This is a genomic window from Tenacibaculum sp. TC6 (assembly GCF_050606265.1).
In the GTDB taxonomy this organism is placed as follows: Bacteria; Bacteroidota; Bacteroidia; order Flavobacteriales; family Flavobacteriaceae; genus Polaribacter.
Map to the genome: position 1 here is coordinate 1 of NZ_JBOCUK010000023.1, position 55,832 is coordinate 55,832.

Annotated in this window: 51 protein-coding genes; 26 read left to right on the forward strand and 25 right to left on the reverse strand. The window is 32.4% G+C overall.

What is annotated here, in order from left to right:
* Positions 1-89: 89 nt before the first annotated feature.
* On the reverse strand, positions 90-2,936 hold the full coding sequence (gene gcvP, locus ACQY1Q_RS12245; protein ID WP_431005608.1) for an aminomethyl-transferring glycine dehydrogenase: 2,847 nt from the start codon (positions 2,934-2,936) through the stop codon (positions 90-92).
* Positions 2,937-3,064: 128 nt separating this feature from the next.
* Between gcvP and ACQY1Q_RS12250 the strand changes: the two genes are divergently transcribed.
* The 3 genes from ACQY1Q_RS12250 (at position 3,065) to ACQY1Q_RS12260 (ending at position 8,446) form a co-directional block, all read left to right on the forward strand.
* Entirely contained in the window at positions 3,065-3,883 is an 819-nt protein-coding gene (locus ACQY1Q_RS12250) for a hypothetical protein (RefSeq protein ID WP_431005609.1), read from the forward strand.
* A 125-nt stretch (positions 3,884-4,008) separates the two neighbouring features.
* Positions 4,009-5,910, forward strand: coding sequence for a phosphoglycerate dehydrogenase (gene serA, locus ACQY1Q_RS12255; protein WP_431005610.1), 1,902 nt, complete (start codon positions 4,009-4,011; stop codon positions 5,908-5,910).
* Positions 5,911-5,929: 19 nt separating this feature from the next.
* The gene (locus ACQY1Q_RS12260) at positions 5,930-8,446 is read left to right on the forward strand and encodes a T9SS type B sorting domain-containing protein (RefSeq protein ID WP_431005611.1); all 2,517 of its coding nucleotides are present in this window, start codon (positions 5,930-5,932) and stop codon (positions 8,444-8,446) included.
* Positions 8,447-8,467: 21 nt separating this feature from the next.
* Here ACQY1Q_RS12260 and ACQY1Q_RS12265 read toward each other — a convergent pair whose 3' ends face one another.
* Genes ACQY1Q_RS12265 through ACQY1Q_RS12275 form a run of 3 tightly spaced genes read right to left on the reverse strand, consistent with a single transcriptional unit; the run spans position 8,468 to position 10,341 of the window.
* The gene (locus ACQY1Q_RS12265; protein ID WP_431005612.1) at positions 8,468-8,923 is read right to left on the reverse strand and encodes a DoxX family protein; all 456 of its coding nucleotides are present in this window, start codon (positions 8,921-8,923) and stop codon (positions 8,468-8,470) included.
* A 56-nt stretch (positions 8,924-8,979) separates the two neighbouring features.
* Positions 8,980-9,546 carry a Crp/Fnr family transcriptional regulator gene (locus tag ACQY1Q_RS12270; protein WP_431005613.1) on the reverse strand — a complete coding sequence of 189 codons (567 nt, stop codon included), beginning with the start codon at positions 9,544-9,546 and terminating at the stop codon, positions 8,980-8,982.
* A 12-nt stretch (positions 9,547-9,558) separates the two neighbouring features.
* Positions 9,559-10,341 carry an IclR family transcriptional regulator gene (locus tag ACQY1Q_RS12275; protein WP_431005614.1) on the reverse strand — a complete coding sequence of 261 codons (783 nt, stop codon included), beginning with the start codon at positions 10,339-10,341 and terminating at the stop codon, positions 9,559-9,561.
* 148 nt (positions 10,342-10,489) lie between these two features.
* Here ACQY1Q_RS12275 and kynU point away from each other — a divergent pair, with 148 nt between their 5' ends.
* The 14 genes from kynU to ACQY1Q_RS12345 all read left to right on the forward strand — a co-directional run bounded on the left by kynU (position 10,490) and on the right by ACQY1Q_RS12345 (position 23,616).
* Complete coding sequence (gene kynU, locus ACQY1Q_RS12280) at positions 10,490-11,749, forward strand: kynureninase (RefSeq protein WP_431005615.1); 1,260 nt, start codon at positions 10,490-10,492, stop codon at positions 11,747-11,749.
* Complete coding sequence (locus tag ACQY1Q_RS12285; protein ID WP_431005616.1) at positions 11,750-12,949, forward strand: S41 family peptidase; 1,200 nt, start codon at positions 11,750-11,752, stop codon at positions 12,947-12,949.
* Positions 12,942-14,336, forward strand: a complete 1,395-nt coding sequence (locus ACQY1Q_RS12290; RefSeq protein WP_431005617.1) for an FAD-dependent oxidoreductase — start codon at positions 12,942-12,944, stop codon at positions 14,334-14,336. Before ACQY1Q_RS12285 ends, ACQY1Q_RS12290 begins: the two co-directional genes overlap by 8 nt.
* Positions 14,337-14,861: a DUF1697 domain-containing protein gene (locus ACQY1Q_RS12295; protein ID WP_431005618.1), complete on the forward strand. Its 525-nt coding sequence runs from the start codon at positions 14,337-14,339 to the stop codon at positions 14,859-14,861.
* Between the two features lie 99 nt (positions 14,862-14,960).
* A complete protein-coding gene (locus ACQY1Q_RS12300; protein ID WP_431005619.1) occupies positions 14,961-15,374 on the forward strand; it encodes a RidA family protein in 414 nt (137 codons plus the stop codon).
* Between the two features lie 66 nt (positions 15,375-15,440).
* Entirely contained in the window at positions 15,441-16,883 is a 1,443-nt protein-coding gene (locus ACQY1Q_RS12305) for an aldehyde dehydrogenase (RefSeq protein ID WP_431005620.1), read from the forward strand.
* On the forward strand, positions 16,876-17,094 hold the full coding sequence (locus ACQY1Q_RS12310; RefSeq protein WP_120187375.1) for a DUF6500 family protein: 219 nt from the start codon (positions 16,876-16,878) through the stop codon (positions 17,092-17,094). The genes ACQY1Q_RS12305 and ACQY1Q_RS12310 overlap by 8 nt, the downstream gene beginning before the upstream one ends.
* Before the next feature lies 1 nt (position 17,095).
* Positions 17,096-17,872 carry an SDR family oxidoreductase gene (locus ACQY1Q_RS12315; protein WP_431005621.1) on the forward strand — a complete coding sequence of 259 codons (777 nt, stop codon included), beginning with the start codon at positions 17,096-17,098 and terminating at the stop codon, positions 17,870-17,872.
* Positions 17,873-17,946: 74 nt separating this feature from the next.
* Positions 17,947-18,522 (forward strand): hypothetical protein, encoded by a 576-nt coding sequence (locus ACQY1Q_RS12320; RefSeq protein ID WP_431005622.1) that lies wholly within the window; start codon positions 17,947-17,949, stop codon positions 18,520-18,522.
* A 63-nt stretch (positions 18,523-18,585) separates the two neighbouring features.
* Complete coding sequence (locus ACQY1Q_RS12325; RefSeq protein ID WP_431005623.1) at positions 18,586-19,116, forward strand: 3-hydroxyanthranilate 3,4-dioxygenase; 531 nt, start codon at positions 18,586-18,588, stop codon at positions 19,114-19,116.
* A 125-nt stretch (positions 19,117-19,241) separates the two neighbouring features.
* Positions 19,242-20,327, forward strand: coding sequence for an amidohydrolase family protein (locus tag ACQY1Q_RS12330; protein WP_431005657.1), 1,086 nt, complete (start codon positions 19,242-19,244; stop codon positions 20,325-20,327).
* Between the two features lie 173 nt (positions 20,328-20,500).
* Entirely contained in the window at positions 20,501-21,610 is a 1,110-nt protein-coding gene (locus ACQY1Q_RS12335) for a hypothetical protein (protein ID WP_431005624.1), read from the forward strand.
* Positions 21,603-21,938 (forward strand): hypothetical protein, encoded by a 336-nt coding sequence (locus ACQY1Q_RS12340; protein ID WP_431005625.1) that lies wholly within the window; start codon positions 21,603-21,605, stop codon positions 21,936-21,938. Before ACQY1Q_RS12335 ends, ACQY1Q_RS12340 begins: the two co-directional genes overlap by 8 nt.
* A 130-nt stretch (positions 21,939-22,068) precedes the next feature.
* Positions 22,069-23,616: a peptide MFS transporter gene (locus ACQY1Q_RS12345; protein ID WP_431005626.1), complete on the forward strand. Its 1,548-nt coding sequence runs from the start codon at positions 22,069-22,071 to the stop codon at positions 23,614-23,616.
* A 128-nt stretch (positions 23,617-23,744) separates the two neighbouring features.
* On the opposite strand, the gene ACQY1Q_RS12350 is transcribed toward ACQY1Q_RS12345, so the two are convergent.
* From ACQY1Q_RS12350 to rsfS, 6 genes are all read right to left on the reverse strand, one after another.
* Entirely contained in the window at positions 23,745-24,374 is a 630-nt protein-coding gene (locus ACQY1Q_RS12350; protein ID WP_431005627.1) for a YceI family protein, read from the reverse strand.
* Positions 24,375-24,490: 116 nt separating this feature from the next.
* On the reverse strand, positions 24,491-24,757 hold the full coding sequence (locus ACQY1Q_RS12355; RefSeq protein WP_431005628.1) for an acyl-CoA-binding protein: 267 nt from the start codon (positions 24,755-24,757) through the stop codon (positions 24,491-24,493).
* A gap of 22 nt (positions 24,758-24,779) precedes the next feature.
* A complete protein-coding gene (locus ACQY1Q_RS12360) occupies positions 24,780-25,574 on the reverse strand; it encodes a phosphatidate cytidylyltransferase (RefSeq protein WP_431005629.1) in 795 nt (264 codons plus the stop codon).
* 3 nt (positions 25,575-25,577) lie between these two features.
* The gene (locus ACQY1Q_RS12365; protein ID WP_431005630.1) at positions 25,578-26,165 is read right to left on the reverse strand and encodes a hypothetical protein; all 588 of its coding nucleotides are present in this window, start codon (positions 26,163-26,165) and stop codon (positions 25,578-25,580) included.
* A gap of 13 nt (positions 26,166-26,178) precedes the next feature.
* Entirely contained in the window at positions 26,179-28,113 is a 1,935-nt protein-coding gene (gene ftsH, locus ACQY1Q_RS12370; RefSeq protein WP_431005631.1) for an ATP-dependent zinc metalloprotease FtsH, read from the reverse strand.
* A 23-nt stretch (positions 28,114-28,136) separates the two neighbouring features.
* On the reverse strand, positions 28,137-28,505 hold the full coding sequence (gene rsfS, locus ACQY1Q_RS12375; RefSeq protein WP_431005632.1) for a ribosome silencing factor: 369 nt from the start codon (positions 28,503-28,505) through the stop codon (positions 28,137-28,139).
* A gap of 86 nt (positions 28,506-28,591) precedes the next feature.
* On the opposite strand from rsfS, the gene ACQY1Q_RS12380 reads away from it, so the two are divergent.
* Entirely contained in the window at positions 28,592-29,323 is a 732-nt protein-coding gene (locus ACQY1Q_RS12380; RefSeq protein WP_431005633.1) for a biotin--[acetyl-CoA-carboxylase] ligase, read from the forward strand.
* Positions 29,324-29,325: 2 nt separating this feature from the next.
* Here the strand turns inward: ACQY1Q_RS12380 and ACQY1Q_RS12385 are convergent, their stop codons facing one another.
* Both ACQY1Q_RS12385 and pyrE read right to left on the reverse strand, forming a co-directional pair.
* Complete coding sequence (locus tag ACQY1Q_RS12385; RefSeq protein ID WP_431005634.1) at positions 29,326-29,715, reverse strand: SRPBCC family protein; 390 nt, start codon at positions 29,713-29,715, stop codon at positions 29,326-29,328.
* 4 nt (positions 29,716-29,719) lie between these two features.
* Positions 29,720-30,382: an orotate phosphoribosyltransferase gene (pyrE, locus tag ACQY1Q_RS12390; protein ID WP_431005635.1), complete on the reverse strand. Its 663-nt coding sequence runs from the start codon at positions 30,380-30,382 to the stop codon at positions 29,720-29,722.
* A 7-nt stretch (positions 30,383-30,389) separates the two neighbouring features.
* On the opposite strand from pyrE, the gene ACQY1Q_RS12395 reads away from it, so the two are divergent.
* Positions 30,390-30,995: an NUDIX hydrolase gene (locus ACQY1Q_RS12395; RefSeq protein ID WP_431005636.1), complete on the forward strand. Its 606-nt coding sequence runs from the start codon at positions 30,390-30,392 to the stop codon at positions 30,993-30,995.
* A 132-nt stretch (positions 30,996-31,127) separates the two neighbouring features.
* Positions 31,128-33,029, forward strand: coding sequence for a molecular chaperone DnaK (gene dnaK / locus ACQY1Q_RS12400; protein ID WP_431005637.1), 1,902 nt, complete (start codon positions 31,128-31,130; stop codon positions 33,027-33,029).
* Positions 33,030-33,290: 261 nt separating this feature from the next.
* On the opposite strand, the gene ACQY1Q_RS12405 is transcribed toward dnaK, so the two are convergent.
* The 4 genes from ACQY1Q_RS12405 to ACQY1Q_RS12420 form a co-directional block, all read right to left on the reverse strand.
* Positions 33,291-33,830 carry a DUF4252 domain-containing protein gene (locus tag ACQY1Q_RS12405; RefSeq protein ID WP_431005638.1) on the reverse strand — a complete coding sequence of 180 codons (540 nt, stop codon included), beginning with the start codon at positions 33,828-33,830 and terminating at the stop codon, positions 33,291-33,293.
* Positions 33,831-33,899: 69 nt separating this feature from the next.
* Positions 33,900-34,403, reverse strand: a complete 504-nt coding sequence (locus tag ACQY1Q_RS12410; RefSeq protein ID WP_431005639.1) for a DUF4252 domain-containing protein — start codon at positions 34,401-34,403, stop codon at positions 33,900-33,902.
* Between the two features lie 31 nt (positions 34,404-34,434).
* Positions 34,435-34,923: a hypothetical protein gene (locus tag ACQY1Q_RS12415; protein ID WP_431005640.1), complete on the reverse strand. Its 489-nt coding sequence runs from the start codon at positions 34,921-34,923 to the stop codon at positions 34,435-34,437.
* Positions 34,910-35,419, reverse strand: a complete 510-nt coding sequence (locus tag ACQY1Q_RS12420; RefSeq protein WP_431005641.1) for an RNA polymerase sigma factor — start codon at positions 35,417-35,419, stop codon at positions 34,910-34,912. Before ACQY1Q_RS12420 ends, ACQY1Q_RS12415 begins: the two co-directional genes overlap by 14 nt.
* 152 nt (positions 35,420-35,571) lie before the next feature.
* On the opposite strand from ACQY1Q_RS12420, the gene ACQY1Q_RS12425 reads away from it, so the two are divergent.
* The gene (locus ACQY1Q_RS12425; RefSeq protein ID WP_431005642.1) at positions 35,572-36,987 is read left to right on the forward strand and encodes a S41 family peptidase; all 1,416 of its coding nucleotides are present in this window, start codon (positions 35,572-35,574) and stop codon (positions 36,985-36,987) included.
* Positions 36,988-37,034: 47 nt separating this feature from the next.
* Here ACQY1Q_RS12425 and ACQY1Q_RS12430 read toward each other — a convergent pair whose 3' ends face one another.
* Positions 37,035-37,931, reverse strand: coding sequence for a DUF72 domain-containing protein (locus ACQY1Q_RS12430; RefSeq protein ID WP_431005643.1), 897 nt, complete (start codon positions 37,929-37,931; stop codon positions 37,035-37,037).
* Positions 37,932-38,855, reverse strand: a complete 924-nt coding sequence (locus ACQY1Q_RS12435; RefSeq protein WP_431005644.1) for a patatin-like phospholipase family protein — start codon at positions 38,853-38,855, stop codon at positions 37,932-37,934. It abuts the gene before it with no gap.
* 38 nt (positions 38,856-38,893) lie between these two features.
* On the opposite strand from ACQY1Q_RS12435, the gene ACQY1Q_RS12440 reads away from it, so the two are divergent.
* From ACQY1Q_RS12440 to ACQY1Q_RS12460, 5 genes are all read left to right on the forward strand, one after another.
* The gene (locus tag ACQY1Q_RS12440) at positions 38,894-39,937 is read left to right on the forward strand and encodes a WD40/YVTN/BNR-like repeat-containing protein (RefSeq protein ID WP_431005645.1); all 1,044 of its coding nucleotides are present in this window, start codon (positions 38,894-38,896) and stop codon (positions 39,935-39,937) included.
* A gap of 75 nt (positions 39,938-40,012) precedes the next feature.
* Positions 40,013-42,964 carry an amidohydrolase family protein gene (locus ACQY1Q_RS12445; protein ID WP_431005646.1) on the forward strand — a complete coding sequence of 984 codons (2,952 nt, stop codon included), beginning with the start codon at positions 40,013-40,015 and terminating at the stop codon, positions 42,962-42,964.
* Between the two features lie 19 nt (positions 42,965-42,983).
* Positions 42,984-44,279: an amidohydrolase family protein gene (locus tag ACQY1Q_RS12450; protein WP_431005647.1), complete on the forward strand. Its 1,296-nt coding sequence runs from the start codon at positions 42,984-42,986 to the stop codon at positions 44,277-44,279.
* Positions 44,280-44,389: 110 nt separating this feature from the next.
* The gene (locus ACQY1Q_RS12455) at positions 44,390-44,815 is read left to right on the forward strand and encodes a secondary thiamine-phosphate synthase enzyme YjbQ (protein WP_431005648.1); all 426 of its coding nucleotides are present in this window, start codon (positions 44,390-44,392) and stop codon (positions 44,813-44,815) included.
* 156 nt (positions 44,816-44,971) lie between these two features.
* Positions 44,972-48,208, forward strand: coding sequence for a M36 family metallopeptidase (locus ACQY1Q_RS12460; protein WP_431005649.1), 3,237 nt, complete (start codon positions 44,972-44,974; stop codon positions 48,206-48,208).
* Between the two features lie 384 nt (positions 48,209-48,592).
* On the opposite strand, the gene ACQY1Q_RS12465 is transcribed toward ACQY1Q_RS12460, so the two are convergent.
* The 7 genes from ACQY1Q_RS12465 to ACQY1Q_RS12495 all read right to left on the reverse strand — a co-directional run.
* Entirely contained in the window at positions 48,593-49,540 is a 948-nt protein-coding gene (locus ACQY1Q_RS12465) for a peptidase (RefSeq protein ID WP_431005650.1), read from the reverse strand.
* A gap of 14 nt (positions 49,541-49,554) precedes the next feature.
* Positions 49,555-50,064, reverse strand: coding sequence for an endonuclease V (locus ACQY1Q_RS12470; protein WP_431005651.1), 510 nt, complete (start codon positions 50,062-50,064; stop codon positions 49,555-49,557).
* Complete coding sequence (locus tag ACQY1Q_RS12475) at positions 50,061-50,648, reverse strand: alpha-ketoglutarate-dependent dioxygenase AlkB (RefSeq protein WP_431005652.1); 588 nt, start codon at positions 50,646-50,648, stop codon at positions 50,061-50,063. The genes ACQY1Q_RS12470 and ACQY1Q_RS12475 overlap by 4 nt, the downstream gene beginning before the upstream one ends.
* A 283-nt stretch (positions 50,649-50,931) precedes the next feature.
* Complete coding sequence (locus tag ACQY1Q_RS12480) at positions 50,932-54,051, reverse strand: esterase/lipase family protein (protein WP_431005653.1); 3,120 nt, start codon at positions 54,049-54,051, stop codon at positions 50,932-50,934.
* 112 nt (positions 54,052-54,163) lie between these two features.
* Positions 54,164-54,724 (reverse strand): DUF6252 family protein, encoded by a 561-nt coding sequence (locus ACQY1Q_RS12485; protein ID WP_431005654.1) that lies wholly within the window; start codon positions 54,722-54,724, stop codon positions 54,164-54,166.
* A gap of 20 nt (positions 54,725-54,744) precedes the next feature.
* Entirely contained in the window at positions 54,745-55,311 is a 567-nt protein-coding gene (locus ACQY1Q_RS12490) for a DUF6252 family protein (protein WP_431005655.1), read from the reverse strand.
* A gap of 20 nt (positions 55,312-55,331) precedes the next feature.
* Positions 55,332-55,832, reverse strand: a 501-nt coding sequence (locus ACQY1Q_RS12495; RefSeq protein ID WP_431005656.1) for a DUF6252 family protein, incomplete at its 5' end; no start/stop codon positions are given.

Sequence of the window (55,832 nt, forward strand, 5' to 3'; positions counted from 1 at the left end):
CAAAAAACCAGAGAAGCTAGCCTCTCTGGTTTAAATAATATTTTTTAAATCTGTCAACCTATTTTAGGACGACTCATGAACTTAAAAAATTAAGCTTCCATATAATCTTCAATAGGATTGCATGAACAAATTAAGTTACGATCTCCATACGCATCATCTACTCTACGTACAGAAGGCCAGAATTTATTTTCAGCAATGTAGTCTAAAGGAAAAGCAGCTTGCTTGCGAGAATAAGGTAAATCCCACTCGTCAGCAGTTAACATTTCTTGTGTATGAGGTGCATTCTTTAAAACGTTATTAGTGTCTTCTTGAGAAGCGGCTTCAATTTCTTTACGGATAGAGATTAAAGCATCACAAAAACGGTCTAATTCTGTAAGACCTTCACTTTCTGTTGGTTCAACCATAATAGTTCCGGCTACAGGGAAAGATACTGTAGGAGCGTGGAATCCATAATCCATTAAACGTTTAGCAATATCAACAACCTCAATACCATTTTGTTTAAATGATCTACAATCTAAAATCATTTCATGAGCAGCACGTCCCATTTCACCTGTATATAAAGTGGTAAAATGACCTTGTAAGCGCTCTTTCATGTAATTCGCATTTAAAATGGCATTTTTAGTAGCATTAGTTAATCCGTCAGCACCAAGCATAGTTATGTAACCGTAAGAAATTAAACAAGCTAAAGCAGATCCCCAAGGAGCCGCAGAAATAGCTGTAATTGCTTTATTTCCGCCAGTACTTACCACAGGGTTACTAGGTAAGAAAGGAACTAATTGCGGAGCAACACAAATAGGACCTACACCAGGACCACCTCCACCATGCGGAATGGCAAAGGTTTTGTGTAAGTTTAAGTGACAAACATCAGCACCAATAGTTGCAGGGTTAGTCAATCCAACCTGGGCATTCATATTTGCACCATCCATATACACTTGTCCTCCGTTACTATGGATTATTTGAGTAATCTCTTTAATAGCTTTTTCATATACTCCGTGAGTTGAAGGATAAGTTACCATTAAAGCAGATAAATTGTCTTTATGTAATTCAGCTTTAGCTCTTAAATCTTCTACATCAATATTTCCTTTTTCATCAGTTTTAGTTACAACAACCTTCATTCCTGCCATTACTGCAGAAGCCGGGTTAGTACCATGAGCAGAAGCCGGAATTAAACAGATGTTTCTGTGAGAATCACCATTAGCTTCATGAAAAGCTCTAATAACCATTAAGCCAGCAAATTCACCTTGAGCTCCTGAGTTTGGTTGTAAAGAGGTACCGGCAAAACCTGTAACAACATTTAACTGATGTTCTAAGTTTTTAAGTACTTCTTGGTAACCTTGTGCTTGTTCTAACGGAACAAAAGGATGGATGTTACCCCATTGCGGATTACTTAAAGGTAACATTTCTGAAGCAGCATTTAACTTCATAGTACATGAACCTAAAGAAATCATTGAGTGATTTAAAGCTAAATCTTTACGCTCTAATTTTTTTATGTAACGCATCATATCTGTTTCTGAATGATACGTGTTAAATACTTCATTTTCTAAAAATGTAGTATTTCTAATAAGATTTTCCGGAACAATTCCTGAAGCCAATTCAGTTATTGTAATATCTTGAATGTTGAATGCTTGTTCAAAACAATCAATAATGGTATTGATTTCTTTTAAACCAACAGTTTCATTTAATGAAATAGAAACGTGATTTTCATCAATATAATTAAAGTTTATTTTGTTTGCTTCTGCAACAGGCTTTAGTTTTTCAGTTTCTACCTCAACTAAAAGCGTATCAAAATAAACGGCATTTTTTTGTTTAAATCCTAATTTTTCAAGAGCATTGGCTACAGTTACAGCAGCATTATGTACTTGGTTAGCGATGAATGATAAACCATCTTTACCGTGATATACGGCATACATACCTGCCATAACAGCTAGTAAAACCTGAGCTGTACAAATATTTGAAGTTGCTTTTTCACGTTTAATATGTTGCTCACGAGTTTGAAGCGCCATACGTAATGCACGTCCTCCGTTTTTATCTTTAGTAACTCCGATAATACGTCCCGGAATACTACGTTTGTACTCTTCTTTAGTAGCAAAGTAACCAGCGTGAGGTCCGCCATAGCCTAAAGGAATACCAAAACGTTGAGTAGTACCTACCACTACATCTGCACCAAACTCAGCCGGAGCTTTTAATTTTACTAACGATAAAATATCAGCAGCAACAGCTACTTTAATTTCTTTTGCATTAGCGGTAGCTATAAAATCGGTATAATCATAAACCTGCCCGTGTTTTCCAGGGTATTGCACAATAGCACCAAAGAAATCATCAGCAAAATCAAATTCTTCATGATTACCAACTACTAATTCAATGCCAATAGGAATAGCACGAGTTTCAAGAACAGATAATGTTTGTGGTAAAATTTCATTAGAAACAAAAAACTTATTGGCTCCGTTTTTCTTCTTATTTCTTTCACGAACATCAAATAATAAAGCCATTGCCTCAGCTGCTGCCGTACCTTCATCTAATAATGAAGCGTTAGCTAATTCCATTCCTGTTAAATCGCAAACTAAAGTTTGGTAATTTAATAAAGCTTCTAATCTACCTTGAGCAATTTCAGCTTGATAAGGTGTGTAAGCAGTATACCATCCCGGATTTTCTAAAATATTACGTTGTATAACGCTAGGTATAATAGCTTCGTGGTATCCTAAACCAATATAACTTTTAAAAACTTTATTTTTAGCAGCCAAGTCATTAATATGATTTAAGTATTCATATTCACTCATGGCGGGAGCTAAATCTAATTCATTTTGCAAACGAATATCATCCGGAATCGTTTCATATATTAATTGATCTAAAGAGTCAACCCCAATAGATTTCAACATTTTTTCCTGATCCTTAGCGCGTGGACCAATATGTCTTAATTGAAATGAATTTGTGTTCATTTGTGCTGTTTGTTTTAAGTGGCTCAAAAATAATTAAAATAGATCATTTGATATGTATGTTTTTTAACGGAAACTGTTAATTTATTAACTGAATATTAAATTATGAACAGATATGTTATTTTTGTTTAATGAATTATTTAAAAACAGCGCTTAATTTTTATATAAACTCAAGTATTCATGTGGCTTTATCGGTATATGCTTTTATGAGAATAACTGAGTTATCTTTTGGACTTCCGTATAATGAACCGCTAGATTATTTTGCTTTTTATGGAACTATTACCGGGTATAATTTTGTTAAATATGCGGGAGTAGCAAAATTACACCATCGAAGTTTGACTAAAAATTTAAAATTGATTCAAATTTTTTCATTTGTCAGTTTTGTTTTATTCTGCTTTTATACATTCCAATTACCTGTAAAAACAATACTCGTTATGCTGCCTTTTGGAGTGCTAACATTACTTTATGCAATTCCTTTTTTAAGTGGTTTTCAAAAAAATTTACGAAGCGTTAGCTATTTAAAAATTATAGTTGTGGCCTTGGTTTGGAGTGGAGTTACAGTAGTATTGCCTGTTTATGATGTAGGTTTTGAAAATGTATCTGTTACAAAAGTAGTTTTGATGATGCTTCAGCGCTTTTTATTTGTTGTTGCTTTAATATTGCCTTTTGATATACGTGACATGAAATACGATGCAATATCATTACAAACAATACCTAAAAGAATAGGAATAGAAAATACCAAAAAAGTAGGATTTGTTATACTGGCTCTTTGTTTGTTTTTAGAGTTCTTATTAGCAAGTAATTCTAACTTCAGAACCGCATTTTTTTTAATCTTTGTATTGTTTTCTATCACTCTTATGAGAGCCTCCAAAGAGCAATCACCTTACTATAGTTCTTTTTGGGTGGAGTCAATCCCTATAATTTGGTGGTTTTTACTAATGATTTTATAGTTTAAAAGACTGAAATCATACTTTTTAAAAGTAAAATTAAGCAAAAATGAAAATGTTATCATTTTGTGATACTTTTTTAGCAGAACCTTTGTAATTTGCGCTCATACAACACAATAAACAAAACAATGAATACAGTAAGTACTATAAAAAGGAATTTTATATTTGACTTTGACAGTACGTTGACACGAGTTGAAGCTCTGGATGTTTTAGCAGAAATAACTTTGGCTAATAATCCGCAAAAAGAAGAGATCATTGAAGGGATTGTTACAATAACAAATCTTGGAATTGACGGAGAAATCTCTTTCACAGAATCTTTAGAAAGGCGAATAAAATTATTAAATGCTACAAAAGCAGATTTAGAAGTTTTAATACGGGAGCTAAAGCAAAAGGTGTCCAGGTCCATTGAGAGAAATAAAGAGTTTTTTGAAAACTTTTCAGATGATATTTACGTGATTTCTGCAGGATTTAAAGAATTTATAGTTCCTATTGTAGCAGCCTATAACATACCGGAAGAAAGGGTGTATGCAAATACCTTTGAATTTGATGATAATGGAGTTATAGTAGGATTTGACAGAACTAATGTGTTATCTACTCATAATGGAAAAATACAATGCCTGAAAGATTTAAACCTTCAAGGAGAGATTCAGGTTATTGGTGATGGTTATAGTGATTATGTAACAAAAGAAGCAGGTGTAGCTGATAAATTTTTTGCATACACAGAAAATGTTTTAAGAGACAAAACCATTGCCAATGCAGATTATATTACCCCTAACTTAGATGAATTTTTATACGTGAACGATTTGCCAAGAAATATATCATACCCAAAGAACAGAATTAAAATATTATTATTAGAAAATGTGCATCCTGATGCTGAAAAAAAACTTACAGAAGATGGTTTTTCAGTAGAAACAGTATCAAGAAGTTTGTCGGAAGACGAATTGGTTGAAAAATTAAAAGATGTACATGTTTTAGGAATTCGATCTAAAACACAAGTAACTAAAAGAGTCATAGAAGCTGCTGAAAAGCTAATGGTGGTTTCAGCTTTCTGTATAGGAACTAAACAAATAGATTTAGAAGCTTGTAAAGAACATGGAATTGCCGTTTTTAATGCCCCTTACAGCAATACACGCTCTGTGGTTGAGTTAGCTATTGGTGAAATTATCATGCTAATGAGAAGTGTATTTCAAAGAAGTACAGAATTGCATAATGGACACTGGAATAAGACGGCACAAGGTTCAAGAGAAGTTAGAGGAAAGAAGCTTGGAATTGTAGGATACGGTAATATTGGAAAACAATTATCGGTATTAGCAGAAGCATTAGGAATGGACGTTTGTTATTACGATGTTGAAGACAAACTAGCTTTAGGTAATGCAACAAAAATGAATACCTTAAAAGAATTATTAACCATTTCTGATGTTGTAACGCTTCATATAGATGACAATTCAGCTAATAAAAACTTCATAGGAAAAGAAGAAATAAACTTAATGAAAGATGGAGCGCTTTTAGTAAATCTTTCAAGAGGTTTTGTGGTAGATATAGAAGCATTGGTTGAAGCGTTAAAATCAGGAAAATTAGCAGGTGCAGCTGTAGATGTATATCCGGAAGAACCAAGTAAAAACGGAGATTTTTATACAGAACTAAAAGGATTGGATAATGTTATTTTAACGCCTCATGTAGGAGGTAGTACAGAAGAAGCTCAAAGAGATATTGCAGATTTTGTTCCGAATAAAATAATGGCGTATATCAATTCAGGAAACACGGTAGATGCTGTTAACTTCCCTAACATTCGATTACCTAAACATAAAAATGCACATAGATTTTTACATATTCACCAAAATGTACCTGGTGTAATGGCAAAAATCAATAAAGTATTAGCTAAATATGAGTTAAATATTACAGGTCAGTATTTATCAACAGATGAAAAAGTTGGGTATGTAATTACTGATGTTGATAAAGAATATAACCAAGAAGTGATAGCTAATCTTAAAAAAGTAGATGGAACGATTAAATTTAGAGTGCTATATTAATTTGGGATAAAAAAATAATATGAAAAAAATCTTAGGACTTCTCGTTTTTGTATTTACGAGTGTATCTCTTTATGCACAAAACGATTGTACCAGTCCTCTTGTAGTATGCGGGAATGAAGGTTTTGATAATATTGAAGTTTCAGGACCGGGGGTACAAGAGTTGAATAATTCCAACTCTTGTTCCAGTCAAGAACATAATAGCTTATGGTTTGATGTAACCATAAAAAAGAGCGGAACATTAGCATTTAGGTTAAAACCTGAATCTAGCGATATTAAAGAAGATTTTGACTTTTTTGTTTTCGGACCTAATGCCAGTTGTGGAAATTTAGGGCAATCAATTCGTTGTTCTACCACAAATCCGGTGGCAGCTGGTTTATCACATAACCATACCGGAATGGCTACTTCAGAAGCAGATACTTCAGAAGGCCCCGGAGCAAATGGTAATAGTTTTGTGAGTGCTATAGATGCCAAGGCGGGTGAACGATATTTTATTGTTATTGATAGGCCTATAGGAAGTAGTAATTTTACAATTGATTGGACAGGAACGGCCGAGTTTAATGATGCGCCCTCAGTTGAAATACCAACAGGAACATCAATTAATTTGGAAGAATGTGATAGCGTTTCGCCTTATGATGATCATACGACAGAATTTGATTTAACCCAAAATAATTTTATTATAGGAAGTCAGCCTAACGTTGCTATAAGTTATTATACGAATAATACAGATGCTAATACCGGAAGTAACCCAATTGCAACGCCAGATGCTTACACTAACACGGTAAATCAACAAGTAATTTATGTACGATTAGAAAACCAAATAACAGGTTGCTACAGTGTTGATAGTTTTCAATTAATAGTTGCAGATGGTCCTCCAACTCAAAAAGCATCATTAGAAGAATGTGATGAAGATAATGATGGGTTTGCGCAATTTAATCTGAACCAATTAAATGCTAAAATACTTGTGTCAGGAAATCCGGCAGATTATACCATTACATACCATATGTCGCATGCTGAAGCTGAAAATAATACAGGAAATCTATCTAGTACTTATACCAATACAATTAGTGACCAACAAGAACTTTTTGCAAGAGTTGTAAGTAAATCAAATAGTTTTTGTGTAAGTGTGGTTTCAGTTGAATTAATTGTTAAAGGAACACCTAACATAACAGGGGTAGTAGAGCTAAAACAATGCGATGATGATACGGATGCTGTTACCTTTTTTAATTTAGAAGAAGTAAAAAGTAAAATTTCTGTAAATCATACTCACGAAGTAATAACATTTTATGAAAGTCAACTAGAAGCTCAGAATGATACTAATAAAATTACGAATATAACATCATACATTAATAAAACGCCTTCAAATGCTACCATTTGGGCAAGGGTAACCAATACAAATGATTGTTATAAAATAGCTGAAGTTAACTTAATTGTTTCTACCACTAATATACCTGCTGGTTTTTTAAGAATTATTGAAGCGTGTGATGATTTAATTAATGATAATGATAGCGATGGTATTGCTACTTTTGATTTAAGTACGGTTGATGCAGAAATAAATAATATGTTTAATGCGTCAGGGCAACAGATTCAAATTAGTTATTATGAAAATTTAGCTGACGCTTTATCTGAAACTAATGCTATTGTTGATATCACAAAGCATAGAAATATATCTTCACCCTTTCAACAAGAAATTTACGTTAGGGTTGATAGTAATTTAGATAATTCATGTTTAGGTTTGGGGCATCATATTACTTTACAAGTTAACCCGGTACCCGATTTTACAATTAATGCTCCTGAATTTATATGTAAAGATTCACAGGCAATGCTAGAAGTGGTGAGTGCAAATCAACAAACATTAGAATATAAATGGAGGTTGAATGATGCTGTGCAAATAATAGGAACTACTGCTAACTTAACAATAAATAAAGAAGGGCTTTATGTTGTTGAAGTTATGAATGTAACTACAGGCTGTAAGAGAAGCGAAGAAGTATTAATTAAATTATCAGGTAGTCCGGAAGTTAAAAAAGAAGATTTAATTATTGTTGATGACTTTAATGGGGGAAACAATGAATATACAGTAAGTATAGAGAATAAAAACTTAGGAGCGGGGGTATATGAATTTAGTTTAGAAAACGAGGAAGGAATGGTAACGCCATTTCAAGATATGCCATTTTTTGATAAACTTGAAGGAGGAAAGTATAAGTTGGAAATAAGAGATAAAAATGGATGTGTACCTAGCGCTATACTAGAATTTTATATACTACAATACCCAAAGTTTTTCACTCCGAATAATGACGGAAAAAACGACCTTTGGCATATTAAAGGAATCGATAAAAGCCAATATAAAAATGGAGATATTGTTGTTTTTGACCGATTTGGAAAAATACTTTATAAAAATACGGTGTTTGGTATAGGTTGGGATGGAAGTTATAATGGAATTATACTCCCTAGTAATGACTATTGGTTTTCTCTAAAATTGATAGATTTAAATGATAAATTGTATACTTATGAAGGTCATTTCTCTCTCTTAAGAAAATAATTATTCTTATCATAATCTATGTTAATACTTTCGTATTAAGAAAAAATAAACCCAGAAAATAAAAAATAACTGTAAAGGAATTCGAAACCATAAATAAAGAATTCCTTTACTGTCATAAGAGCCAGTTTGAAAATTCAAATGCTCTAAGCTTGCCTTGATATTTGACGGTATAATAAGTATAAGAAATATAATCAGAGCCCAGCCCATTAGCAGTTTATAATGGGTAAAAAGTATTCCGATGGAAAAAGCTATTTCAAGGTAACCGGTTGTGAGTACTATAATTCTTTTATAAGGAAGAAAATCAGGAATCATTTTACTCATGCCCTCCGTAAAAAGAAAGTGTCCCATTGCAGTAAATAGTAGCATAAAAGAAATGGCTATCTGCCCAGCTTTACTGTGATTTAAAGTCTTGTTGGTTAACTTTTGAAAAGCTATAACGGTTGTAAAAGTGATAAGAAGAATAACTAAAGGTTTCATAAAGTAAAGTTTTTTCAAAATTGAATAAACTTTACACTGGAAACAATGAACTTGGGTTAAGAAATTCGTTTTCTAATTCGGCTTAATGCCTGAGGAGTAACACCAATATAAGAAGCGATATATTTTAAAGGAATTTGTTTAATAAGTTCAGGTCTTTCATAAAATAAATTAAGATATCTTTCTTCGGCAGAATGAGTTAATAAAGAAAGTTCTCTTTTAGATTTAATAAGAAATAAATTTTCAGCACATTTTCTTCCAATCTCATTACCAATAGAAGTCTTTTGATAAATGTCATTCAAATCGTTAAATGTCAATCTCCAAATTATTGTAGGAGATAAAGCCTCAATAGAATATTCGCAAGGGGCTTGCGTAAGAAAAGAATCGTAGGCGCTGATAAAACTGTTTTTAAACACAAAACCAAAAGTAATATCGTTTTCCGGTTTAGGAACAAACATTCGTAAAATACCACTTTCAACAAAAGATAAATAATTCTCGGTTTGGTTTTTAGATAAAATAATTTCCTTTTTAGAAAAAGTAACTCGCTCTAACTTTGAGGAAAAATATATCCAATCTACCTCAGAAATATTGGCTATTGATTGAAGTAGGTTTTTTAGTTTATCCATTACATCTTTGCTTTATAAACTGTCAAAATCTTTTAAATCGATTTCAATACGATCCACACCTTTTTGCAGAATACGAATGTAGTTAGTTACATTTTCCATTTTAAACCTACTTAAAGGTCCTGATGCACTTAATGCGGCAATTACTTTGTTATGTTTATTTCTTACCGGAATAGCAATACAAACCAATCCGGATTCTAATTCTTCCATATCCAAAGCAAAACCTTGCTGTTTAATTGTTATCAGTTCTTTCTGTAATTCAGAAGAAGAAGTAATGGTATTTTTACTAAAAGAAGTAAGAGACGTCTTTTGTAAAATATCATTTAGTTGAGTATCCGATAAAAAAGCAAGTAATAATTTTCCAGAAGCCGTAGCATAAATGGGTTGATAAGAACCTACAGAAGTATTTATCTTTAGTCCATGTAAACTATCTGCCTTATCAATGTGAAATACCTGGTTTTCTTTTAAGATACTTAATAAAACTGTTTCTTGAATATCTAGAGCAACCCTTTTAATAGGTTCATTAGTAAGCTTTGTGATGGCTTTATATAAAGAGACACGATTACCCAATTCAAAAAGTTTACTGCCCAAACTATACTTATCGTTACTATTTTGATGTACAATATTTAGTGAACTTAAAGTATTGAGTAATCTATATACTGTGCTTTTATTATATCCGGTTTTTAAAGCTAGTTCTCTTACGCCCCAGGCACTTTTTTCTTCAGTAAAAGCATCTAAAAGCTCAAAAGCTTTAATGATGGATAGATTTAACTTTTTGTCATTAGTATCAGAAGTCAATAGGTGTTATTTTTTGATTAGATGTTTGCTAAAGTACTAAAAAATGTTTAGATTTATAAAACATCGTTTTAAATAGTGAAACACTTTTTGGTTTTATTTAGTGATAAGAATAGAGATATTAAGTGTTTTTAAGATAAAAAAGAACTATATGTATAAACCAACATTAGAGTACGCTTTACAACAAGACCAGGAGGATAAACTGTCGTATTTAAGAGAACAATTTCATATACCAAAAGATAAAGAAGGAAATAATTGGTTGTACTTTACAGGTAATTCATTAGGATTGCAACCGAAAAGAACGCAACAATATATACAACAAGAATTAAATGATTGGGCGCAATATGGAGTAGAAGGACATTTTGAAGGAGAAACTCCTTGGTTGCCATACCATGAATTTTTAACGGAAAAAATGGCAAAAATTGTGGGGGCTAAACCATTAGAAGTAGTGGTTATGAATACGCTAACCACCAATCTGCATCTGTTAATGGTGTCGTTTTATCAACCAACACAAAAAAAATATAAAATAGTTATTGAAAGTGATGCCTTTCCATCTGATAGGTATGCAGTACAATCGCAACTAAAATTTCATGGTTTTGACGTTGAGGAAGGATTAATCGAATGGAAACCAAGAGAAGGAGAAGAACTATTGCGTATTGAAGATTTGGAGAAAATAGTAGAAGAGCAAGGGGATGAAATAGCTTTGTTATTGATAGGTGGTGTGAATTATTATACAGGGCAGTATTTAGATATCAAACGCATTGCAAAAATAGGACATGCAAAAAACTGTATAGTTGGAATCGATTTAGCACACGGCGCAGGAAATATTTCTCCGGAATTACACGATAGCGGAGTGGATTTTGCAGCTTGGTGTACCTATAAATACTTAAACTCAGGTCCTGGAAGTTTAGCCGGATTGTTTGTGCATGAAAAGCATGCATATAATAAAGAGCTACCTCGTTTTGCAGGTTGGTGGAATCATAACAAAGAAACACGCTTTAATATGCGTCAACCTTTTGATGTAATGCCGGGAGCAGAAGGATGGCAGTTAAGTAATCCGCCTATTTTATCTATGGCAGCAATCAGAGCTTCGTTAGATATGTTTGATGAAGTAGGTATGGAAGCCTTAAGAGCAAAATCGGAAAAGCTAACAGGCTATTTTGAGTATTTAATCAGTCGAATAGATACAGCCAGCATTAAAATAATTACACCATCAAACCCAAAAGAAAGAGGATGTCAATTATCTATTCAAGTAAAAAATGCAGATAAAAGTTTGCATAAAAAACTAACCGAAAATAATATTATAACTGATTGGAGAGAACCGGATGTAATTCGTTGTGCACCTGTGCCTATGTACAATAGTTTTGAAGATGTATTTAGAATGGTTGAAATATTAAAAAAACTATTGTAAATGAAAAAGATAATTGTTGTTTTTCTAATTTTATTGAGCTTTAATAGTATTGCTCAAACTAAATATCAAGAGGATTTTGATTATTTATGGACCATGATACATAATTATTATGCCTATTTTGATCAAAAACAAACAAATTGGTCAGAGGTAAAAGAAATTTATCAGAAAGAAGTTGCAAAGGTTACTGAAGATTCACAATTTATAAGAATTGTAGAAAACACAATTTATGAGTTATACGATGCACATGCAGGTATAAACAGAAACTTAAAATCATCTTTTCGACTAATTCCTACCTCAACAGATGCATGGATACAAATAAAGAATAATAAATACTATATAGCAGATATCAGATCCGGTTTTGAGATAGAAAAAACAGGATTAAAAGTAGGAGCGGAGTTACTTCGTATAAACAACCGTAAAATTGAAGATTTAGTAAAAGTAGTATTGCCTAAATCTTTTAAAAACCCAAAAAATGAGGTAAAAGAGTTTTTTGCTAATTTGTGGTTTGCAGGAAAGCATAATGAAGAAAGGGATATATTAGTTCTTGAAAACGGAAAAGAAAAGCAATACCACTTAAATAAGCCCAAAGCGTCTAAAGAAGAAAACGAAATTTTAAGCTCAAGAATTATTGAAAATAATATAGGTTATGTTAAAATTAATAACTCATTAGGAAATAATGAAGTAATTAAAGCTTTCCCTAAAAAAGTAGATGAATTTCGAGACACCAAAGCCATAATTGTAGATTTAAGAGATACACCAAGCGGAGGTAATACGGAAGTAGCTAAAAGTATAATGGGGAAGTTTATATCAGAAACAATTCCATATCAAATGCATGAAAGAGTTGGATTAGAAAGAGAATTTGGAATAAAAAGAAGCTGGATAGAACTGTTAACTCCTCTGAAAAAACCATATAAGAAGCCGGTTATCGTATTAGTTGGAAGATGGACAGGAAGTGTAGGAGAAGCAATTGCTCAGGGGTTTGATAATATAAAGTCAGCAACAGTAGTAGGAACTGAGATGGCAAAACTTCTAGGAGCAATTCAATGTGATAAGCTTCCTAATACAAAAATTAATGTATGTTTTCCAGTTGAAAAATTATTTCATGTAAATGGAACGCCAAGAGAAAAATTCATTCCTGAAATTTGTACAAAAACAAATGAAGAAACATATAAAAAAGCTATTCAAATACTAAATGAGTAAAAAAGACAACATAGTAATTATAGGTGCCGGTTTATGCGGAAGTTTATTAGCACTTCGTTTAGCCCAAAGAGGTTATAAAGTAACAGTGTATGAAAGCAGACCCGATTTGCGAAAAGTAGATATTTCAGCAGGACGCTCTATTAACTTAGCGTTGTCAGATAGAGGCTTTAAAGCTTTGCGCTTGGCAGGAGTGGAAGAAAAAGCACGTGAAATATGTATTCCTATGTATGGCAGGTTGGTTCATGATATAGAAGGAAACACATTTGCGTCTAATTATTCCGGTAGAAAAGGCGAGTATATAAATTCTATCTCTAGAGGTGATTTAAACGGAATACTTCTAACAGAAGCAGAAAAACATGAAAATGTAACCATACATTTTAATGCTAAATGTACTTCTATTGATATTGAAAATACCATAGCTCATTTTAAAAGTTACGAAACAAAAGAAGTGTTTTCTGTAGATGCGGATGTAATTTTCGGAGCTGATGGCGCAGGCTCAATTTTAAGAAAAAGCTACTATTTAGAAAAAAAGTTCCTGTTTAGCTATAGTCAGGAATATTTAACACACGGATATAAAGAATTGGAAATTCCGGCAGATAATATTGGAAACCACCAAATAAGTAAAGATTACTTACATATATGGCCACGAGGAGCATACATGTTAATAGCCTTGCCTAATTTAGACGGAAGTTTTACAGTAACCTTATTCTTAGGTCATGAAGAAGGAGAGTATAATTTTAAAGACCTATCATCAGAAGAAAAAATAAAAGACTTCTTTCAAAAGCAATTCCCGGATGCCTTGGCGTTAATCCCTAACATAGCTAAAGAATTTGCGAATAACCCTACAGGAGCCTTAGGAACTGTAAAATGCGCCCCTTGGTATTATCAAGGAAATACACTGTTAATAGGAGATGCAGCACATGCAGTAGTGCCTTTTTACGGACAAGGTATGAATGCCTCGTTTGAAGATGTATATGTGTTAGATGAGGTATTAAATACATATGAGGGTAATTGGGATCAAGTGTTTAAAGAATATCAAAAACGCCGTAAACAAGATGCAGATGCTATTGGAGATTTAGCTGTTGAGAACTATTATGAAATGCGTGATCATGTGGCAAATCCGTTATTTAAAGAAAAAAGAAAATTAGAAATGGCATTAGAAGAAAATTTTCCTACAGCATATTTCTCAAAATACTCTATGGTAACTTTTAATGAAAATATAGGATACCATGAAGCCATGACCAAAGGAAGAGCACAAGACAAAGCGTTATTAAATATGGTTGCTCATCATGATTTAGATACCATCACTGATTTGAATGAGGTATTAAAAAAGGTGCAAGAAGAAACCAACGAAATTTTAGAAGAAGATAAAATAGCTGGATTGTAAATGAATAATAGATATATAATATTATTAAGAGGAATCAATGTATCGGGAAAAAATAAGCTTCCGATGGCTGAATTAAGAGGAATTTTGAATGAATTGGGGTTTCAAAATGTGCAAACCTATATTCAAAGTGGTAATATTATTTTAGATTCTGAAGAAACAAAAGAGATCGTTTGTCAGAAAATTAAAGAAGCGATTGCTGCTAAATTTGGGTATGATGTGCCTGTACTGGCTAGAACACCAGAGGAATGGAAAAGTACACTAGAAAACTATCCATTTTCACAAGAAAATGAAAAAATAGTAGCTTTTACTTTTTTAGATAGGGTAACTAAAGAATCAGTTATTGAAGTTAATGGAATTAATGAAGATAAATATGAAATAGTTAATGATGTGGTGTATTTGTATTGTCCGTCTAGTTTTGGGAGTACTAAATTGACAAACAGTGTAATCGAAAAGAAGTTGAAAGTAACAGCAACCACCCGCAATTTAAAAACAACGATAAAACTATTAGAACTAGCAACTATCTAATAAAAACAGAACGTCATTCCGAGCATAGCGAAGGAATCTCATCATAAAAGATTGCTTCAACTTTTAAAAGTTTCGCAATGACGATTAAAAATATAAAACATGGAAAGTAAAGTAATCAAAGGAAAAGCGATACCAAGAGGAAAGTTTCCGCATGTAAAACAAGTAGGAGATTTCATTTATGTATCAGGAACAAGTTCTCGAAGACCAGATAACTCTTTTGAAGGCGTTGAGGTAGATGAATTCGGAACGACCAACTTAGATATTAAAAAACAAACACGAGCGGTCATAGAAAATATTCGAGATATTTTAAACGAAGTCGGCGCTGATTTATCTGATATTGTAGATGTAACCTCATTCTTAGTGAATATGAATGATTTTGGAGGGTATAATCAAGTATATGCTGAATACTTTGACTATAACGGACCAACGAGAACTACCGTAGCTGTACATCAATTGCCACACCCACATTTATTGATTGAAATTAAAGTGGTGGCGTATAAGAAAAAAGAATAGAGAACCAAGAACCAAGACAAAAGAAGTCTCTTTTCTTTTCTCTTTTTTCTTTAATCTGTGAATGAAATGAATATTAAAAATTACATAAACGGAGAATTCGTTAATCCAATTAAAGGAGGATTTATAGATAATTACAATCCATCTATTGGAGAAGTGTATGGGCAAATACCAAATTCTACTGTTGAAGATATAGAATTAGCTTATAACTCAGCTAAATCTGCCTTTAGGCAGTGGTCAAATACTACGTTGAATAAACGTAGAGATATTCTTTCTAAAATAGCACAGTTAATTCAACAGAGATTACCTGAATTGGCAAAAGCTGAGGCTAAAGATAATGGAAAGCCATTAAGTTTGGCTACAGCGATAGATATTCCGAGAGCTTCATCCAATTTTCAATATTTTGCAGACGCCATTACGCAGTTTTCATCTGAAACTCATGAAAGTGTTGGCTTAGGGGCGATGAATTTTACGTTACGTCAACCCATTGGTGTAGTGGGATGTATTTCTCCATGGAACTTACCATTGTATTTATTTACGTGGAAGATTGCTCCGGCAATAGCAGCAGGAAACTGTGTGGTAGCAAAACCAAGTGAAGTTACGCCAATGACGGCTTATTTATTGGGTGAGATTTGTAATGAAGCAGGTTTGCCTAAAGGAGTGTTAAACATAGTTCACGGATTAGGAACTACCACAGGACAAGCGATTATAGAGCATCCGGATATCAAAGCAATTTCATTTACGGGTGGTACCGCTACAGGAGCACATATAGCTCGTACAGCAGCACCTATGTTTAAGAAATTGTCGTTGGAGTTAGGAGGTAAAAATCCAAACATCATTTTCGCAGATTGTGATTATGAAAATATGTTAGCAACAACGGTTCGTTCTTCATTTGCAAATCAAGGTCAGATTTGTTTATGTGGAAGTAGAATTTTTGTGGAAGAAAGTATTTATGAGCAATTCAAAAAAGATTTTGTTCAAAAAGTATCTCAATTAAAAGTAGGAAATCCTTTTGATGAAGATACAAATATTGGAGCTTTGGTGTCGAAACAACATTTAGAAAAAGTAAAATCATATATAGATATTGCGGAACAAGAAGGAGGTAAGATTCTATATGGAGGTGACAGAGTCACTGTCAGGAATTGTGAGAACGGATACTATTTACAACCGACGATTATTGAAGTTTCAAGCAATAAATGTAGATTAAATCAAGAAGAAATTTTTGGACCTGTAGTTACCTTAATGTCATTTAAAACAGAAGAAGAAGCTTTACAGTTAGCTAATGATGTGATATATGGGTTATCATCAACATTGTGGACAAACAATTTGACCAGAACAATGCGTCTATCAAAAGAATTACACACAGGAATTGTTTGGGTAAACACTTGGCTATTGCGTGATTTAAGAACACCATTTGGAGGTCAAAAAGCAAGTGGAGTAGGACGTGAAGGAGGTTTTGAAGCGTTACGCTTTTTTACAGAACCCAAAAATGTATGCATAAAATATGAATAAGGAAATAAAAGAAAAAATAATTGCTGTTTGTGAAGAGAAAATTGCTAAAAAAGGAGAAAATGTAGGACTATCGTTTTATGCATTTTTCAAAAATAAAAATGACAATCCGAAAGTACTGATGGAAGTGGCTACTTGGTGGATTCAAACACATCAATTAGATCATTTTGAGAAAGCAGTCAAGATTAAACAAATGATTCAGAATAACGAATAAAATGAATTTAGAGATACAATATAAAAATGCCTTGGTATGTGGTAGTACACAAGGAATAGGAAAAGCAACAGCAATACTATTAGCACAAGAAGGCGTTAATGTAACCTTAATTGCCCGTAACGAAGAAAAACTAAAAGAAGTAGTAGCAAAATTACCTAATAATAATCAAAAGCACGGATATTTAGTCGCTGATTTTTCGGATCCGGAAGGATTAAAAGCAAAACTACAAGCCTCACCTTTAAACTATCATATTTTGGTAAATAATACAGGAGGACCTGCTGGAGGACCTGTGTTTAATGCAAAATTAGAAGAATTTGAAAAAGCATTTACACAACATTTAAAATGTAACCATGTGTTAGTACAAGCTCTGGTTCCTTTTATGAAAGAAGCAGGTTATGGTAGAATCATCAACATTATTTCAACATCCGTAAAACAACCGTTAGACGGTTTAGGAGTGTCCAATACAATTAGAGGAGCCGTTGCAAATTGGTCTAAAACATTAGCCAATGAATTAGGAGTATTCGGAATTACAGTAAATAATGTATTACCCGGAGCAACAGCAACAGAACGCTTAAATGAGATTATTAATAATAAAGCCGAAAAAACAGGAAAAACAAAAGAAGAAATTGCAGAATCAATGAAAAATGCTTCTCCGGCTAAACGTTTTGCTCAACCGGAAGAGGTAGCAAATGCAGTCGTATTCTTGGCAAGTGAAAAGGCTAGTTTTATCAATGGAATTAATGTTCCGGTTGATGGAGGAAGAACCAAAAGTTTGTAGACATAAAAAATAACTGAGTAGAAGTACTAAAAAATAGTAACTTTATGGTTTATAACCATATAAAACTACATAGAATGAATCGAAGAAAATTTATTATGTCTTCTGCAATGGGGGTGGGGGCATTATCAATGTTTCCGAGGGTTGCTTTTGCAAACTCATCCAATATATGGAGAGCAGAAGATTTAACAAAAACCTTAGGAACCCTGTCTAATGTTTCAGCTTCAGATTTACCTAATCAGCTTCTTAAAGCATATCAGGACATGATTTTGTACCTTAATCAATCAAATTATCGTTACAACGCTAATGAGTTGATTAAAGTGGGTGATAACTGTTATCTTATTCCATTAGAAAAAAAATCAATAGTTGGATTTAATGCTAATGAGTTAGGATTATTAGTTAATCAAAAAGAAGAAAGCCAGTTTTATATTCTTGATGAAAATACATCAGAAGAATTTAACAGAATGGCTAAAAACTATAACCTGAATATGCAAGAAATAGGACAGAGAGTTAATGTTTCCGAGTTTGTATTTCCGGTTAAAGTTTTAGAGGAAAAGAAAGGAAAAGAAAACTTGTTTTCATATAAAAACAAGTTTAATACTACCATAACTTTAAAAAGCTCAGGCAAAAAAACAAGAGCTATAATAAGTTAACAAACAACCTGAATATTCCTTACTTAAAGTAAGGAATATTCTTTAAAAGATAAAATTATACGTATGAGTAAGCTAGTACAACCTTTAAATTTTAAAAAGTGGATTGATGAAAATCGTCATTTACTAAAACCACCTGTAGGAAATAAACAAGTGTGGAAAGATGGAGAATACATCGTGATGGTTGTAGGTGGTCCAAATAACAGAAAAGATTATCATTATAATGAAACACCGGAATTTTTCTATCAATTAGAAGGAGATATGGTATTAAAAATCATTGATGATAAAGGTGAAATGATAGATGTTGAAATTAATGAAGGAGATATTTATTTATTACCGGGTAAAGTACCACATTCACCACAACGTAAAGCAAATACAGTAGGTTTGGTTATCGAATATCCACGTAATGAAGGTATGATGGATGCTTTAGAATGGTATTGTGAAAATTGCGGTAACCAATTGTATAGAGAAGAATTTGCATTAGATAATATTGAAACAGATATGCCAATTATTTTTGATAAGTTTTATTCTGATAAAGAGAAATGTACTTGTAATAATTGTGGTACTGTAATGGAAGCTCCTAATAAAATAAAGTAATTTATTGTTCCTGAGAAAGTCGGAATTCAATCAAAATATAATCGTCATTACGAGGAAGAATGACGAAGTAATCTCAAACTTAAAAAACTGATTGCCACGGCTAATGCCATGCAATGAAAAACAAAATGACACAACGCAAACTTAGAATTAACGGACACTCGCACTTACTACCCTATCCGGAAGAAATTCCGCAGTTTATGAAAGACAAAGGAATTTTTTGGGTTGATAAAGACCGAAAATTCATGTTACAAAAAGATTGGAGCAGACCGGTAACACATTCCAGTTTCTTTTTAGATGAAAAATTGGCATGGATGGAACATTATAAAATAGACCATGCTGTGGTATTAAACCTATCTCAATTGTACGGAAACGGGTTGCGTTTAGAAGAAATGAAACAAGCATTGCGTTTTCAAAACGATTTTAATGCTAAAATACAACAAGAACACCCATCAAAGTTTACATGTGGTTTTGTGGTACATCCCGGATTTGTTAGAGGAGCATGCTGGGAAATTGAGCGATGTGTAGAAGAACTGGGAATGCGTTTGCTATGTTTACCTACCCATTATATGGATACAATAGGTACTTGGCGCTGTATTTTTGATGAAGAAAATGAGCCTATTTTTGAATTGGCAAATAAATATAATTTAGCGGTTGAAGTTCATCCCTATGATGGCGAAAAATTTATCAAGCTAGAAAATACCTCATGGCGTTTTCATTTGATATGGATGTTGGCTCAATGTGCAGATGCATATCACTTTTTAACGCTTAATGGATACTATGAAAAATATCCGAATATGAGAGTCTGTTTTGCTCATGGAGGACAATTAGCGCAAATGAATTTAGGCCGCCGTATTCAAGGATTTGATGGACGACCGGATTTGTTTGAAGGAAAAAAACATCCGAGAAAAGCAGTTGGACACAAAAATATTTTCTTTGATACTTTGGTGCACGACACAGGATCACTAGAACTTTTAATTAAAAATCAAACATCTAAACAAGTATTAATAGGGTTAGACGACCCTTACCCGTTAGGAGAAATGGAAAGCGATAAACAGTCATCATATCCGGGAAAAATCTTAGACTTGGCAATTAAAAGAGAAATTATTACAGAAGAAGAACGAGATGAAATGTGGCAAGATAATGTGTTACAATGGCTATTTGGAGATGATGAAGCAGCAAAAAAAGAATTAATAAATAAAATAATATCGTAAACAAACAATAATTTACGTATAAAATATAAGGGTGTTGGTAGTTTTAAAACGATCAACACCCTTTTTAGTTTACCTTTATAAACGTTCTGTTATATGATGAAAAAAGAGTATGACAAACAAAAAATAAGAGATAATCATTATTTTTAGCAAACAAAAAAACAAATAAGTAATAGATGTCAGAAGTAACACAATTTCATAACTTATCACATATTTTTATTTCATTGATAGGCGCCCTGTTATTATTGGCAATTTATTATAACATTCGAAAGCGATTTCAACAAGTATTAGAAGAAGGTAACACCATAAAAAGAGTAGATAGAGGACTTTTATATTTCAGTTGTGGAATGCTGGTTTGGGTTGTTTCAGGAACTTGGGCATTATTAGCAAATTACTATACTTTTGAGCAAACCCTAACCTATCAAATAGGAGTAAATATACTTTCCACCATAAATAATTTATTTTGGTTGTTAGCTTTATACTATGTGTATGACGCACCTCAATTTATTTATAGAAATGAGAAAAATGTTAAAATCATTACCATAACCATAATAGCAGTAGCCTCTATAACCATATTACTTTCATTTACCATAAAACATAAAGTATACTACGGTATAAAACTAATAGGAATCCCGGACTTTCTGTTAACTACATTTTTATGTTATTTAATGGGACTTTCTTTTTACAGAACGTTCATGCATAGAGGTCTAAAATTAGTAGCTTTGATAGCCGTATTAGCAGTATTTTTACTATTTATTTCACAACTATCAGATGTTTTTATTGAATTAAATAATAACTTCTTAAATCAACTTATCAGAATAGTAACCAAAACATCTTTAGTAGCAGTATTTTTAGTATTAGCAACTAGTTGGGTAATTCAATTAGCACATACACCAAAGCCTAATGAAATGAAAATAAAATTTTTAGATTGGTCGTTAATAGAACTTACCATACCTTCTAAAGGAATCATAGCAGAAAAAATTGATTTTGGATCTAAAACAACACAATACAAAAATTTATTAAACTTTGGCTATCGAAGAAAATATTTTGAAGCCGCAATGCAATGCATAGAAGTACGTTACGGAGGAGAAATTAAAAGCCAAACCTATGTAACCCGTATTATCGATAATATCAATGCTATTTTACAAGTTTCAGAAGAAAATAAATTAGAACGTAAAGACCTGATTACTTTTGTAGGAGATAGTAAATACCGACTCCGAATTTTACCCGAAAACATCATAATTGATAATGCTTTGTTAGAAGAGTTTAAAAGAAATAATGTTTAACCTTTATTTATATTTTAACAGTATCGTTTATAAAATTCCTGCTGTCAATCTAAAAACAAGTGTTGGTGTTTATAAAACTCCCGTTGGCAACTTCAAAATAATCGATGGCATTTATAAAATTCACGTTGACAATTTCAAAATTACTAAAGGCATCTATAAAACTATCATTGGTAATTTCAAAACAATCAATGTCGTTTATAAAACTCCTGCTGTCAATATAAAAACAAGTATTGGTGTTTATAAAACTCCAGTTGGCAATTTAAAAACAATCAATGGCATTTATAAAACTACCGTTGGCAACTTCAAAATACTAGCAACCAACAGCTAATAACTAAAAACTAATAACTAACTGGCTACCAGAGTAACAAAAACTCACAAGACCTTATTTTTTGTAACAAATAACTACAACTATTTTCCAAAAAAATAATAAAAAATAGATTCGCTGTAAACTATTATAAATGAAAAATTACACAGCAACAAATGATGTTTTAGGACATCCCAGAGGACTTTTATACTTGTTTTTTGCAGAATTATGGGAACGATTCTCTTTTTATGGAATGAGAGCGCTCTTGGTACTGTACATGACCAAACATTTATTATTTTCAGATGAAATGGCATTTGGAGTATATGCCGCTTACATGTCGTTAGTATATGTCACACCAATGATAGGAGGAATGCTGGCCGATAAAATTTTAGGATTTAGAAAAGCAATTATTTTAGGAGGAATCTTAATGGCGCTGGGGCATTTCTTTCTAACCTTTGAACAACCTGTATTTTTCTATGGCTCTTTAGCGCTAATTATTATTGGAAATGGTTTTTTTAAACCCAACATATCGTCATTTGTAGGAAAACTATATCATGAAGGAGATTCCCGAAGAGATTCAGGATTTACCATCTTTTATATGGGAATAAATATAGGAGGTGCCGTTGCCCCTTTATTATGCGCATGGTTAGCTGAGTTGTACGGATGGCATTACGGATTTGTATTGGCAGGAATAGGAATGCTATTAGGGTTAATGGTGTTTAAAGGAGGTTTAAATAAACAAGTATTTGATGAGCATGGATTAGTACCGGATGCAACTGTTTATAATCAAAAAAAACTAGGAATACGTCAAGGGCATTTAGTAACAATAGCAGCCTTTTTATCAATTCCGGTTTTTGCCCTAATTGTAAAATACCATCAATTTGAACATTATTTAGTTTGGGTAGTATCCCTATTTCTATTAATCTATCTTGTATATATACTTAAAAAAGTATCTCTAAGTGAACGAAAAAAGTTAATGGTAGCAGTTTATTTTACAGCCCTGTACACATTGTTTTCAGCAATTTTTGAACAAGCAGGAAGCTCATTAACACTGTTTGCAGATAGAAATGTGAATCTTATAGGGATGAATGCTGCACAAACCAATAGTATTAATTCCGGATTTATAATTTTACTGGCAATCCCGTTTTCAATGCTATGGACGTATCTGAACAAAATACAAAAGAGTCCTAATTCAGTAATTAAATTTGGATTAGGCCTAGTGTTTTTAGGATTAGGATTCGTAGTCTTCGGAATGTCAGCCTATCAAGTAGATGAATTTGCTAAAACACCAATGACTTATTTAATTGTTGGATATTTAGTATTAACCATTGGAGAATTGTTTTTATCCCCAATAGGGTTGTCAAAAATAACAGAATTATCACCCGTAAAGTATATAGCCTTTATTATGGGGGTATGGTTTTCAGCAAACTTTTACGGACACTTTTTTGCCGGAAAAATAGCAAAGCTAACTACGGTTTCAGAAGGGAATTTAGGTGTTTTTTCAGAAGGAATATTCGGAAAAATAACAACTTTGATAACAGGTTTATCCGGTGAAACTGTGCTAGGAAAAGAAACTGTTTTCCATCAATTATATTCCTATGTATCTGTATATGCAGGTTTTGGTGTTTTAACAATACTAATAGGTTTATTGGTTATTGTAGGAGCAAAACCGGTAAAAAAGATGATGGCAAAAGTGCATTAATATTTTATGGATACTTATCGTGGTTGCAAAAGATAAAAGTAATTACTCTATCCTTTAATATTTACACTAAAAACAACACAGCCTTAGAAATTTTCTAAGGCTGTGTTGTTTTTTTATATAAAATCTAATTACTTAAAAACGGAAGTAATTTGAATAGCTACATCATCCCAAGTTTTTGAAACACCATCAGCACCTTTGTGTAAATCTTTACAAGCTAAGTTTAACGAATCTAAAGCTTTTTCAGCTTGCCAATCACTAATTTTCATGCTGGCATTCATAGTAAAGGTTTTTCCGTCAAGAGAATAGTTAAAAGGTAGCTTTTTAGTAACACCATTCATGGTAAGATCAGTATATCCAATAGAATCATTTTCAAGAACTAATTTACCGGATAATAACTCAGTTGAGTCCATTACCCCAAAAAAGAACTTTTTAATTTTAAAATCTCTACTGGTATCAGAAGTAAAAATACTACTTACAGGAACAGAAAACGCAGCGTTGTTAATGGCATCTTTGGCAGTTTCACCTTCACCACCTGCAGTAATGGTTACTTTTTGAAATTGACCCTTTACAGGAACTTTATCCGTAGTTTTAAAAGCAGTCCAGTTAATTTGGTTATCTGCGTTTTGTAAAGAAAATGCAGCTTGCTTTTTTTCAACAGTTATTTCTTCTTGTTCGGTTTCTTTTTTAGCTTCTTTTTTACAAGAAGTCATTTGTAATGCTAATAAGCAAACAGTTAATGAAAAGGCTAGTTTTTTCATGAGTATTAATTTATTAAATCTAATTTATTGTTAATTCTAAATTGTAAAAAGAAATTTGTTAAAACACCTATAAAGGTACAGAGCATAAAGTAAAAAACAAATTTTATTTAAAGGTTTTAGCTTATAATTGATTGTACAAGTTTTATATACTCTCTTTTAGCCTCATCCGAATCCATACCCCTTAATTGAATCCATGCATTAATTTTAAAAGCACTTCTCAATTCAGAAATATTAGCATTTAATAAAGGTTGATCATCTCCTTTAACAGCTTGCTTATAATAGGCATAAAGTCTAAGCATAACATCCGGAGGCAGTTTTTTTTTCATATTAGAAGCTATTTCAAAAGCTTCTTGAAATTTTGCATCTAAATCATCATCTACCATAAAAACAAATAATAAGTATTTGTTACATTAAAAAATGTACATACAAATATACAAAAGGTGTAAGAAAATATAAACTATCAAGCCTGTCAAGTAAACCACCATGACCGGGCATAATGGTACCACTATCTTTTACATTAGCCTGACGTTTAAATTTTGATTCAATTAAATCGCCCCAGGTTCCAAAAACAGAAACAATTACAGCTATAATCATCCAGTTAAGTATTGAAAAAACAGATGAATAATAGCCAATTAAAAAACCAACAATTAATGAAAAAATAAAACCTCCAATAAAACCTTCAATCGTTTTTTTAGGAGATACTCTTTCAAATAATTTGGTTTTACCAAAGTTTTTTCCAACTAAAAAAGCAAAACTATCATTAGTCCATATAAGTATAATAATGTAAATAATTACATATGGATGATAATTATTGTTGATTAGAGGTAAGGTCATTAAAAATAAAAAAGGTAAAATAATATACCTTATACATAAATCTAGTTTATCTATAAAAGCAGAAGGATAGGTAGTGCTTTTTTGATATAAATTATAAATCAATCTTAAAGAACAAAGAAGCGTTATAGCCAACAAAAAAAGTAAACTTTTTTCAGAAATTAATACTTTACCATAATAAATAGCTAAAGGCAAAAGTATAAACGGAATACTATTTTTAAAGTTAATTATTTTAGTAAATTCCCATAAACAGATAGCCGCAAATAAAGCAATTAATATAGTGTATGACTCTACAGAATATAAAATTGCCGTAATAAAAATAATAGCATAAATGAGTGCAGAAATACTTCTTGTAATTAAGTTTTGCATGTTTTAAAGATCTTCAAAAAGAAGTAAGTATAAATTTTTTGAATTACTATGACCGTAATTCAAGAAATCATCATTATTCCTTTGTATTGTATAATTAGTTACAGAACTTATGTTAGTAGGTATGTTACCACTAAAATGGGTTTTAATACCTGTCAAACCTTCACTAGTGTTTTTTACTAACTGACTGGTAGTGGCATAAACAATAAAACAATCAGGAAGTTCAGCTATTTTATGACTTCCTAACTGGTTGGAAGAAAATAAAATGTCTCCTTTGTTAGCTATGAGATGCTCACAAGTTGTAAAAAAAGGAACTGTTTTTTTAGGAGAGTTTAAAGTATGAATAGGTATTTGCTGTGTAATTTTCAACAAATCAAAATCAGTACAAGTTATTTGAGCCCAATTATTTTCTTTTAAAATATTTTCTAAATTAATAATTACCTCGTTAATACTTGTAGAGTATAAAAACTTCCCGCCCTTGTTAATGAAGTTATGTACAAATAAATCATCTAAAGATAAATTAACCGGGTGATGGTTAATTTCCTCTTTAGATGATTCTGTATATGATTTAAATAACTTTTTTAAAAAATTCATTAAAACAAAAAACTTATTCTTCTGTTATTGGATTTTGAGTTTCTTTTGTTTCGTCTTTTTCAAAAGGTCTTTTTCCAAAAATCTTAACTAAGTCATCCTTAAATATAACCTCTTTTTCAAGAAGTCGTTCCGCTAATAACGTTAGTTTATCTTTATTGTTTTCTAAAAGCTCAATAGCTCTTATATATTGCCCTTCAATTATTTTTGAAATTTCGTCATCAATTAATTTAGCAGTAGCATCACTGTAAGGTTTAACAAAAGCATCATTCCCTGAAGAATCATAATATGTAATATTACCTACCTTGTCATTTAAACCATAAACAGTAACCATTGCTCTGGCTTGTCTAGTTACTTTTTCTAAATCGCTTAAAGCTCCGGTAGAAATTTTATCAAACATTAATTTTTCAGCAGCTCTACCCCCCATGGTAGCACACATTTCATCAAGCATTTGTTCTGTTTGAACAATTTTTCTTTCTTCAGGTAAATACCAAGCAGCTCCTAAAGATTGCCCTCTTGGAACAATAGTAACTTTAACTAACGGGGCAGCATGTTCAAGCATCCAACTTACGGTAGCATGTCCGGCCTCATGAAAAGCAATCACTTTCTTTTCTTTAGGAGTAATTACTTTATTTTTCTTTTCTAAACCACCTACAATTCTGTCAACAGCATCTAAGAAATCTTGATGATGAATAGCGTCTTTATTTTGTCTGGCAGCAATTAAAGCAGCTTCATTACACATGTTAGCAATATCTGCTCCTGAGAAACCAGGAGTTTGTTGTGCTAAAAACTCAATATTAACATCGGTAGCTAACTTTAATGTCTTTGTATGTACTTCAAATATTTCTTTGCGCTCATTTAAGTCTGGTAAATCAACATAAATCTGTCTGTCAAAACGACCGGCTCTCATTAAAGCCTTGTCTAAAATATCTGCACGGTTGGTTGCAGCAAGAACAATTACATTTGTATCTGTACCAAAACCATCCATTTCTGTTAACAACTGGTTTAATGTGTTTTCGCGCTCATCATTACCACCAGTCATACTATTTTTACCTCTGGCTCTACCAATGGCATCAATTTCATCAATAAAAATAATTGAAGGTGATTTTTGTTGCGCTTGTTTAAATAAATCTCGTACACGAGAAGCACCAACTCCTACAAACATTTCAACAAAATCAGAACCAGATAAAGAGAAAAACGGAACTCCTGCTTCACCGGCAACGGCTTTAGCTAACAATGTTTTACCGGTTCCCGGAGGACCAACAAGTAAAGCTCCTTTTGGTATTTTACCTCCTAGTTTGGTATATTTTTCAGGGCTTTTTAAGAAGTCAACAATTTCTTGTACCTCTTCTTTAGCACCTTCTAATCCGGCAACATTTTTAAAGGTAGTTTTAACCTTAGTATCTTTATCAAAAAGAGTCGCTTTAGATTTTCCAATATTGAAGATTTGTCCCCCACCACCGGCTCCGCCACCTGCACCTGACATTCTTCTCATAAAGAATAACCAAATAACAATAAGTAAAATAAAAGGTAAAAAGCTAATAACGCTATCTAAAAAGCTGGTACGCTCTCTATTTTTTACATCAAAGTTAAGACTGTATTTGTCTTTTGCTTGTTGTAAATCTTTTTCAAAATTTTGTAAATCACCAAAATTATAAGTGTATAAAGGAGCTCCTTTTCTGTAAAAAGGTGAATTCACATGCTTTTTGTGATTTTCTTTTTGAGCAGCCTCATCTTTAATATAGATTTCAGCAAATGACTTATTAATAATTAAAATTCTGGCAATATCATTATCATCTAGAATTTTAGTGAATTCATTTTTAGAAATATCACTAGAGCTCATGCTACCAGAGTTAAAATAGCTCAGCGCAAAAAATAATATCACAATTGGAATATAAATCCAAAAGGAATTAAAGCTAAACTTAGGCGTGTTTTTTTTCTTATCACTCATAAATTTTGTTTCAATAAGTTTAATTAAGCAGGGTTTATTTGAGTTATTTTAGCATCACCCCAAAGGCTTTCAATGTCGTAAAACTCTCGTACATGTTTTTGAAAAATATGAACAACAACATTCACGTAATCCATTAATACCCATTCTGCATTTCCTTGCCCTTCAACGTGCCAAGGTTTGTCTTTTAATTCCTTACTAACGGCCTTTTGTATTGAACCTGAAATAGCGTTAACTTGTGTATTTGAGTTACCTGAGCAAATTACAAAATAATCGCATACGGTATTGTCAATTTCTCTTAAATCAAGTAGTTGGATGTTTTCTCCTTTTACATCATCAATTCCTCTTATAATCACAGCTAATAAATTATCTGTACTGGCTTGTTTTTTTGTCATTAAAAAAAATTAAGTTTTAGCAAAGTTATTATTTTTTTGCGAGTAAATTGTGTATAATTGACACTAGTTTTACTTGTAAAATGTTTATGAAAATAATCAAACTTGATGCCATTGATTCAACGAACTCTTTTTTGAAAAAAATGGCAGAAAACACATTAGTAGAAAACTATACAGTTGTAGTAGCAAAGCATCAAACTTCAGGAAGAGGGCAAATGGAAACTGAATGGGTTTCTGAACCTGGCAAAAACCTGACTTTTAGTGTGTTTTTTAAGGTGGGAGGTTTGTTAATAATGAACCAGAAATATTTGAATTTTGCTGTAGCATTAAGTGTTTTTGACGTACTAAATGAATTAGAAATTCCTAAGCTAACGATTAAATGGCCTAACGACATTATGGCAGGAGGAATGAAAATATGTGGAATCTTAATTGAAAATACATTAAAAGGAGCTGAAATACAATCATCTGTTGTGGGAATAGGATTGAATGTTAATGAAAGCTTTTCTGAACAAAAAGAATTTACGGCTACTTCTTTAAAAGAGGTAAAACAAAAAGACTTTGATTTAGATGAACTGCTGTTCTGTTTGGTAGACAAACTCAAAAGTAACATTGAACAGTTGCGTTTACAAAAGCATACAATATTGGAAGAAAGGTATTTAAATGTATTGCATAAAAAAAACGTTCCAAGAATGTTTAAAACAGATCAGAACGTTTTGTTTATGGGTAAAATTATTGGAGTATCTAAAGAAGGTAAACTCCAAATAGAATTAAGTGATGAAACCGTACAAGAATTTGGAATAAAAGAGGTTTCATTTGTTTAATCTTATAATTTTGAAATATTTTCAGTTAATGTTTCAATAAACTTCGTTAAAGGCTTTTTTACCATCATAGCCATCATAGGATTAAAATCACCGTTAAACTTTAAAGTAACTTCACATTCATTTTCAGAAATTTCTTTAATGTCTGATGCTAAAGTAAAAGGAAGCTTACTACTGGCTGCACCTAGTGTTACGTTTGAATATTCAGTTTGATCTTTCATTACCAGTCTAATTTCCGGCATTCCTTTTAATCCGAAAATAAAGCTTTCACCATCAACTTCAAATTTTTCGGTATTTTCCGGCATTAACTGTTCGTAGTTTTCAAGCTTGGTAAAAAAATCAAATACTTCTTTAGGTGATTTTTTTACAACTACTGTATTTCCCTCAATGTTCATTAATTTATTTTTTTATGGGTTTTTCGTTTTGTCTCCATTCACTTGGAGCTAATCTCCAATCTTCTAGAGTACGTAATTCTTCACTAGTAATATATTTGCTGTCTAAAGCTTGTTCAAGCAAAAACTCATAATTACTTAATGTTGTTAACTCTACATTATGGTCAGCAAAATTCTTAGAAGCAATTTCAAAACCGTATGAAAAAATAGCAACCATACCTTTTACAGTTGCATTAGCAGCTTTTAATGCTTTTACTGCTTCTAAACTACTTTTTCCGGTACTTATTAAATCTTCAATAACAACTACATTCTGACCACTTTCTAAATGCCCTTCTATTTGATTTTGTCTTCCATGCTTTTTTGGCTCAGGTCTAACATAAACAAAAGGCACTCCCAATTCTTGAGCTACAAGAATTCCAATGGCTATAGCACCGGTGGCAACTCCGGCAATAGCATCTGGTTTTCCATGCTTTTCTTCTACTATTTTCGCTATTTTCTCCTTAATAAAATTTCTTACAGAAGGAAACGATAAAGTAATTCTGTTATCACAATAAATAGGTGATTTCCAGCCGGAAGCCCAAGTAAAAGGCTCCTGCGGACTTAATTTTATAGCTTTTATCTGTAAAAGGAGTTCAGCAGTTTTTTTTGCCGTATCTTTGTTAAAATCCATGTCGCAAATGTATAAAGTTTTTGTTAATGATAAACCAATAATCTTAACAACTTCGATAAAAAAAGAAGAAGATTTTCCGGTTTATCTATTTAAAAATATTGTATTTGAAGAGCTAATTTATAAGTTAAAGACTGATGTTTTATCAGGAGTTTACCTGTTTTCTACAAATATTGAAGAAGATTGGAGCGAAATTAAGAAAATTTACAGATTAATTGTTGCAGGCGGAGGGTTAGTTTTAAATGAAAAAGAAGAAGTATTGTTTATATATAGAGGTGATAAATGGGATTTACCAAAAGGAAGAATTGAAAAAGGAGAAAAAATAGAAGAAGCAGCTGTTAGAGAAGTAGAAGAAGAATGTGGAATAGAAAATGTTACCATAGAAAGGTTTTTAATAAATACGTATCATCTTTTTATACAAGATGGAGAAAAACGCTTGAAAGAAACCTATTGGTATCTTATGCGTTCTAATTATAAAGGAAAGTTAAAACCACAGGAAGAAGAAGGAATCACCGATGTGTGTTTTAAAAATGAAAATGAAATAGAAGAAGCACTTCAAAATACCTATGCTAATATTAAATTGGTATATGAAAACTACTTTGAAAAAAAAAAATAATGACATGTTGTCATTTTAATTCCCCTGTTTTTTACTAGATTCTGCCAAAACGAAGCTTAAATGTTGTTGGCATACAGTTTGACTAATTTAAAACGTAAAATTGAATTAAAAATTTAAACTGTAAATAAAATTATGAGTAAAATTATTGGTATAGATTTAGGTACTACTAACTCATGTGTGTCTGTAATGGAAGGAAATGAACCAGTAGTAATTCCTAACTCAGAAGGAAAAAGAACTACCCCGTCTGTTGTTGCATTTGTTGAAGGAGGAGAGCGTAAAGTTGGTGATCCTGCAAAACGTCAGGCAGTAACAAACCCAACTAAAACAGTTTATTCTATTAAACGTTTTATGGGGAATAAATATTCTGAATCTCAAAAAGAAGCAGATAGAGTACCTTATGAAGTGGTAAAAGGAGATAATGATACACCACGTGTTAAAATAGATGATCGTTTGTATACACCACAAGAAATTTCTGCAATGGTGTTACAAAAAATGAAAAAAACAGCTGAAGATTATTTAGGACAAAATGTTACTGAAGCTGTAATTACAGTACCGGCTTATTTTAATGACGCACAACGTCAGGCTACTAAAGAAGCAGGAGAAATTGCAGGATTAAAAGTTCGTCGTATTATTAATGAACCAACTGCAGCAGCATTAGCTTATGGTTTAGATAAATCTAATGACGATAAGAAAATTGTAGTATTTGACTTTGGTGGAGGTACACATGACGTTTCTATCTTAGAATTAGGAGACGGAGTTTTTGAAGTGTTAGCTACAGATGGAGATACACACTTAGGAGGTGATGATGTTGATGAAAAAATTATTAATTGGTTAGCTGAAGAGTTTAACGCTGAAGAAAGTATGGATTTACGTAAAGATCCAATGGCGTTACAACGTTTAAAAGAAGCTGCTGAAAAGGCTAAGATTGAATTATCTAGTACAACATCTACAGAAATTAACTTACCTTATATTACAGCGACGGCTTCAGGACCTAAGCACTTAGTAAGAACATTAACCAGAGCTAAATTTGAACAACTAATTGATGATTTAGTTAAGAGAACAATAGAGCCATGTAGAACAGCTTTAAAAAATGCAGATTTATCTACGTCTGATATTGATGAAATTATTTTAGTTGGTGGATCAACTCGTATTCCAGCAATTCAGGAAGCTGTTGAGAAGTTCTTTGGAAAAGCGCCAAGTAAAGGAGTAAACCCGGATGAAGTTGTGTCATTAGGAGCAGCTATTCAAGGGGGGGTACTAACGGGAGATGTTAAAGACGTATTACTATTAGACGTTACACCTTTATCTTTAGGTATTGAAACTATGGGGAATGTGTTTACTAAATTAATTGATGCAAATACAACCATTCCAACTAAAAAATCACAAGTATTCTCTACAGCAGTAGATAATCAACCTTCAGTTGATATTCACGTATTACAAGGAGAGAGAGCTATGGCAGCGGATAACAAAACAATTGGACGTTTCCAATTAACTGATATTCCACCGGCACCAAGAGGAGTTCCTCAAATTGAAGTAACTTTTGATATTGATGCAAACGGAATTATCAATGTTTCTGCAGCAGATAAAGCAACAGGTAAGGTTCAAAATATTAGAATTGAAGCTTCTTCTGGATTAACAGATGAAGAAATTCAAAAAATGAAAGCAGATGCTGAGGCGAATGCTGAAGCTGATAAAAATGCAAAAGAAACAGCTGAGAAAATTAACGGAGCAGACTCTATGATTTTCCAAACTGAAAAGCAGTTAAAAGAATTTGGAGATAAATTATCGGCAGATAAAAAACAACCTATCGAAGCTGCTTTAGAAGAGTTAAAGAAAGCTCATGAATCTAAAGATCTTGCACAAATTGATGCAGCAATGGAGAAGATTAATGAAGCATGGAAAGTTGCTTCTGAAGAAATGTATGCAGCTCAACAACAAGCTGGAAATGCAGGAGAAGGAGCGCAACAAGCACAATCAGAATCAAGCTCACAAGGAGATAATGTTGAAGATGTAGATTTTGAGGAAGTAAAATAAGTAAGTTTATATAGTGATAAAAAAACACCTAATTTTTAGGTGTTTTTTTGTTTTTAAAATCCAATAAAACCAGATTGATTATTTGTACGAGTTAAGTTTAAACTTATTTATAATTCTAAAAAAAACAATGATAATCAACGTTATTACAGTAAATAATAATTGTTAAACTATTAAATGGTTTACAGGTTTTTAATGATGTAGCTTATATTTAATAAAAAAACTGTCCATAAGACAGCTTTTTTTATTATGAATATTTTTGAGTTATTGTTTATCTTTCAAAACCATTTTTAGCTCATCAAAATTAACACCATCTAAATCAACCTTAGCATTCTTCATCATGCTCATTATTTTTGATGGATTCATATTCTTACCTAAAATACGCGCAATTCCTACTCCAAAATCTTTTCCGTAACCTAGAGCAATAATTTCATCAATAGCATCAGCTTCACCGGAATAATAAACAGTAGCAGTAACCCCATCATTTTTAAAATTCATTAATTTTTTATAAGACGACTTATTTAAAAGTTCTTTTAACTTATTTTTTTCAGCCTCATAAGTAGCTTCATCTGAATTTTTATAAGGAAGTCCTGTAATGTTAATTTTTCTAATGCTTTCATAAGCAGTTTTATCCTCTTCGTCAGATTGGTTGGCGTTTAGTTGAAGAACACTAGCAGGAATATCAATAGTAATAAATCCTTTTTTCTCTTGGCTTTCTACCAAATATGTTTGTAAAGAGTCTTTTTTACAAGAAACAGATAAAAGAGATAAAAGCAATAACGAGAATATATATAGTTTTTTCATGATAGTCATTTTTATAATTAGATAAAAAAGTTGGGTTTTACACCCAACTTTCAATGTGTTAGATATGGCTTATTTTTCTTTGTCTTTATCAGAATATTTTTCTGCTATTTTAGAAAGCTTGTTTACATCTATTTCACCGGTTAATGAAATAATTACAGAATTTAATTTGTTATTTGAGTCTGTATTTTTTACAAACATTAAAACTTCACTAACTAAATCTTTATTCTTTGTAGCTTTAACATAAATTTTAACTCTAGAGTCTTTATCTTTTACTCTCATTAATTGAGTTAAATTAGAAGTTTTAATAGCAGAGTTTACCATTTCATCCATTTTTGAAGCTACCTGAGCATCTTCAGATGAAAATATTTTTAATTCATTTAACCCTTTTGCTATGTTAAAAACTTCCATGTCATCAGATTTTGCATCCGGAAACTTTTCAAGTAAAACAAACATATCTTTGGTTACTACTACAGATGATACTTCATCTAAATCTTCAAGCTTGTCAAAAATTGACTGTCCAAATGTTACGCTTGATGTTACAATAAAAGCTAATATAAATACTAATTTTTTCATGATCTTTTTAATTTAAATTACTTGGTTTTAATTAATAGTTTACGGTTTTAAGTGCTTTGTTTACGGTTTCTTCATAGGTATTTAGCTGTCCTATTGCATCTTTTCCTTTATTAATGTTGTTTGAAACAGCATAAATTGCTTCGTTTCCTTTGTTAAGATTGACGGATACCATTTGCAATGCTTTTTTTACCTGAGCAAATTGTTCTGCTAATTGTTCCTCTCTAAGATGCTTTTCGTATTCTAAAATACCTATATAAGTACTAAACAATAAGACTACTGACGCTGCTACCGATAACCATTTCCAGTTCTTTTTTCTTTTAATTTCAGGTTTTAACTGAATGGTTTTAGTAAAGGTTTCATCTTTGCTTTGTTTAAAATAACTAAACATTAAACGGTACTCTTCTAAATGTGGAGCTACATTATCTGAACAAAAATAATTTTGTAATAATTGCTCTTCTTGCAAAGTTGTTTCTGCGTTTAGATATTTTTCTACTAAATTCTCTATGTTAGCTAACTCCATAGTTGTGTTGTTTTATTAGTTCTTCTCTTATGGTTTTTCTAGCTCTTGAAAGTGCTACTCTAACTGCTGTCGGTTTCATATCAACCATTTTACAAATTTCATCAAAATCATACTGCTCAATATCTCTTAGTTGAATGATAATTTTTTGCTGTTCCGGTAACTTTTCAATGAGCTTATGTACTTGGTTTAGTGTATCATTATTTTCTACCTTTTTTTCTAAGGATGTATCTTTTTCTTTGTAGTTGCTATGAACTAACGTTAAATTACTGGCCTGTTTAGATTTTAATCGATCAAAACAGTAATTTTTAGTCATGGTCATTGCAAAAGCTTCTACATTTTTATACTCAGATAACTTTCCTTTGTTTTTCCACAATTTTAAATACAACTCTTGTGTAGCATCTTCAGCTTCTTCTGTAGAAACTAAAAGTCTTTTTGCTAAACGAAAGACTTTGTCTTTAAAGGGTAAAACAACTTTTAAAAAGTCTGACTGTTTCATTGTTTGGTTGATTGAATTAGGTAAACTATAAATATATTTTTTATCTTGTTTACATCTCTACGACGATACATAATAAAGTTTGTTACATCATTAGTTAAAAAAAATAATAATATTATTTAAATTGCGTTGTATTATAATTAAAATCCTTGAGAATGAAAGTGTCTAAAGTTTATCTGTTTTTTATAGGTCTTCTTTTTTTTATCTCCTGCAGTAAAAAAGATGAAGTACCGGGGAATGTTCAAGTACAAAGTTTTGTGTGGAAAGGATTAAATGCCTATTATTTATGGCAAGGAGAAATTTCTGATTTATCAGATAGGCGCTTTACTTCTGATCAACAGTTGTATAGTTATTTATCCGGTTTTGAAGATCCTAATACGTTATTTGAAAGTTTATTATATCAAAGAAATGTTGTAGATAAATGGTCTTGGATTGTTGATGATTATATTGCCCTAGAGCAAGCTTTTCAGGGTACAACATTAACTACAGGTATGGAATTCGGTTTGGTACGATATAAAACGCAAACAGCTAATGTTTTTGGTTATGTTCGTTATGTAGTACCGGGAACAGACGCAGAAACACAAGGGGTTACCCGAGGAATGATTTTTAATCAGGTAAATGGGGTACAGTTAACAGATCAAAACTATAGAAGCTTATTATTTTCAGATGCAAATTCCTATACTATTGGGTTAGCAGATTATAATAACGGAGATCCGATTGCTAACTCAACAACGATTACATTAACTAAAAGCAGTTATACAGAAAATCCTGTATACATAGCTAAAACGCTTGATGTAAACGGTCAAAAAATAGGATACTTAATGTATAATAGCTTTACAGCTAATTTTGATGCACAATTAAATCAGGCATTTGCTCAATTTAAGGCAGATAACGTTACTAATTTAATTATTGATTTGCGTTATAATGGTGGTGGTTCAGTAAGAACAGCTACTCGTTTAGGAAGTATGGTTACCGGACAGTTTAATGGAGAAGTATTTGCAAAGCAATTATGGAATAATAAATATATGAGCATCGTAAATCCGGAATCATTGATAGACAGATTTCCTGATGTGATTGACAATAATGTATCTATAAATAGTTTAAATCTAACAAGTGTTTATTTTATTACAACTAACAATTCGGCTTCGGCTTCAGAATTAGTAATTAATAGTTTATTACCTTATATAGATGTTAAAACTGTTGGAACAACAACGCATGGAAAATACGTAGGATCTATTACGTTATACGATTCTCCAACGTTCTATTCAAAAAAAGATATCAATCCTAATCATAACTGGGCTATGCAACCAATCGTTCTTGAAATTGTGAATAAAGACAATCAAAATCAAAAGAACGGAATTGATCCAAATGTTGAAATCAGAGAGAATTATGGTGATTTAGGTATTTTAGGAGATGTTAATGAACCTCTATTGAAAAGAACCATTGAATATATAACAACAGGTAGCAGAGGAGGAGTTACGGTGCTTCCTTTTACTTCTGAAGTTATTGATAATTCAAAATCAGGAAGCCCTACATACAATAATATGTATGTAACTATTAAAAGAGATTAAGAACATAATAAATAATAAAAGAGCAGAGAAATTTCTCTGCTCTTTTATTATAATAAGGTCATTTGTTGATTGGTATTATCTTGATTCGGAATTTTTAAGTTTATATTTAATTCATGGTTGAGCTTTTTAATAAAATAGCTGGCAAGTAAAGGCGATTCTACTTCTAGGTTTTGATGAATAAAGAAATGAATGTTTTGTAGCCCTAAAGTATTCCATTCTTTTAATCGAGTAATCCAATCATCCAAGCGGGTGTAATCTGAAGTATGGTTGGCCCCCACATAACGAATAAAGGCTTCGTTAGAAGTTAAACACATGTGTACCATATCTCTTCTTCCTGCTGTATCAACAAGTACATTGGCAATATTATACTCTCTTAAAAGTTCGGTATATTCTTCAAATATAACGGCATCAGAAAACCAATCGGGATGACGAACTTCTATAGCTAACGGAATTTCAGTAGGCCAGCTTTTAGCAAAGTTTTCAATTTTATCAAAGTTTTTAGGACTAAAATTTGAATGTAATTGTAAAAAAAAAGTTCCTAATTTTTCTTCTAAATGAACAGCACAATCTAAATAATAATTTACAACTTCTTGTACACCTTCAAGTCGCTTCCAATGACTAATTTCTTGTGTGAGTTTAGGAAAGAATTTAAAATTATCCGGTGTTTTAGCTTTCCATTTCTCAAATTGTTCGGCAGGAAATTGACGATAAAAAGTAGCATTTAATTCTATTGAATTAAATTGCTTAGCATAATATTCAAGCTCATCTTTTATACCTCTCGGGTAAAAACCTTTTAAATCCGTTTTATTCCATTTAGCACACCCTACATACACATTAGGAGTGCCGGCTTTTTTGTATGGTTTTAAAACATCAATAGTTTTTTGATGTGTTTTTGGAAGTGTAAAATCAACTAATTCCGGATGCTCAACTTTTCCAAATTTCATTTACTTATCAATTAGTTCGGTTCTAAAATCGTTCATTGTTTCATCGTCTTTAAGTTTTGCATATTGCAACCCTTGTTCCCACCATCGGGTCATTTGCTTTTTATCAAAAATTAATGAGTTCGTTGTTAACACAGTAGGTGTATAGTATAAATTCAATTTAACATCATTATGTTTGGCTGATAACTTTCCAATAGTAATATTGTGTTTTTCAACATGTTCAAGCATAAAATCAAAAACATTAAGCATAAGTGAAAAAGGGTTTCTGGCAGGCATTCTGTTTATTTGCGTAACTTCGGTTTCTAAAATAATAGCATCTATTTCTTTAGCTCCTCTTAAAATAGCTTCTCTAATAGGAATTAAACAACCAAAACCCCCATCAGCATATTGGCAAAAATCTTTTTCAAGTAAGCTCATAAACGGAACATAATTGCAAGAACCCCAAATCCAATCACAAAAATCGTCGTATTCACACTCTAAAATAGATTTGTATTCTATTTTGTTGGCTGTTAAATTTGAAATAGTAACAACAACTTCTTTATTTTCCTTTCTTATTTCATGATACATCTCTTCAGTTATATTTTGCTGTATAAGACGTAATAGATTTTTACTTTCGCCAAAGGTTTTACTGCCATTAAAAAAGTTGAGTAAGGTATTTCTGTGTCTAATTGAAATAACCTTTTCTCCATGAACCGTTTTTATTTTAAAAGGACTGTTACTAAAAATTGAGTATTGATTAACATTGGTGTACAATTCTTTTAATTCCTGAACTTTACCCAAGGCAAGATGAGAAACCATTAAGCTGCCTGTAGAAGTGCCTAAAAGTAAATCATACTTTTTTTGTTTTTTGTTGAGTAAGTACTCGGCAACACCTCCGGCAAAAGCCCCTTTACTACCTCCTCCAGAAATAACCAATGCTTTTTTCATTGAATTTATCTATTTTAGTTGTGTAAAAATATCAAAAAATGAAACGTTTTCTAGCTCTTTTTTTTATTGCAATGTTATCAATTTCATGCAAAAAGGAATATCAACCAAGAACAATTGCAGATATTCACATAGACACCTATGCAAAGGATAGTTCCAGTATCCGAGCCATTAAAGCTATTTCTAAAGACTCTATGGTTTATGCCGATTCTAATGGAAATATAAGTAAAACAAAGGATGGAGGTAAAACTTGGGAAACCTGGAAAATTGTGTATAACGACTCTATAACTCCTCATTTTAGAAGTATAGCTGTTGTTAACGATACGGTTTTTGCATTGTCTGTAGCCAATCCTGCATTACTTTATAAAGTGTATAATAATACAACAAGGTTGGTGTACAAAGAAGAAGACCCGAAAGTGTTTTATGATGCCATGCACTTTTTTCCTGATGGAAAAAGTGCCATAGCAGTTGGAGATCCAACAGAAGATTGTCCGTCAATAATAGTTACATCTGATGGAGGAAATACTTGGTGTAAGGTAGCCTGTAAAGAACTTCCTCGTTTTGAGGAAGGAGAGGCGTTTTTTGCTGCTAGTAATACGAATATTAAAGTGTTAGAAGATACCGTATGGATTGTTTCAGGAGGAAAAAAAGCAAGAGTGTTAAAATCGCTTGATAAAGGAAAAACATGGGAAGTGTACGATACACCAATTGTTCAAGGAAACGGACCTCAGGGTATTTATTCGATTGATTTTTATGATGAATTAAACGGAATTGTCATCGGAGGTGATTATTCAAACCCTGAAGCAAATAAAGCGAATAAAGCAATTACTAAAGATGGAGGTAAAACATGGACTATTGTTGCTGATAACCAAGAACCTGGATATAAAAGCTGTGTGCAATATATTCCCGGTACAGAAGGAAAAGAAGTTATTGCTGTAGGAAAAACAGGAATTTCATTTTCTAACGACGGAGGAGTGCACTGGAAAAAGATAAGTGATGAGTCTTTTTACACAATTCAGTTTGTTGACAAGTATATGGCATGGTTGGCCGGACATGAAAAAGTGGGGAAACTTATCTTAAATTAATCTTAATATTTTGTTAAACATAACTTTAAAATTTTAAGAAATTCTACTTTTAAGAACTAATTCAACTTTATTAAAATGAAAAAACTTTTCATATTACTACTCTTTTCTAGCTTAGTACATATTAGAGCTCAAGAGTATTTCCCCACAAATACGGGCGTTAAAACAACGAAAAGCGATGTAATAGCTTTTAAAAACGCAACAATATATGTAACTCCTGAGCAAGTTATAAAAAAAGGAACTTTACTTATAAAAAACGGTAAAGTATTACAAGTAGGTAAATCTGTTGATATACCGGCAGAAGCTGAAATTATTGATGTAAACGGAAAAACTATGTATCCGTCTTTTATAGATGTTTATGCTGATTTTGGTATTGGAAAGCCTAAACCAGTAGGTAATTCTGATAGAAGACCTCAATATGATGCCACTAGAAAAGGTTATTATTGGAATGATCATATCAGACCGGATACAGATGCTTTTACGGAGTTTACTTATGATAGTAAAAAAGCAAAAGAATTACTGGACTTAGGATTTGGAGTCGTGAATTCGCATGTAGATGATGGAATTATGCAAGGGAACGGTGTTTTGGTTGCTTTAAATTCCGGTAGTACGGATGCGTACAGAATTCTAAACAAGAAGTCGGCTAACTATTTATCATTTTCAAAAAGTAGAAAATCAAATCAGTCGTATCCTACCTCTCGTATGGGAGCTATGGCTTTGTTAAGACAAGTGTATTTAGATGCTAAATGGTATGAAGGTGGTAATGCTAAAAATACAGATTTAGCATTGGAAGCTTTAAATGAAAATAAAGGAATGCCGCAAATTTTTAGAGCGGGTGATTACCTTAATGATTTACGTGCCGATAAAATTGGAGACGAATTTGGAATTCAATACACCATAGTTGGAGGCGGAGATGAATATGAACGCATTCAAGATATAAAAAGCACAAATGCAACGTTTATTATTCCAATTAACTTTAGAAAAGCTTATGATGTAAGCAATATTGCTTTGGCAAATAAAATAGCTCTTAGTGATATGCGTAAATGGAATCAAGAACCTTCTAATCCAAGTGTGTTAGCTAAAAATAATATACCGTTTGCTTTAACTACACATCAATTAAAAACAGCCAAAGACTTTTCAGCTAACTTACAAAAAGCAATTTCTTATGGTTTAGATAAAAAAGCGGCATTAGAAGCGTTAACAACAATTCCTGCCAAAATTTTAAATTCAACAACTATCGGGAATTTAAAAGAAGGAAGTTATGCTAACTTTTTAATTACTTCCGGAGATATTTTTGATGCTAAAACTACATTGTATGAAAATTGGGTGCAAGGAGCTAAACATGAAATTAATCCGATAGATATAAAAGATATAACCGGAGAGTATACATTGTCTGTTAACGGAAATGTTTATGATATGACCATTACAGGAAAAGGAACTAAACAAGACGCTGCTGTTAAAAAGGGAGATAAAAAAATAAGTGCTAAGTTTTCTTTTAGTAATGATTGGGTTCAAATAACATTGAATGAAGACGGAGTTTTTACCAGATTATCAGGTAAGTTAGATACTTCTAATACAATGAATGGAAATGGTGTTGATACTCATGGAAATGATGTAACATGGCAAGCTTCTCAAAAAGAGAAAAAAGAAGAGAAGAAAAAAGAAGAAAAAAAATCGGATAAAGATTCTGATCCGGTAGTAGTTGCTACGAGTTTTCCTAATGTTGGTTTTGGAAACTATACAAAGCCAAAACAAGAAACTATTTTAATTAAAAACGCAACTGTTTGGACTTCTGAAAACCAAGAGGTTTTAACCAATACAGATGTGTTAATTTTCAACGGTAAAATAACGAAGATTGAAAAAAATATCAACTCAGGTAAAGCAACTGTAATAGACGGAACAGGTAAATATGTAACTGCCGGAATTATAGATGAACATTCACATATAGCAGCTTCAGCAATTAATGAATCAGGACATAATTCATCGGCTGAGGTTACTATTGAAGATGTTGTAAACCCTGATGATATTAATATTTACCGAAACATTGCCGGAGGAGTTACTTCAATTCAAATATTACACGGATCTGCAAACCCAATCGGTGGGCGCTCAGCTATTATCAAACTAAAGTGGGGAGAGAATGCTGATGGACTTATTTATAAGAATTCACCAAAATTTATCAAGTTTGCTTTAGGTGAAAACGTAAAACAATCTAATTGGGGAGATAATAACACTGTTCGTTTTCCACAAACCAGAATGGGAGTTGAGCAGGTGTATATAGATTATTTTCAAAGAGCAAAAGAGTACGATGCTTTAAAGAAAAGTGGAAAACCTTATCGTAAAGATATTGAGTTAGAAACATTGGCAGAAATTGTAAATAAAGAGCGTTTTATATCATGTCACTCGTATGTTCAGTCTGAAATTAACATGTTAATGAAAGTTGCTGAAAAGTTCAACTTTAACGTAAATACATTCACTCATATTTTAGAAGGTTATAAGGTAGCCGATAAAATGAAAGCACATGGCGTTGGAGGTTCTACTTTTTCAGATTGGTGGGCTTATAAATATGAAGTAAATGATGCAATACCTTACAATGCCGCTATTATGCATAATCAAGGAATTACAGTTGCCATTAACTCAGATGATGCGGAAATGTCTAGAAGATTAAATCAAGAAGCCGCTAAAACAATGAAATACGGAGGGCTAAGTGAACAAGATGCTTGGAGTATGGTAACTATTAATCCGGCTAAATTACTTCATTTAGATGATAGAACCGGAAGTATAAAAGAAGGAAAAGATGCAGATGTAGTTGTGTGGAGTGATAACCCTTTATCTATTTATGCAAAAGCAGAAAAAACAATTATAGACGGAGCTATTTATTTTGATATCAATAAAGATTTAGAAAAGCGTAAAGCTATAAAAGAAGAGCGTTCTAAGTTGATTAATATGATGTTAAAAGAAAAGGTAAAAGGAGCACAAACTCAGGCACCGGTTAAAAAAGTAAAAAGATTATTTCATTGTGATACAGAATAAGAATTTAAAGAGAGCATTCATGAAAAAAAATATTTTATATAGTTTATTATGTTTCTTATTCTTAGGAAATATAGTAGCACAGCAAACACCGGCACCTAAACAAACTGTTGGGTATTCAATAGAAGGCGCTACCGCTCATTTAGGAAACGGACAGGTAATAGAAAACTCATTAATAATGTTTTCCGGAGGTAAAATAACTTTCGTAGGAAGTGCAAATGTAAGAATAGCCAGAATAGGTACCGTTATTCATGCTAAAGGAAATCATGTATATCCGGGGTTTATAGCTGCTAATACCTCACTAGGATTGGCAGAAATTGATGCTGTAAGAGCTACAAGAGATGTTGATGAAGTAGGAGGTATGTTACCTCATATACGAAGTATTATTGCTTATAATGCAGAGAGTAGAGTGGTTGAAACCATGAGACCTAACGGAATATTAATGGGGCAGATTGCCCCAAGAGGCGGTACCATTTCAGGAACTTCTTCTGTTGTGCAATTTGATGCATGGAATTGGGAAGATGCTGTTGTAAAGGTTGATGATGCTATTCACTTAAATTGGCCTAATAATTTTAGCAGAGGTCGTTGGTGGTTAGGTGAAGATGGTGGATTAAAGCCTAATAAAGATTATGAAAAAAATGTAAATGAAATCAATGATTTTTTTAAAGATGCTAAAAGGTATTTAAAAGGGAATAAACAATCTGTTAACTTGCCTTTTGAAGCTTTAAAAGAAGTATTTGACGGAACCAAAAAGGTATTTGTACATGTTGACGGAGAAAATGGAATTACAGATGCAGTAACAATGTTTACTAAATTAGGAATTAAAAACATAGTTATTGTTGGTGGCCATGAAGCAGAAAAAGTTGCTGAGTTATTAAAGTCAAATGCCATTCCTGTAGTATTAGAAAGAGCACATCGTTTACCCTCAGGAGAAGATGAAGATTATGATCGCCCTTACCGCTCTGCCAAAATACTTTCTGATGCAGGTATATTAATAGGTTTAGGAATGGATGGTGAAATGGAACGTATGAATACAAGAAATCTTCCTTTTTATGCCGGAACCTATGCTGCTTACGGATTACCTAAAGAAAAAGCAGTACAATTAATTACACAGAATAATGCTAAAATTTTAGGAATAGATGAGATTGTAGGAACTCTTGAAGTAGGCAAAGATGCTACATTATTTATTTCTAAAGGAGATGCTCTTGATATGAGAGGAAATAGCATAATAGAAGCATTTATTCAAGGAAGAAAACTAAGCTTAGAAACGCATCAAACAACTTTGTGGAAGCGTTATTCAAATAAGTATACAAACTAATTTTTTAGTCTCCCCCCTCTTTTTAATGCGCCATTCTTTTTCAGAATGACGTTTTTTTATATCAGCGTAAAAAATAAACATATCTAAACAGCTTTTTATACTTTTAGCCCATGAAGTTTTATCAGAAAGAAATTCAATTACCGGAGTATAGAAGAGGGTATCATTTAATAACAGATTTATTACTAAATGCAATTCCTGAAATTAAAAACATACGAATTGGGCAGTTTCAAGCGTTTATAAAACATACTTCAGCTAGTTTAACAATTAATGAAAATGCTGATCCTACGGTTCGTGTAGATTTTGAAACGCATATAAACAAAATGATTCCGGAAAACATGCCTTATTATCAGCATAATTATGAAGGACCAGATGATATGCCGGCGCATTTAAAAAGTTCGTTATTAGGCTGTCAAGTTCAAATTCCTATTACAAAAGGAAGATTAAATCTAGGTACTTGGCAAGGAATTTACTTAGGAGAACACAGAACTTACGGAGGAAAAAGAAAAGTTGTACTCACTATTTTTGGCGAAGAGTAGAGATTTAATTAATATTGTTTATTTTTTTATTAGAATTTATGTTTTTTATGTTAAAAAAGAGGAATTGGTTAATTTTTTAACATTTGATTGCGTATTGTTTTTTGTGAAAGGTTTTTTATTAATTTTATAAGACTTAAACCCTTCAAAATCAACATTATGAAAAAAATCTACTTGTTTTTCATATCATTGCTGGTATGTCAAACTAATTTTTCACAAACAAAAAATCCTAATGATTTAGGTATCATTCAACAACATTTTAACGGATTAAAGAAGAAAGGAACAGACACTTCTCCAGACTATGCAGAGTGGAAAGTTTCCGGTACAGCTTCATCTCTTAAAAAAGGACTTACTCATTACTATCTGACACAGTATTACAATGATATTCCCATTGTAAATGGAATGTATAATCTATCTATATTAAACGGTAAGGTTAATTTTTCTAAAAATCAATTTGTAACCAATTTAACTTCAAAATCCGCTAATGCAAAATCGGTATCTGTAACAGAAGTTCAGGCAGTTAATGAAGTAATAAGAGCACATGCTTTGCCTTCTGCCGGAAAGCTGGTAAAACAGTTAAGAAATAAAAACGGTGATGCTATTTCTGAATATAATGATACCGGCATTACAGAAGGAAATGAACCCATTCTTGTTCAAAAAGTTTATTTACTCCATGAAGATGCATTAAAGCTTTGTTGGAATGTAAACTTATATGAAAAAGGAGGTAAAAACTGGTGGAATAGTTATGTAGATGCTTCTAGTAATAAGATTTTAGCAGAAGATAATTGGGTAATCTCATGCGACTTTGGCGTGTCTGAAAATGATAAAATTCACACACATACTACTCATGATGCCAATGAATATTTTCATTCAAATACTCCTTATTTAAAAAATTTGAGCATGTTGGCACCGGATTCATATAATGTATATGCTATGCCATTAATTAACCCTGATGACGGAGGAAGAACAGTAGTTACAAACCCTGCCAATACTACGGCGTCACCTTATGGGTGGCATGATACCAATGGAGCATCTGGAGCTGAATATACATATACAAGAGGAAATAATGTATGGGCTCAAGAAGATGCTAACGGTAATAACGGAACAGGAGCATCGCCGAACGGAGGTAGTGGATTAGATTTTAACTTTCCTGTAAATTTAAGTCAATCACCAAGTAATTATCAAGATGCTTCTACTACCAATTTGTTCTACTGGAATAACATAATGCATGATGTTTGGTATCAATATGGTTTTGATGAAGCTTCAGGAAATTTTCAGGAAAATAATTACGGAAAAGGAGGTTCAGGAAGTGATTCGGTAAATGCAGACTCGCAAGACGGTAGCGGAACTAACAACGCAAACTTTGCTACGCCAACAGATGGTAATAACCCTAGAATGCAAATGTTTTTATGGAACAGAACAACTCCGGGAAGAGATGGTTCATTTGATAATATGATTATAGCTCATGAATACGGACATGGTATTTCTACTCGTTTAGTAGGAGGTCCTAATACAAACGTGTTGGGAGGCTCTGAGCAAATGGGTGAAGGTTGGTCTGATTGGTTTGGTTTAATGCTAACCATGAAAGCCGGAGATCAAGGAACAGACGGAAGAGGAGTAGGAACGTATGTTTTAGGACAAAGCCTTAGCGGTGTTGGAATAAGACCTACGGTATATTCAACTAACAGAAGTTTAAATGATACAGACTATGCGGATATAGGCGGGTTGCGAGTGCCTCATGGAGTAGGATATGCGTTTGCTACTATTTTATGGGATATGACGTGGCTGATTATAGATCAGGAAGGTTTTGATCCTGATTTTTATAATGGAACCGGAGGAAATAATGTTGCCATGGCTTTGGTAATTGAAGGTTTGAAAAATACAGCGAGTAATCCGGGGTTTGTATCCGGTCGTGATGGAATTTTACAAGCAGATCAAGATTTATATGGAGGAAAATATAAGTGTTTAATTTGGAAAGCTTTTGCCGGAAGAGGTGTTGGACAAGGTGCTGTTGAAAATAATGATGGAGGTTCTAATACGAATTCTGATCAAACAGTTTCTTTTGTGAATCCTTGTGATGGTGGAAATCCTGATCCGGGATCTTGTGAAGGAGACGTAGCTTCATTCCCGTTTAATGAAAGTTTTGAAGCCGGATTGGGGTTATGGAAAGATGCAACAACAGGAGATGATTTAAACTTTACCAGAAACTCAGGAGGAACTCCATCTAGTGCTACAGGACCAAGTGCAGCCTCTGATGGTAGTTATTATGTATATGTTGAAGCATCGGGGTCTGGGTATCCAAGTAAAAGAGCTATTTTAAACTCGCCATGTTTAAACTTTAGCTCTTTAACAACCCCAACACTGTCATTTCAGTATCATATGTACGGTACCGCAATAGCCTCGTTAACTGTTGAAGCAAGAAAAGACAATACAGGAGAATGGACTTCAGTATTTAGTAAAACAGGAGATCAAGGAAATACTTGGAATGCTGCTACCGTAGATTTAAGTGCCTATGCAAGTGAAGCAAGTGTGCAGTTACGATTTAATGTGGTAACAGGTTCCGGAACCAGTGGTTGGCAAAGTGATATTGCCATTGATGCAGTTTCTATAGGAAACGGAGATGGAGGTAACCCCGGAGGTGATTGTGACGCAATTAATTTTAACAACTTTACAATTAATTCTTTCTCTAATCAAGATGCTAGCGGAAACTATTCAATAGGGGCTTCAGGAGCTTCATTAACGTTAACCAATAATACATGGAAGTACATAGCTATGAATTATACGGTAACAGCAAATACGGTTATAGAGTTTGATTTTAGCAGTACTTCTGAAGGAGAAATTCACGGAGTTGGTTTTGAAAATGATAATTCTTTAACCCCTGCAAGATACTTTAAAGTATATGGAACACAGAATTACGGAATTACCAATTTTGACAATTATGTAAGTGGTACAAAAAAATATATTATTCCGGTAGGTGATTCTTATACAGGTGCTGCAGACCGACTGGTATTTATTAATGATCATGATACCGGATCAGGAAATAATTCTACGTTCTCTAATGTTAAAATTTATGAAGGTTCATGTGGAGCTTCATCAGTTGTTGTTGAAAGTTTTGGAACCCGTGTTGATACATTGGGTGATCAAGATGAAGATGCATTTACTTCAGTAGAGGTTGTTCCAAATCCTGTTAAAAAAGGAAATAGGCTAACTGTAACCGGACCAAAAAGAAGCATGGAAAAAGCATCTTTTAAAATTGTAAACATGTTAGGACAAGTGATGGAACAAGGAACTTTACTAAATAACAGTGTTCCTACACATACATTAGAAATAGGTGTTTATATACTAACTATTGAAAATGCAAAGAGCAAAACGGTAAAACGATTTATTATAGACTAAAATTTAGGTGTTTAGAAATTTTAGTGTAAAACTACTGAATATTTAATATATTAATTTCAAGAGGGCGTCTACAGAGTAAGACGCTCTTTTTATGGGGATGGGGTAGAAGACTTATCATTTTCTATAGTACTCACTATAGATTTAAAGGGGAAAACTATCAAAATAGAAGCTTTGTTTTTGAGTTAAAAAATACTTGTTATTAGCACTTAGAAAAAAGATGCTTACCTTTTAACAAAAAGATGCTTATGTTTTGGGCAAAAGATGCTTACCTTTTTATAAAAAGATGCTTATGTTTTTTTAGCGGTTGTTAATGTTTTGATAATTAACTAATTGAAAAGTATAGGTTTTTAAGTGAAGGATTAACCGATTATCAAAGGATAAAGGTTAAGAATGATAAGCTTCAAAAAACTCATGGGTTAGTTTTTTAATATCTTCTTCGCTATATTTTCTGGAAAAATGAACAGGAATAGGATGTTTAACAGCACTTTCTTTCATAATAGTACCTGACATTTTTGCGAAACTATGATAGTTAAGTATTGCAAAATACTGATCTTCATTTTTATAAAAACTTTCAATTAATACGGTATTACATCCGTAAAAATGCTCTTTAATTTTTTGATGATTCTCAACTGAAGGAGCGTGGTCCATGATAATACCTAAAGAATCTCCTTTTTGAATATTGAGTAAATAGAATAAATCTTCAGCTTTATACTCTTCTTTATTAATTGTTATAATCGAATCATTTTTGCCGGAAATAAAAGCCTTTTTTAATTCCTTAATCCATGGGCCTCCGTTAAAATTACCGGAAGTTAAATTTATTTTAACAGTATCTTTCTCTGTAAACTGATAAGCTAAACTCGGAATTTTGTGATTCAGAAGAACACCTGTTACGATAAAATCACTTTCTTCAAATAAAATAGCAGAATTATACGTGTTTATTTTTTTTAATTCCCATAGAGGAGGTGTAAGCTCATACGTTATAATTTCAGTATCAGAAATCATTTCTCTAATTTCATAGGTAATAGATTCTTCATTAATAAGATTCCATGAATAGCTTTGAATTCTGGATTGAACTTGTTTTCCTATATTCTCAGGACCACAAATAATGACTCTTCTTTGAATTCCTATTTGATGACGTATAACAGCGTCAAAATTTACAAAATGATCAATATGCGTATGACTTATAAAAATAGCATTGCAATTTTGAATTTCTTTAATAGTTAGGTTGCTGGCATCTCCACATTCGCATAAGTAATTCCACGGATGATTATTTGCTTTAACCAAAATAGAAATGTCTTCATTATGCGTGTTTTTAATTTCAGAGGTAAACATATAAATGTGGAGTGTTAACTATTAATTTCTCTACCTAAAGAGTCTACTTTTTTTAATAAAGTAGGAATTCGAAATGCTCCGTCCATATGTTTTATATTTTCAGCAGCTTTGTCTAAATGAATCCCCATGCCGGTAATATATAAAGGTTTTTGACTGTTTCCTCTAAGAACAGCTTTTTTACACGTATTAATTTTAGCAAAATTATTTTTAGCAACTCCTATAATCGGAATTTTACCTTGTAATTCATGATATAAATAGCCACCTAATCCCAACTTTTCATGATCGTCAAGAACTACAAAGCCATCAATAATAATAGCTTTACAGTTGGTTGTGTCTATTTTTTTTAACAGACTTACAATACAAGGAAGTTCTCTTTTATAAAATTCACCGGAAACATATTCGCTAATACCGGTTACCGTTTCTTGATAAACAAAAGCTTCTGTTGGATCAGACCAATTTTCAAACTGCACACAAACAGTTTTAGCTTTGTCATCATAATAATAAGTGTCAAATGCAAGAATCATTTAAAAGCAGGTTCTCTAAAAGTAATATTTATTCGGCCGTTTTTATAGTTGTTGTTTTGAAGTAAGCTATGGGTATATCTTGATTGGCAATAAGCTCCCATAACCAACATACTTCCATTGGCTAACTCTATAGAATAATGGTCATCTGTTTCATTATTTTTAAAGCTAAACTCTCGTTTTTCACCAAGACTAATAGAAGGAAGAATAGTGTTAAATCCGGAGGTTTCCTGATCGTTATGATACGGGGCAAAATAATTACCGTTTGGATAGTATAAACACATGGCTAACTCAAATTCTTTCTGAAGAAAATTCTCAACTTTTTCTCGTAATTTTTTCATTTCTCCTGACCAAACATAGGATTTTCCATGAATTTCTTCCGGGTGACTGTTTTGTTGGATAAGTCTATCACTGGCAAAAATAATTTTAAAACTATCCGTTTTAATTAACTGACCACCTGCATATACTGTTAATTGCGATTCATGAATTTTATATTCATTAATCAATGTAGTATATAAATTTGAGGTTTCTTCTTCCGTTAAAAAATTCTCAAAATAATCAACAGTACAGTTTAAAGGTAATTTCATCTGTTTGCTATTATTATTGGTTTGGTTGTTATACTTTTTATTGATGTATTATTAAAAATAAAATTTATAAGCCTTGTTATTTAGGTATTCCAAAAATAATTAAAAGTAATACTAAGTAAGATGGGGAATCATTAATAATTTTAGGTGCTATTTTTTAATAGGTGTGTTAACGTTGACGGTACAGGAATAAAAACAGGGATGATTATTATATGTAAACAACTGTAAACTAAAAGCAAAAGCCCTTTCAAAAGAAAAGGCTTTTTAATAAAATATAGAAAAAGGATTATTCTTTTTTTACTATTATTTTTTTTACGATAACACCATCTATATTACTGTGTAGTATATATACACCATTTTTTCGATCGTTTAAGTTTAAAATATTTCTTTTCCCGGATTCTATCAAATTCCCATAGATATCATATGCGTTAATTTGAGCATTATCTAAAGATTGTTTAGAAGAAGAAAAACTTCTTTTATTTGAGCAAGGATCTTCAATAATACGTTGTACACTATAACTGTTTTTTTCTGTTAATTTAAAAGCTAACCTACTCTCACAAGGTTCAGGGGCTGGTGGGGTAACATCTCTATAAATTATTGTAGAACCACAGGCATTAGTTGCAGTAATTTTTATATGAACTCTCCAGCTGGTGCAGTTTCCGTTTCCTAAACCTTCAAAACCACTACCTCCAAAACTTCCATAGCATCCACCACTTCTTGAAATTACTTCCCATTTTGTTGAGGTAATTCCTTGCTCATAAATGTTAGTGTTATTATCACCAATTAATAATACTTTTACGTAGTTTGACCCAATAGGTTCTAATTGTGTGGTAATATTGGGTTTATTAACCCATATTTTTTTTGTTAATGTTCTTTGACCACATTCTAAGTTTCCAACGGTGGCTGTTAATATCACCTCACCTGTAGATGAACTGGTTTTTTTAGAAAGATTTATTGAATTATTAGATATAGTATAATTGACTAAATCTGCCCCTTTAGAAATACTCCAGTTAGGAGTAGCTCCACCGAATAAAGAATAGGTTTCCGAACTACATAAAACATTTTTACCTTGAATAGTGCTATCAGAACAAAATGCAGAGCAATCTGTTTTTTTTACAACATTAGAAAGCTCGGAAGCTAACCAGTTTCCGTTACGAGCGGTAAATTCTAAATGCCTTTCGTTGTTGTTATTAGGATTATTAGTCGCTTTAAATGCGGTAGTGAAATTTTGAAACGGAGTGTTTAAAGGAGAAACCGGAGGAAAAGCTCCTACATATGAAGTTTTAAAATCGTTATTAGAAGTTGCTGAAATACCTAAAGCACTAGGGGTAGGTACTATGGTAAATTTATCGTTAATTGATAATCCGTTTATATTAAGCTTTCCTATATAAGTACCAATATCTATAAAGCCACCTCCAAAATTATCGTAATGTTTGTTTATAAAGCTTGGTTGATTTATTTGTTTGTTAACTATGCTGGTAGTAACAGGAATTAGCCATAGTATTTTTTTAGTGTAGGTTATTTGAAAATGATGAATTTTATTTCCTCCGGTAGGGTATAATGCTCTGTCTTGAAGTATAACAGAAAACTTTGAGTTTCCGGGTAATAGCCCTAGTATTCCAACTTTAAAAAAATCATAATCTACTAAACTACCCGCTAAGGCACCACCAACAGGAATAACAATAAGGCTAGCTAAGTCTTGTAAAAAAGATAAGGATTTACTGTAATTGTAGTTTATTAAAAAATCCCCGGCATTAAAATTCTGTGTACTACCACATTCACTACCGTTACTCATGGCAATATTTCGAATACCGTTTTGGCTTGGATATCCTTTATTGTTAAGCTCATTATAAAAATTTGTATGGGTGGTATTATCTATAGCATAATTGTTGTTAGATCTATTTACCAACATTTGCCTTGTTGCGGGTTGGTCTAAAAGACTAAAGTACTTGTAAGCAGGATCTTGAAGTGTTGTAATTCTTATTAAAGTATATAAAGGAGCTTGTACTACTTGATTTCTTAAATTTCTGTACATATATTGTATAGAGAGTGGTATGTTAGCTCCTTGTTGGGGTGAGTCTTGCGAAACAAATAAACGTACTTGGTGTGTTAAATTACGTTGCTCCATGTCACGCAAGGCATACCTGCAAACTACACCACCCATGCTTTGCCCAATAATTACATTTTTTTCGGTACTGCCACTTAGCGCTTTTTGTTGGTTTACCCATTTTATAACCTCTTCAACCACTAAGGCATTACGTTGTATATAGTCCATACCATGGTGCCAATTTACATAGATTAAATCGTATTTCTGATCGTTTAGTTTTCGTGGGTCGCCTATTAAAAGAGTCCTTAAATTACTAGCTCCTTCTTCTACTGATGTTTTGAATTTATTAAAATCATCGGAACTATGTCTGGTTTCGGGGGATAAAAGGGTAGAAAAATCCCAGCCTTCTACTACAATTAGAGGTTTGGTAATTTTACATTCTTTATTTGCATAATCTACAAAAATACGAGCCTTTCCTGGTTGCCCTAAATAACTTTGAGAACTTTGTATATCAAAAAAACGAATACCGTTAGTTTCATTTAAATTACAAACGTCGTTACCTGCTGTGCTTTTTTGCAATACATTGGTTATTTTAAATGGAGCATTTACCCCGTTTTTTATGATAATTTTTGAGTGGCTGTACAATACTTGCCCGTTGGTAAGGGTAAGTTTGTATTTCCAAATTTTGTTTCCTTCTTGTGTGTAGTTAACAGAAACCAGTTGGTTGTAAGGAAGCAATCGGTAGCCTCTACCATCGGCAAAATCGGCCTCTATTTTTAAAATTTCAGTAGCACTGTTGGTGTACAATAGTGCTTGGGGCAGTTTTACTTGTAATTGTAGGCCGGTGTACACCTGTATAGGTGTAGTTAAGGCAAATGTTTTTAAGGTTTCATAAGGGTTTTGCCAAACACCGTTTACATATTTATCGTAAAACTTTCCGTTACTGTAGGTAAGTTTACCATTGTTGGTAGCGTTGCTTATAAAACGTCCGTAGGCAAAATACAAGCCAGCTAAAGCTATATGGGTATCTGTACGTTGGTTAAACCATTGTTCATCTAACACATCGGGTGCAACAAAACCGGAACTAACCTCAGTAATACGCCCCATTAGTAAGGTTTTGTATATTTCTTTTAAGCGTTGGGCACTCACATAATTTTGTGAGCTTAGTGTGCCGTTAAAGGCAGGAACATCGGTAAATTCCATAGCCATATCTAACAAAATACCTTTGGGTACCTTGCTTTTGTTTAATTGGCCAAACAGAGTATTCATTTGGTTGGCAAATGTGGTGTTAATTTCTTCTTGTGCGGTAGTTAGTGTTGTATATATAACAAACACTAACCAAAGTAATATTCTTTTCATATTTTTGTAGTTAAAGTTAAATAATGGTGAGAAAATTGTTTAGCTGTACTGAAAGATTGCCTACCTGGTAGGTGGTCTTTCTTTTGGTTTTTGTTTTTACATAAATTTATTTTTAAGGTGTATACTGCATATCAAAGCGTCCTTCTCTGATTTTTATAATTTTTCCATCGGTTATTCTTTCAGCATCAAACCAAAAAGTACCTGATATGATGGATTTAGTAGGGTCTAATTTGGTAATAGTAAGTTCTCCGGTTATAGTGTCCGTTGTGCCATAACCATATTGCCCTCCTAGGGTAAAATATGCATAAGCCGAATTTTCAGGAAGTTCTGCCTTTAATTGATAGGTTTGTCCTTCTGTGAATTCTAATTTATTTGTTCCTACAATTACTTGTCTTATTACATTTTGCTGGTCGTTGAAGAACCGGAGACCGAATTCATAAGCTCCGTCTAAAAATTGATAAAAACAAGTAGTAGAGGGTACCCCAAAAGGTTTTTTTTGGTGAGGTAAAAACACTTTACCATCTACCAAGCATCCAACGGTGTTTTCACCTGTTTGTGTAATGGGGGGCAGTTCTGTTTGCGGTTTAATAATATCGTCTTTACTGCAATTGGTAAAAGTTGCTACCAAAGCTAAAAGCACCAGTTTCTTTTTTAATAGGGTTGTTAATTTCATGGTTTTACGTTTTTGTTTTTTTATACGGTATACTGCATATCAAAGCGCCCTTCTCTGATTTTTATAATTTTTCCATCGGTTATTCTTTCAGCATCAAACCAAAAAGTACCTGATATAATCGATTTAGTAGGGTCTAATTTCGTAATAGTAAGTTCTCCGGTTATAGTGTCCGTTGTACTATAATTATATATCCCTCCTCCCTCAATTGACACATAAGCGTATGCTGAGCTTTTGTTTTTTTCATCTTTTAATTGATAGGTTTGACCTTCTATAAATTCCAATTTGTTGCCACCAATGAATATATTGCTAGATGGATTTTGTTTATTATTAAAAAAGCTCAGCCCGAATTCATAAGTTCCGTCTAAAAATTGATAATAACAAGTAGTAGAGGGTACCCCAAAAGGTTTTTTTTGGTAGGGTAAAAATACTTTACCATCTACTAAGCACCCAACGGTGTTTTCACCAGTTTGTGTAATGGGGGGCAGTTCTGTTTGCGGTTTAATAATATCGTCTTTACTGCAATTGGTAAAAGTTGCTACCAAAGCTAAAAGCACCAGTTTCTTTTTTAATAGGGTTGTTAATTTCATGTTTTTAGGTTTTTGTTTTTTTATACGGTATACTGCATATCAAAGCGTCCTTCTCTTATTTCTACGTTTTCTCCGTTAGAATTAACTGCATCAAACCAAAAAGTACCTGAGATAATGGCTTTATTCTGATCTAATTTATTGATAGTTAATTTTCCTTTTATTTCATTTGAGGTTCTGTAATCATATCCTGTTCCATTTTTATAAATCGTATATCTTCCAAAAGCATTATTCCCATCATCAAATACTAAGTTATATGACTTTCCTTCTTCAAAATTAATGTTGTGAGAAGCAATATTAATAGCTCTTAAATGTTCTTTTTTATTATTAGAAAAGCCTAAACTAAAATGCCATTGACCATTTACAAATTGATAAAAACAGGTTAATACAGGATTTCCCAGAGGATTACTACCTTTAGGTAAAAACACTTCACCATCTACCAAGCACCCAACGGTGTTTTCACCTGTTTGTGTAATGGGGGGTAGTTCTGTTTGCGGTTTAATAATATCGTCTTTGCTACAGTT

What these genes read in the sequence shown, in the direction of transcription:
- gcvP (WP_431005608.1), bottom strand. Translation starts at nt 2,936, where the DNA reads ATGAACACAAATTCATTTCAATTAAGACATATTGGTCCACGCGCTAAG.
- ACQY1Q_RS12250 (WP_431005609.1), top strand. Translation starts at nt 3,065, where the DNA reads ATGAATTATTTAAAAACAGCGCTTAATTTTTATATAAACTCAAGTATT.
- serA (WP_431005610.1), top strand. Translation starts at nt 4,009, where the DNA reads ATGAATACAGTAAGTACTATAAAAAGGAATTTTATATTTGACTTTGAC.
- ACQY1Q_RS12260 (WP_431005611.1), top strand. Translation starts at nt 5,930, where the DNA reads ATGAAAAAAATCTTAGGACTTCTCGTTTTTGTATTTACGAGTGTATCT.
- ACQY1Q_RS12265 (WP_431005612.1), bottom strand. Translation starts at nt 8,923, where the DNA reads ATGAAACCTTTAGTTATTCTTCTTATCACTTTTACAACCGTTATAGCT.
- ACQY1Q_RS12270 (WP_431005613.1), bottom strand. Translation starts at nt 9,546, where the DNA reads ATGGATAAACTAAAAAACCTACTTCAATCAATAGCCAATATTTCTGAG.
- kynU (WP_431005615.1), top strand. Translation starts at nt 10,490, where the DNA reads ATGTATAAACCAACATTAGAGTACGCTTTACAACAAGACCAGGAGGAT.
- ACQY1Q_RS12285 (WP_431005616.1), top strand. Translation starts at nt 11,750, where the DNA reads ATGAAAAAGATAATTGTTGTTTTTCTAATTTTATTGAGCTTTAATAGT.
- ACQY1Q_RS12290 (WP_431005617.1), top strand. Translation starts at nt 12,942, where the DNA reads ATGAGTAAAAAAGACAACATAGTAATTATAGGTGCCGGTTTATGCGGA.
- ACQY1Q_RS12295 (WP_431005618.1), top strand. Translation starts at nt 14,337, where the DNA reads ATGAATAATAGATATATAATATTATTAAGAGGAATCAATGTATCGGGA.
- ACQY1Q_RS12300 (WP_431005619.1), top strand. Translation starts at nt 14,961, where the DNA reads ATGGAAAGTAAAGTAATCAAAGGAAAAGCGATACCAAGAGGAAAGTTT.
- ACQY1Q_RS12305 (WP_431005620.1), top strand. Translation starts at nt 15,441, where the DNA reads ATGAATATTAAAAATTACATAAACGGAGAATTCGTTAATCCAATTAAA.
- ACQY1Q_RS12310 (WP_120187375.1), top strand. Translation starts at nt 16,876, where the DNA reads ATGAATAAGGAAATAAAAGAAAAAATAATTGCTGTTTGTGAAGAGAAA.
- ACQY1Q_RS12315 (WP_431005621.1), top strand. Translation starts at nt 17,096, where the DNA reads ATGAATTTAGAGATACAATATAAAAATGCCTTGGTATGTGGTAGTACA.
- ACQY1Q_RS12320 (WP_431005622.1), top strand. Translation starts at nt 17,947, where the DNA reads ATGAATCGAAGAAAATTTATTATGTCTTCTGCAATGGGGGTGGGGGCA.
- ACQY1Q_RS12325 (WP_431005623.1), top strand. Translation starts at nt 18,586, where the DNA reads ATGAGTAAGCTAGTACAACCTTTAAATTTTAAAAAGTGGATTGATGAA.
- ACQY1Q_RS12330 (WP_431005657.1), top strand. Translation starts at nt 19,242, where the DNA reads ATGACACAACGCAAACTTAGAATTAACGGACACTCGCACTTACTACCC.
- ACQY1Q_RS12335 (WP_431005624.1), top strand. Translation starts at nt 20,501, where the DNA reads ATGTCAGAAGTAACACAATTTCATAACTTATCACATATTTTTATTTCA.
- ACQY1Q_RS12340 (WP_431005625.1), top strand. Translation starts at nt 21,603, where the DNA reads ATGTTTAACCTTTATTTATATTTTAACAGTATCGTTTATAAAATTCCT.
- ACQY1Q_RS12345 (WP_431005626.1), top strand. Translation starts at nt 22,069, where the DNA reads ATGAAAAATTACACAGCAACAAATGATGTTTTAGGACATCCCAGAGGA.
- ACQY1Q_RS12350 (WP_431005627.1), bottom strand. Translation starts at nt 24,374, where the DNA reads ATGAAAAAACTAGCCTTTTCATTAACTGTTTGCTTATTAGCATTACAA.
- ACQY1Q_RS12355 (WP_431005628.1), bottom strand. Translation starts at nt 24,757, where the DNA reads ATGGTAGATGATGATTTAGATGCAAAATTTCAAGAAGCTTTTGAAATA.
- ACQY1Q_RS12360 (WP_431005629.1), bottom strand. Translation starts at nt 25,574, where the DNA reads ATGCAAAACTTAATTACAAGAAGTATTTCTGCACTCATTTATGCTATT.
- ACQY1Q_RS12365 (WP_431005630.1), bottom strand. Translation starts at nt 26,165, where the DNA reads ATGAATTTTTTAAAAAAGTTATTTAAATCATATACAGAATCATCTAAA.
- ftsH (WP_431005631.1), bottom strand. Translation starts at nt 28,113, where the DNA reads ATGAGTGATAAGAAAAAAAACACGCCTAAGTTTAGCTTTAATTCCTTT.
- rsfS (WP_431005632.1), bottom strand. Translation starts at nt 28,505, where the DNA reads ATGACAAAAAAACAAGCCAGTACAGATAATTTATTAGCTGTGATTATA.
- ACQY1Q_RS12380 (WP_431005633.1), top strand. Translation starts at nt 28,592, where the DNA reads ATGAAAATAATCAAACTTGATGCCATTGATTCAACGAACTCTTTTTTG.
- ACQY1Q_RS12385 (WP_431005634.1), bottom strand. Translation starts at nt 29,715, where the DNA reads ATGAACATTGAGGGAAATACAGTAGTTGTAAAAAAATCACCTAAAGAA.
- pyrE (WP_431005635.1), bottom strand. Translation starts at nt 30,382, where the DNA reads ATGGATTTTAACAAAGATACGGCAAAAAAAACTGCTGAACTCCTTTTA.
- ACQY1Q_RS12395 (WP_431005636.1), top strand. Translation starts at nt 30,390, where the DNA reads ATGTATAAAGTTTTTGTTAATGATAAACCAATAATCTTAACAACTTCG.
- dnaK (WP_431005637.1), top strand. Translation starts at nt 31,128, where the DNA reads ATGAGTAAAATTATTGGTATAGATTTAGGTACTACTAACTCATGTGTG.
- ACQY1Q_RS12405 (WP_431005638.1), bottom strand. Translation starts at nt 33,830, where the DNA reads ATGAAAAAACTATATATATTCTCGTTATTGCTTTTATCTCTTTTATCT.
- ACQY1Q_RS12410 (WP_431005639.1), bottom strand. Translation starts at nt 34,403, where the DNA reads ATGAAAAAATTAGTATTTATATTAGCTTTTATTGTAACATCAAGCGTA.
- ACQY1Q_RS12415 (WP_431005640.1), bottom strand. Translation starts at nt 34,923, where the DNA reads ATGGAGTTAGCTAACATAGAGAATTTAGTAGAAAAATATCTAAACGCA.
- ACQY1Q_RS12420 (WP_431005641.1), bottom strand. Translation starts at nt 35,419, where the DNA reads ATGAAACAGTCAGACTTTTTAAAAGTTGTTTTACCCTTTAAAGACAAA.
- ACQY1Q_RS12425 (WP_431005642.1), top strand. Translation starts at nt 35,572, where the DNA reads ATGAAAGTGTCTAAAGTTTATCTGTTTTTTATAGGTCTTCTTTTTTTT.
- ACQY1Q_RS12430 (WP_431005643.1), bottom strand. Translation starts at nt 37,931, where the DNA reads ATGAAATTTGGAAAAGTTGAGCATCCGGAATTAGTTGATTTTACACTT.
- ACQY1Q_RS12435 (WP_431005644.1), bottom strand. Translation starts at nt 38,855, where the DNA reads ATGAAAAAAGCATTGGTTATTTCTGGAGGAGGTAGTAAAGGGGCTTTT.
- ACQY1Q_RS12440 (WP_431005645.1), top strand. Translation starts at nt 38,894, where the DNA reads ATGAAACGTTTTCTAGCTCTTTTTTTTATTGCAATGTTATCAATTTCA.
- ACQY1Q_RS12445 (WP_431005646.1), top strand. Translation starts at nt 40,013, where the DNA reads ATGAAAAAACTTTTCATATTACTACTCTTTTCTAGCTTAGTACATATT.
- ACQY1Q_RS12450 (WP_431005647.1), top strand. Translation starts at nt 42,984, where the DNA reads ATGAAAAAAAATATTTTATATAGTTTATTATGTTTCTTATTCTTAGGA.
- ACQY1Q_RS12455 (WP_431005648.1), top strand. Translation starts at nt 44,390, where the DNA reads ATGAAGTTTTATCAGAAAGAAATTCAATTACCGGAGTATAGAAGAGGG.
- ACQY1Q_RS12460 (WP_431005649.1), top strand. Translation starts at nt 44,972, where the DNA reads ATGAAAAAAATCTACTTGTTTTTCATATCATTGCTGGTATGTCAAACT.
- ACQY1Q_RS12465 (WP_431005650.1), bottom strand. Translation starts at nt 49,540, where the DNA reads ATGTTTACCTCTGAAATTAAAAACACGCATAATGAAGACATTTCTATT.
- ACQY1Q_RS12470 (WP_431005651.1), bottom strand. Translation starts at nt 50,064, where the DNA reads ATGATTCTTGCATTTGACACTTATTATTATGATGACAAAGCTAAAACT.
- ACQY1Q_RS12475 (WP_431005652.1), bottom strand. Translation starts at nt 50,648, where the DNA reads ATGAAATTACCTTTAAACTGTACTGTTGATTATTTTGAGAATTTTTTA.
- ACQY1Q_RS12480 (WP_431005653.1), bottom strand. Translation starts at nt 54,051, where the DNA reads ATGAAAAGAATATTACTTTGGTTAGTGTTTGTTATATATACAACACTA.
- ACQY1Q_RS12485 (WP_431005654.1), bottom strand. Translation starts at nt 54,724, where the DNA reads ATGAAATTAACAACCCTATTAAAAAAGAAACTGGTGCTTTTAGCTTTG.
- ACQY1Q_RS12490 (WP_431005655.1), bottom strand. Translation starts at nt 55,311, where the DNA reads ATGAAATTAACAACCCTATTAAAAAAGAAACTGGTGCTTTTAGCTTTG.